We start from the raw sequence: 57,175 nt of genomic DNA on the forward strand, positions 1-57,175 counted from the left end.
GCCGCCGAGCGGCAGACCGCGGCGGCTGCGCGGGCCGCGGAAGCGGAGGAGCAGCGGAGGCTGCTGCAGGAGCTCGCTGAGCAGGAGCGGGACGGAGAGCGGCGTACGCTGGAGTGGGCGGAACGTTTGATGGCTTTACATAACGATGCGGCAGCAGGCGAGCGCCGTATGGCCTTGCTGGAACAAGCCGCCGCACGGGAAGGCGAACGCGTGCGGGCTCGCTTGAAGGCGGCGGAAGCGGAGGCGATGGCAGCGGCGCTTGCGGCGCATCTGCACGACGGCGGTGCTTGTCCGGTGTGCGGTTCGACCGAGCACCCGAACCCGGCCTCCCATCGCCCGGAGGGCGGTGACGGGACGGCTGCTGCGACTGACGGAGGCGAGGTGTCGCCGGAAGCGCTTGAGGCGTGCCGGCAGGAGCTGCGCGAAGGCCGGTTTCATGCGCGACGACTGCTGGATAAGCTGGAATCGCTGGAGAAGCAATGGGCGCAGCAAGCCGTAGCGGACGGCGTCCCGGCAGCCGAAACGCCGGCGTCGATCCTGAAGCTGCGCGAGGCGGGGCAGGCACGGTTGGAAGCCGCCGCCGCGGTAGCGGAGGAGGCGGAAGTCCGGACAACGGCCGCGTTCGAGCAAGCGCTCGCCGCCCATTCGGATGTAACGCAGGGGCTCGAACGGGAAATCGAGGCGCTGGAACGCAGCTGGCAAACGCTGCTTCAAGACCGGCGGCAATCGGCCAAGCGCCGACAAGAGCTTGAAGCGCGGCTGCAAAGCGTCCAGAGCCTCGTAGACGCCGAGTCGCGCAAAGCGCAGGAATGGACGGATACGCGAAGCCGGCTGCGCGATCAATGGCAAGCCTCTTACGCCGAATGGGAGCCGGAGCAGCTGCCTGAGTTAGCCGGGCAGCTCGAACGCTCGGATGCGGCAGCGGAAGAAATCCGGCAGCGGCTGGCGAAAAGCGTTACGTTCCTCGAGGAACAGCAAGTCCGGCTGGAGCAGCTGCACAAGGAGCTGGCCGACGCCGAGAAACTGGCGGTGAGGACGGCGGCCGAGCAGGAAGCGCTGCAGCGCCAAATCGGCCAGCGGCAGGAACGGCTCTTTGCGCTCGTCGGCGACGGCGACGCGAACAAGCTGACCCTTGAAGCGAATGGCGCGCTGTCGAAGCTGCGAGCCGATGCGGCGACGGCGGCGTCGCTGCGCGATCAAGCGCAGGCCGCGCATCAGTCGGCGGCTTCGCAAGCGGCGGCAGCTGTGCAAGCCGAGCAGTCGGCGGCTGCGCTGGAGCGCGAGACCCAGAGCGAGTGGGAGCAGCAGTCGCTCGCCGCCGGTTTCGCCTCTGCGGCCGAAGTGGAGGACGCGCTGATCGCCGAGGCGCAGCGCGGCGAATGGGCGGCCGAGGTGGAGGCGCACGGCAAGCAGGAGCATCAGCTGGCGGTCCGCCGCCAAGAGCTGGAACAAGCGCTCGCCGGCCGTCACGTCTCGGATGAAGCTTGGGACGCGTTGGAGCAGGAACTGGCGCTTTGCAAAGCCGAGGATGAAGCGGCGCTGCAGACGAGCGCCAAAGCGGAACGTGATTGCGAAGACGTACGGGCGAAGCACGGGCGTTGGCTGGAGCTGGAGCAGAAGCGCGCTGCGCTGCAGGCGGAGCTGACGCTGCTTGGCAAGCTGCAAAGCGTGCTGCGCGGCAATGCCTTCGTCGAATTTTTGGCCGAGGAGCAGCTGATGCATGTCAGCCGGGCGGCTTCGGAGCGGTTAGGTCAGTTGACCCGCCGCAAATACGCCATCGAGGTCGATTCGGGCGGCGGCTTCGTCATCCGCGACGACGCGAACGGCGGTACCAGACGCCCGGTCACGACATTGTCGGGGGGCGAAACGTTCCTGACATCGCTGTCGTTGGCGCTCGCCCTCTCCACCCAAATTCAATTGAAGGGCGAATATCCGCTTGAATTCTTTTTCTTGGATGAAGGCTTCGGGACGCTGGACCCGGAACTGCTCGATGCGGTGGTTACCGCATTAGAGAAATTGCATCTGGATAACTTAACGGTCGGCGTCATCAGTCACGTGCCGGAATTAAGAGCCCGGCTGCCGCGCCGGCTGGTCGTCCAGCCTGCAGAACCGGGGGGCCGTGGAAGCCGTGTGACGCTGGAAACGATGTAGGTGTCGGCACGGCGCTTCATCACGCATAAACATACCCGGCCGTGCATAGGTAGAGATATCCATATGGACACGTTATCGGCGTGACATGCTTTCGGCGGCCGGCGGCATGTCACGAGCACAAGGGGGAACGAACGATGGACCGATCAACAGATCAGCCTATGCGAATCAGGAAGCGGGATCAAGCAACATATCGCATGGGGGCAGTCCGGCGAACCGCCGCCAATTTTACGAAATTAGCGCTGTCCGCCTTGCTTGGTATCGGCCTGTTGGTAACCGGATCCGCGCCGGCCTACGCCGATGCGATTTGGGACCGCTGGAAAGCGGCGGATGCCGCCGTTTCGTCCGGTAACCCGGCAGCGGCTGTGCCGCATTGGGAGTTTTTGGCAGACCATTATGTGTCCGCCGGGGACTGGGAAAGCGCAGCGTTGTTCAGCGGCAAGCTGAACCAATATTTTGACGGAATCGGCGATTATGAGAAAGCCATCGCTTACTATGAACGCGAGAACGAGTATTGGCTGAAGGACGGCAAAGACTGGGGCGCGGTCGACCTGCAGCGTGCGGAGCAAATCCGGACGACCGTCGAAGCGTACATATCCACGGCCGACACCGAAGCGCTTCGGCAGCGGGCGCTGCCTGCGAGCGGCAAACTGTCCAAGTTCGAGCCCGAATACGGCATGTATATCGGAATGTACACGGAGCGCGACCCGAAGATGCTGAACTACTACGACCGCTCGGAGTCGTTCTACGGCAAGAAGCATGCGTTATATTTGGCGTATACGCAGGTCGGCAAGCCGTTCCCGAAGCAGTACGCCCATCGTGCGAAGCAGGCCGGTGCCGGACTGCAAATCGCCTGGGAGCCGATGAACGGGCTGGACGCGGTGACCGACGAGGTCGTGCGGGCTTGGGCGCGGGAAGCGAAAGCGGCGGGCATTCCGATTTTTCTCCGTTACGCCAGCGAGATGAACGGCAACTGGGTGCCCTGGCACGGCGATCCGGATACATATATCCGCAATTTCCGGATGGTTCACGACATCATGGAGCAGGAAGCGCCGAACGTGGCGATGGTTTGGAGCCCCGGCGACGTGCCGATGTATTCGATGGATGCGTATTACCCCGGCGACGATTATGTCGATTGGGTAGGGGTCAGCTTGTACAGCGAGCCGTACGAGAACGGCGATCCGAAGCAAGGCAATATGCAGGCGACAAGCCCGGTCGAACGGCTCGATTACTTGTACCGCACATACGCCGAGCGCAAGCCGCTCATGATCAGCGAAACGGCGGTGAGCCATTACGCGAATATTCCGCAAGAGTCTTTCACCGAATATGGCACGCTGAACTTGCAGCGGTTGTACGGGATTATGCCGTATAAGTATCCGAGACTGAAGGCGATCACCTACTTCAACGTCAACCTGGAGATGAAGGAAAGCAAGAACAATTACTTATTGCGCGACAACGACGCCATGTACAGCTTGTACAGGAAGCTGATCGAGCCGCCGTTTTACTTAACGAACATCGAAAACGCGGCAAAACCGCCCGAGCCATCCGGTCAAGTGCCTTTGACCGCTGGCGTCGCGATTTATAAGAGGGCTTTGATTACCCCGTTCGTCAAAATTCCGGATATTTATATCGGTAAAATCGAGTATGCCGTGAACGGCCGGCTCGTACAAACCCAAACCTCCCCGCCTTACGGCATCGAGCTGAAGGCGGGAGATGTGCCGGAAGGCTCTGTGCTGGAGCTCGGGATCTACAATCATGCCGGCAAGAAGGCGGCGACCCGGTCGTTTCCGATCACGTCCGGAATCTCGGTGTCGATCGACGGGAAGGACGTCGACTTCGAGCAGCCCCCCGTCATTCGCGAGGGCAATACGCTTGCGCCGGTTCGCGCCATCTTCGAAGCAATGGGCGCAAAAGTCGACTGGAACGCCGCTGCGAAGACGGCAACGGCGACCAAAGGCGGCACGACCGTCTCGATCGCCATTGGCAGCGGAGAAGCCTACAAGAACGGAAAGCCCGTTAAGCTTGAGATGCCGGCGCAGCTTGTGAACGGAGCCACGTTGGTTCCTGCGCGCTTCGTCGGCGAGGCGTTCGGAGGCGTTGTCGGGTGGGACGGCGAAACAAGGACGGTAACGATCCGGATGGACGGTAAATCGGCAGCCGCCTTCCCCGGCGAAGCGGTGAAAGTAACAGCGGCGTCAGCCGTGTCTACGTTGACGCCGAGTGCTTCGGAACGATCGGCGAACGGCGCGCCGTCCCGAACGGCTGTCTGGTTCGGCTGGTTCAAAGATCAGCTTGGCCGGCTTGCCGACCTGTGGGGCCGTCTGGTTTAAGTACCGGTAAGTCTTTGCCCAAGGCTTCCCCGGCCGGAATCCATCCGGCCAAGGGGAAGCCCGTTTTTCTTTACTCCCACGCTGCTATTCCGAATTGTGCCTCTCTATTGATTTGCGCCGTCCGATACATCGATTAAACGGAAAAAGACTGCTCGCCGGGAGAATCATCTCTCCCGGAAAGCAGTCTTTGTTTCGTTATACCGTCACCGCGGCCAGCTCGTCGATAATGGCTTTGGCCGCTTGTCTCGCGGTGGAGAAGGCGCGCTCGGCCAGCTCCCCTTTTCCTTGACAGCCGTCTCCGCAGAAATGGAACGGAACGCTTTCTAGCCGTGTCGGCAGCAGCCGGTTGCCGGCGATGTTCTTCACGCTGGCAACCATCGCCTTCTTGGAGACGCGCTTGACCTCTGTCGCCTCGCGCCAACCGGGATAATACCGGTCGAACAACGCTTCCATCTGCTGCGTCTTTTTGTCCAAATACGCTTTGCGCTCCGTTTCGTCGGCGAAGGCGTCGTTCAAGTAGGCGATTCCCTGAAGCAGTTGGCCGCCTTCGGGAACGAGCGTATGGTCGGTCGCGGACACGTCGCTGATGAACAGCTTGTTGTCCATGTCGCTGATATAGCTGAACGGACGGGCGACCACTTCCTTCAACCCGACATCGTACACCATTACTTCGGTAGCCGTATTGTTCTCGTACGGCGCCAGGAAGGGCTCCCATGGCGTCCCTTTAAGCAGCTTGCACACCTGCTGGACCGGCATGGCAAATATAATGCGGTCGAACGCCACCTCGCGGTTTTTTGTTTTCAGAATAAACTGCTGGTCGGCATACCGGATGCTCTCGACTCCTTCCTGCAGCGAAATGTCCCAGCGGCGGGACACTTCGATCTTCTGCTTCAGCTGGTTGGTGATGACGGCCCAGCTGCCGAGCACGTAGTTCACCGGCCGGGTGGAGAGGAACAGGTTGTGATAATAGTCGCTAATGACCGGCCCGGGCACCTTGCGGGCCTCTTCCGGCGTAATAAAGAAGTTGGAGCAGACGAGGTGCTCCCACAGCTCCTTGACATCTTCGTCTGCATCCGATTCGGCCAAATAATCGCCCAAGGTCGGGTAGTTCCGCACATTGTGAATATTGGCGATGATCGCCGATATTTCCCCGACGAAACGCACCTTCTGCATCGGGTTCAACAGCTCCGTCCGCAGCAAATTGACGAAGTCGAGCGGAGCGGGGGTCAACTGTCCGTTCTTGGCGTACATGACGTGCCGTTTATCGACCTGCTTGGAGCTGAACGATAAGCCGAGCTCGCGCTCCATCACGCTCAATTTGTGCCGATCGATGCCGTAAATGGCATGTGCGCCGTAGTTCAAAGTAAATCCCGCTTTCTCATAAGTAAAAGCCCGCCCCCCGAGCTGCGGGCTGCGCTCGAACAACACGCCTCGAATTCCGGCTTGCTCCGATAAATAAGCGGCCGCGGTTAATCCCGCCAGTCCGCCTCCGATAATCGCCACTTGCATATGAAATTCTCCTTTCGGTTCCTCTTCCAGCGTCGCGGTTCGTTCTTCCGCCGTATGCCGTATGCCTTCCCAAACCCAGATCAGCTGCGACCGCATGGCGGCTGGCAAATCGCTGCCGTCGTCCCGCGAACACCACAGCAGCAGCGTGCCGAAGAAGGCGGATACGAGAGCGTTCGTTTTGCCGGGCTCCGGAAGCCAGCGCAGCAGGCTCTGGTACAGCGTCTGCTGCAGCTCCTCCATGGCCGATTTTAGACTGTCGTTCTGGAGCGAGAGCGCGATCCAGCTTCGCAGCAAACGCGCAGACGGGGCGACCTGCTCGGCAAGCTCGAGCAGCAGCCGGTTAATATGGTGCTCCAGGGACGGAACTTGAGTCGGTTTCCGTTCCGACCAAGCTTGTATAATCGTGATTAGTTTGCGCGGCAAGTCCAACAATATTTCGTCTTTGCCTTTGAAATAATGGTAGAACGTTCCCTTCGACGTGCGAGTCGCTGCAATAATATCGTCGACGGACACCTGCTCGTATCCGCGTTCGATAAACAGCCGAATGGCGACCTCAAGCAGATGCTCCCGCTTTTTACGTGTGGCCGCGCGCATGAATCGGCTCATGTACAGGCCTCCTTTGTATTGGACTTGGTTTCAGGAGAAAGGTTATACCGTTATTATATGACAACTTCGCCAAAGTTCCTATACATTTTTAGACTCTGAGTCTAATTTTATGTTCGGACACGCCAACAGCTTGAGAAGCGCGATGCAGCCGTATTTCGGGAAGCTGGAGCAACGGCTTGCAGGACCGAGCGGGACCGTGCTGCAGGAAAGTCGTTATTCTTCCATGCATGGATGGGCAAGGGAGTATCGCGGGTCTGCCGGCGTTACGGCGAGCGGTTGGATTTTTCTTCAAAAATTCGATATGATAGAAGCGATATAAAGTGGATAGGACGGGGGTGTAGGTCATTGGATTGTATTTTTTGCAAAATCGTAGAAGGAACGCTGCCTTCGAAGAAAGTTTATGAGGACGAGCGCGTGCTCGCGTTTCATGACATTAAACCGGAAGCGCCGGTGCATCTGTTGATCATTCCCAAGAAGCATATTCCGACGATGAACGACGCGGCGGCGGAGGATTTGCCGCTGATCGCCGATATGCATCGCGCGGCCCAGCAAATCGCCAAGGAGCAAGGCGTAGCCGAGACCGGCTACCGGCTGATTAACAACTGCAACCCGGACAGCGGGCAGCTCGTCTACCACATTCATTATCACTTGCTGGCAGGCGAAAAGCTGGGGCCATTAAACGGAAAATAAAGCGTGTTTTCTTTGCTCGCAAGACTTTCCGTATATAGGTTGACACCTGTATATTTTTTGGCCTATAATGAAATTTGATGAATGTCTTTTTTCGTCTTGGACGGTCTGTTCGGAGGGAGGGAAAACTGGTGTCAGAAACTCGAGTTCGCAAGAACGAAACGATAGATGCTGCACTTCGCCGCTTTAAGCGTTCCATCGCTAAAGATGGCGTGTTGGCGGAGGTCAAGAAACGTAAGCATTATGAGAAGCCTAGCGTTAAGCGCAAGAAGAAGTCTGAGGCTGCTCGCAAGAGAAAGTTCTAGGGGGCTTAATCGATGAGCTTAAGCGACAGATTGAACGAAGACATGAAGCTCGCGATGAAGAGTCAAGACAAGTTTAAACTCTCCGTAATCCGTATGGTTCGTGCCGCTATCAAGAACATTGAGATAGATCAGCGTAAAACCTTAGAGGAACAAGAAGTTCTTGACGTTTTGAATCGCGAAGTCAAACAGCGCAAAGATTCCCTCCAAGAATTTGAGAAGGCCGGTCGTCAAGATTTGGCCGAAAACCTTCGTGCTGAGATTGCCATATTGATGGAATACATGCCGCAACAGCTTTCCGATGAAGAAGTAAAAGCCATTGTACAGCAGACCATCCAAGAAGTGGGGGCTTCTTCAAAAGCGGATATGGGTAAAGTCATGGGCGCGTTGATGCCGAAGGTGAAAGGACGAGCTGACGGTAAAGTCGTCAATCAGTTCGTTCAACAATTATTAAACTAACGACCCGGAGAAACACTCCAGTATTGGAGTGTTTCTTTTTTTTAACCTGAAAGGGTATCTTCGAACGAATAATGCGTATCGGACGAATCAAATGCCGAACATTTGCGTATTACTTTCCGATAGGGCATATTTCATCCTGATCGAAGGAGGCTAGCCTATGTACGCAGCAGCCGATAAAACCCGCGAACCGTGCTTCATCCGCAGGTTGATCCTATGGCTTGCGCTTGTGGCAGGCGTCGCGTTCGTATGCTTGCTGCCGGGTGCGCACGCCGCGTCCGTACCGCAAGCTCCGTCCGCACCGCCGCTTGCCGCCCCGGTTGTCGTCATTCCGGTGGATCGGACGATCGAAAGCGGGCTTGAACGGTTTATGCAAAGAGCGTTTGCCGAGGCGCAAGAGCTTGGCGCCATGCACATCATTCTGGACATCGATACGCTCGGAGGAAGCGTGGAATCGGCCGAGCATATCGGGCAGCTCGTGAAAGAAAGTCCGATACCGACAATCGCTTACGTGCGGGGGAAAGCGATTTCGGCCGGCGCGTATATCGCATTGAATGCGAACCGCATCGCCATGGAGCCCGGCAGTTCCATGGGAGCGGCCGCCGTAGTGGACGGGACCGGCAGCGAGATCGAGAACGTGAAGGTCGTCTCGTATTGGTCGGGGCAGATGAAGGCCGCCGCGGAGCTGCGCGGCCGCAATACGCAAGTCGCCGAGGCGATGGTGGATAAACAGGTCGGGCTTTCGCTGCCGGAGCTTGGACGCGAAGTACCGAAAGGGCAAATTTTGACGCTTACGGCGGGAGAGGCCGTGAAGGTCGGTTATGCCGAGACGATGGCCGCCGACGTGCAGGAAGTGGTGCGCTTTATCGGCGGCGCGGATCATCCGCTCGTCACGATTGAAGCAAGCGCTGCGGAGCAGGTGGCGCGTTTTGTGACGCTCCCCTGGGTGTCCGTGCTGCTGTTGTTGATCGGCATCGCCGGGATCGCCATCGAAATGCTTGTAGCAGGCTTCGGCATCGCAGGCGTGCTGGGTATTTTAGGGTTTGGACTTTACTTTTTCGGGCATTATATCGCTGGATTTGCGGGGGTGGAAGACGTGGCGCTGTTTATTGCCGGCATATTCCTGCTTATACTGGAAATTTTCGTGTCCAGCTTCGGCATTCTCGGCTTCCTTGGAGCGGTTTGTCTATTCAGCGGCGTCGTGCTGTCGGCCTATAACATGAAGCTGGCGGCGCTGAATCTGGGCATCGCGTTCCTCGGGGCCGTCGTCGTTGTAGCGATTGTCGTGAAAATCTTCCAGCACCGCGGCGTTTGGAACCGGTTCATCTTGCGCGATAAGCTGACGACCGAAGAAGGCTACGTTTCCGTCGTTACCCGGCGCGAGCTGGTCGGCAAGACCGGCACGTCGGTTACGCCGCTTCGGCCTGCGGGGACGGCCGTCTTCGATGAAGAGCGGCTCGACGTCGTCGCCGATGGTGAATTTATACCCGCCAACCGGACGGTGACGATTACGTTCGTCGAAGGATCGCGTATCGTTGTGAAGGAAGTAAAACAATAAGGAGGCGTTGTGTTTCATGGATACGAGTTTGATTTCGGTTTTATTTTTAGCGGTTGTGGTCATTATTGCGCTGTCGGTGTTTTTCACGTTTGTGCCGGTCATGTTGTGGATTTCCGCGTTGGCGTCCGGAGTGAGGATCGGCATTATCACGCTGGTCGCGATGCGCCTGCGCCGCGTCTTACCAAGCCGCATCGTCAATCCGATGATCAAAGCGACGAAGGCGGGAATAGAGTTGACGATCAACCAGCTGGAAAGTCACTTTCTGGCGGGCGGTAACGTCGATCGCGTCGTCAATGCGCTGATTGCCGCACACCGCGCGAACATTCATCTTGAGTTCGAACGCGCGGCGGCGATTGATCTGGCCGGACGGGACGTGCTGCAGGCCGTGCAAATGAGCGTCAATCCGCGCGTTATCGAGACGCCTACCGTATCGGCCGTGTCGAAGGACGGGATTGAAGTAAAGGTTATCGCCAGAGTGACGGTACGCGCCAATATCGAGCGGTTAGTCGGGGGCGCCGGGGAAGAGACGATCATCGCCCGTGTCGGCGAAGGCATTGTCACGACGGTCGGCTCCAGCGGCTCGCATAAGGACGTGCTGGAAAATCCCGACTTGATTTCACGCACCGTGCTTGGCAAAGGATTGGACGCCGGTACGGCATTCGAGATTTTATCCATTGATATTGCGGACGTCGACGTGGGCAAAAATATCGGCGCCAACCTTCAAACGGAGCAAGCGGAAGCCGACAAGCGCATCGCCCAAGCGAAGGCGGAGGAGCGGCGCGCGATGGCTGTCGCGCAGGAGCAGGAAATGAAAGCGAAGGTCGTCGAGATGAAGGCCAAGGTGGTCGAAGCCGAATCCGAAGTGCCGCTTGCGATGGCCGAAGCGCTTCGCGAAGGCAAGCTTGGCGTCATGGATTATATGAACTTGAAAAATATCGATGCGGATACGCAAATGCGCTCCAGTCTCGGCAAAATGAACAACAACCCCGGCCAACAGGGCGAGGACGCGTGAAGCGGGAGCGACGTGCGGTAAAGGCGGTGAATAACCCGTGAACATCATCAATTTTTTATTGGAAAATTGGATCGTTGTGGCGATTGTTTTCTTCGTCTTCAGCTCGTTGTTCAAACAGATGAAGCAAGGAAACTCTGCTAAGCCGCAATCGCCCGGCAAGCCGGTTTCAAGCATGCCGCCCTTCGGGGGCGGAGGTTCCGGCTGGCCGAAAGGTTCGGACGCCCGGCCGATGCGCAAGGCGGCTCCTGGGCAGCCGCAGGCGGCTTCTGCGGAGCGTGCAGACACGCGCGGACACGCGAACAAGCCGCCCGTCATTCGCGAGTCTGCGGAGCGCCAGGCCGCAGCTGAAGACCCGTACGCGGCTCAGCGCGAGCGGCGGGAGCGCCCGCTAGCCGTGGGCCGCGGCTTGGGCGAACGCGTCACCGGCGGGGCGGGAGCCGCCGAGCCGGCTTCAGCGCCCGGTCCGCTGCGCCCGGAAGACGCGGCGCTCGGCGTCCTCTGGGCGGAAATTCTTGGCCCGCCGCGCGCTAAGCGTCCTTATCGGCGTTAGCGGAACCGGCTTACATCTAACCGCCGCAAGCGATGAAGGTTGTCCTTCATCGCTTGCGGCGGTTTTTGGCGTTGGCGCAGTTCAAGCCTCCTGCGCGAAACTGCGCATCCCCGGTTCCGCGGGCAGGCTTCCTAGCTATATTTCGGCCTGGATTTCGGCCGGGTCATTTACTCTTTTTCCCAGCCCGACGTCATAATTTCGATTCCCCGGCATATCGTGTAAATAGCCCGTGATCTTCCGCTATTTTGCAAAGCGCCCGCTACCGGAGGAGGTTAAGTATGCGCAGTCTGACTCACAAAATCAATCAATTTACGGCAAAACTGCTCGACCTGCCTCAGGACGTCGCTATGGACCTGCCCCGCATTACGATGATCGGGAATATGCAGCTTTATATCGAAAATCATCGGGGCGTCCTTCACTTCTCCAGCGATTCTTTGAAATTGGCCTTGGCGAAAGGAAAACTTGAAGTGGACGGCTCCGATCTGGTGATTCGCGCGATCCTGCCTGATGAAGTGATGATTGAAGGGAAAATCCGAGATATCAAATATATGTCCTAGAGCCGGAAAGGGGATGAGAGTCTTGAAAGCTTCGTTAATTTACCGTCTGCGCGGCTTTGTTCATCTGGAGGTCACCGGAGGCAAGCTGGAGCATTTGGTTAACCGCTTATCACAGAAAAGGATGTCCGTCTGGGACATCCGTTATTTGGACAAGGAGCGGATTTCGTTATATGTCACCGTGCCCGATTTTTTTCGGCTTCGTCCGCTCTTGAAAGAGACAGGCTCCCTGATTCGCATCAAGGAAAAACGCGGCTTTCCGTTTTGGCTGGACAAGCTCGAGAGGCGCAAATTTTTCGCCATCGGGCTGCTCGGCTTCGTCATCGGCATTTATTTGCTTTCCCAGCTCGTCTTGCAGGTTCGCGTGGAGGGCAACGAGACGATTCAAACCGAACAAATTTTGCAGGCGGCCAAGCAGCAGGGGGTGTACCGGCTGCAGTGGAAGTTTAAGCTGAAGGAGCCTTCCGAGCTGTCCCGGGCGATGCAGAGTCAGCTGCCGGCCGCAGCTTGGATCGGCGTTGAGGTGCGCGGTACGCATGTCGTGATCAAGGTCGTCGAAGCGACGATTCCGGAGAAGCCGCCGCTGATGAATCCGCGGCATCTGGTGGCCTCGAAGCATGCGCTTGTGACGGAGATTTTTGCTGAAAAGGGACGTCCCGCCGTTAAGCCGAATACGTATGTGCGCAAAGGAGACATCCTCATATCCGGCATGATCGGCGACGAGCTCCATCAGCAAACGGTCGTAGCTTCCGGCACCGTCAAAGGTGTGGTCTGGTACAAACCGACGGTCGAAGTGCCGCTCGTGCGTCAATATAAAGTTTACACGGGCGAAAGTAAACAACGCTCTTACTTGGTCCTCGGCAGCCGCGGGGTGCAGGTGTCCGGGTACGGTAAAGTGCCGTTCGGGCAGACGGAAACGATTCAGGAACGCAAAACGCTCAGTTGGCGCTCCTACACACTGCCGATCGGATGGCTCAGCGAGAAGGTGATGGAAGTGGAGCTTCAGGAGCAGCCGATCGATCCGAAGGAGGCGTCGAGCGTCGGATTGACGGAGGCGAAAGCACAAATATTGTCTGCTGCGGGCGGGGGCGCAAGGGTCGTTTCCGAAAAAATTTTGCATGAGAAGGCGGAGAATGGTAAAGTTTATATGGAAGTGCTTTTGGAAGTCGAGGAGTCAATTGCGGTTGAACAACCGATTGTGCCTTAATTTCATATGACGAACGGTTATCGTTGAAGGAGAACTGGATGGAACAAGCGACAACGGTGAAAGTATCTTTGAAAAATCCGTCCGAGGGCCAGGCGCTTTTCGGGCCGCAGGATAAGTTTCTGCACTTGATTGAACGGGAAGTGCAGGCGTCCATTTTTACGCGCGAAGCGGAGATCGTCATTCAAGGCGCGAGCGCCGAAACCGCGCGTCTCGAGCATTTATTTGCGGTACTGCTCGAGTTGATCCGAAACCAGTACGTGCTGACCGAGCGCGACGTGATTTATGCTTTGGATTTGTCCAAAGAGATGAAGGCCGATCAGCTGCTGGATCTGTTCAAGGGCGAAATCGCCGTTACGCACAAAGGCAAGCCGATTCGTGTGAAGACGATCGGGCAAAAGCAGTATGTAAACGAAATCAAGAAGAAGGATATCGTCTTCGGGATCGGACCTGCGGGGACGGGCAAAACCTACATCGCCGTCGTTCTCGCCGTAGCCGCGCTGAAAGAGGGCAAAGTGAAGCGGATCGTGCTGACGCGCCCTGCCGTCGAGGCGGGAGAAAGTCTCGGTTTTCTGCCGGGCGACCTTCAGGAAAAAGTTGACCCTTATTTGCGCCCGTTGTATGATGCTCTTAACGACGTGCTGGGTCCCGAGCAGGTGCTGAAGTCGCTGGAGCGCGGATTGATCGAAATCGCGCCGCTCGCCTACATGCGGGGGAGAACGCTTGACGATTCTTTTATTATATTGGACGAGGCGCAGAATACGACTCCGGAACAGATGAAAATGTTTCTGACGAGGCTCGGCTTCGGGTCGAAGATGGTCATTACCGGCGACGTCACCCAGATCGACCTGCCGCGCGGCAAGTCTTCGGGTCTTGTGGAAGCGAAACGGATCCTGGGCCGGATCGAAGAGCTCGGATTTATTACCTTCGCCGAACAGGATGTCGTTCGTCACTCGCTCGTGCAAAAAATCATCGTAGCCTATAATGAAGACAAAGAAGGCTGAGAAAGGGCTGACCTTTCATCATGAGCAATCGCGTTTCCATTCGGGGCAAATACCAATATCGGCTTGCCGGCTGGAGATATAGCGCCATCGTGCGCTTTCTTCTGTTTTTGGCGCTAGCCGTCTTTTTTTACTTTGCGCTTTTGCACCGTGTTGTCCCGCAAACCTACGATATCACGCTGAACGCCGTCGCCGAGAAAGACATTCTGGCGCCGCGCGCCATATTGAATGAAGTAGCCACGGAGAAGGCCAAGGAAGAGGCGGCTGCGAAAGTGCAGCCTGTTTACAAAATCGTTTCGTTGAAAAACGAGATGGCGCTTGAAGCCGTCTTCGAGAAGCTGCAGCAAATTAATGCCGACGCGGACGTGTCCACAGCCGATAAAGTGAACATTTACAAAACGGTCATTCCGCAGCTTATTCAAGACCACCTGTACCGTCAGCTGAAGCAGTTTCAGGACAGCGGGCAGTACAGTCCCGAATTGCTGGCCGAGATGCGCCAGGATTTCGACGAGCAGCAGTACCGGATTCCAGAGGAAGCGTTTTATAAAATTCCGCGGCTGAGCAAGGATGATTTACTCCAAATGCAGCCGGTCGCCAAAGAAATCGTATCACGGCTGATGACGGATCAGCTGCTGGAGGCGCAGCCGGGCCGGGCGAAAGTGGCGGAGCTGGTTAACGCCTCGACCTTGTCGAAGAACAACGCGAGGGAGATTGTGCAGGAGCTGGTGCGGGCGGCGCTGACGCCGAACAAGTTCTACGATCAGAAAGGTACGGAAGAAGCGAAAGGCCACGCCCGGGACAATGTGAAGCCAATTTTTATCAACAAGAACGAGGTGCTCGTGGCCAAGGGTGATAAAATTACCGAAGACGTCTATCAGCGGCTGGCTGCGCTGGAGCTGTTGAAAGACGATCGCTCGTATTGGCCTCATCTCGGTCTGTTTATTTTCGTTTCCTTATGCGGACTTGCGCTGTATATGTACGTCCGGCAAAGCGCGCTGCCGATCAAGTATAACAACGTGCAGCTGTTAATGCTCGTGCTCATTTTATTTTTGACGGTTACGTTTATGAAAGTGTTCTCGATGATGCAGAACCTCGACTACCCGATGATCGGGTATTTGGCACCGACAGCCATGGGAGCGATGCTGATCACGATTTTGTTAAACCCGCAGCTGGCGTTTATCGCAACCGTGCTGTTCAGCGTGATGGCGAGCATCATTTTCAACTCCGACCACGTGCAAACGTTCGACTTCCGCTACGGCTTGCTGACATTCTCCACGTCGTTCGCCGCGATTTTCTCGATTCAGCGGGCGAGCCAGCGCTCGTCGATTCTCAAGGCGGGCATGATGGTTTCGGTGTTCGCGGTGGCGCTTGTTGCCGCCTTGCTGTTGTTCGAGGAGCAGGAGTCCAAACGCGCCGCCATCTTCGCGGCCTCGTTCGCCCTTGGCAGCGGGCTGCTGACCGCCGTATTCGTCATCGGCTTGCTCCCGTTCTTCGAAGTGGCGTTCGGCATTCTGTCGCCGTTGAAGCTCGTCGAGCTGTCCAATCCGAACCATCCGCTGCTGCGCAAGCTGCTGACGGAGACCCCGGGGACGTATCATCACAGCGTGATGGTCGGCAATTTGTCGGAGGCCGCCGCGGAAGCGATCGGCGCGGACGGCTTGCTGTGCCGGGTCGGATCGTACTATCACGATATCGGCAAGACGAAAAGACCGAGCTATTTTATCGAGAATCAAACGAATATCGAAAATCCGCATGACAAAATCGATCCGGCGCTCAGCAAGTCCATTATCGTGGCTCATGCCCGCGACGGGTCCGAAATGTTGAAGGATGTTAATATTCCCAAGCCGATTCGCGATATCGCCGAGCAGCATCACGGCACGACGCTGCTTCAGTTTTTTTACCACAAAGCGAAGAAACTAGCCGAAGAGCGGGGCGAAGAACCGCCGGAGGAGAAGGACTACCGCTACCCGGGACCGAATGCGCAGACGAAGGAAGCGGCGATTGTCGGCATCGCCGACTGCGTCGAGGCGGCTGTCCGCTCGCTGCGGAATCCGACCGTGGAGCAAATCGATTCGATGGTTCGCAAGATTATCAAGAGCCGATTGGACGACGGTCAATTCAATGAATGCGATTTGACGATTAAAGAGCTCGATCAAATTGCGAGAACGTTGAACGAGACGCTGCTCGGTATTTTTCACTCCAGAATCGAATATCCGGCCGACGTTCAAGTGACGCGGGCAGATCCAAAAGCTCGTAAAGACAAAGACAAGGCTGCGGACGAGAATAAAGCGGACGAGAATAAAAAAGAGGTGGACCCATGAGTTTGAGATTATCGTTTAGCAATGAGCAAGACCATATCGAGATTAGCCCGGAGCTGGTCCGGAAGCTGGAAGAGCTGCTGCGGCTGGCCGGGAAGGCCGAGCAGGTATCGGACGGCGAAGTGACGTTAACGTTCGTCGACGATGCGGCGATTCAAGCGCTGAATAAACAGTACCGCGGACTGGATAAGCCGACGGACGTTCTCTCCTTCTCGATGCTCGAGATGGGCGAGGATGAGATTGAGATCGTGTACGGCGACGAGGAGTACGACGAAGAGGAATTCGAATTCATCGGCAACGGTGCGGATTCGGACGCCGATGAAGACGATGCTTCGGACGAAGGGGACGACGAGGAAGAAGGCTTCGAGGAGCCGATCGGAGACGTCATTATTTCCGTACAAAAGGCTGTGGCGCAAGCCGAAGAGTACGGCCATTCCGTCGATCGGGAGCTAGGGTTCCTGTTCGTGCACGGCTTCCTCCATTTGCTCGGGTACGACCATCAGGACGAAGGGGCAGAGAAGCAAATGTTTGCGAAGCAGGAAGCGATCTTGCAGCAGGCGGGCTTGACCCGGTGAGACAGCCGGTCAAATGGCAGCGCAGCTTCCGGTACGCGTACGAAGGCGTCAAATATGCGCTCTCCACCCAGCGCAACATGAAATTTCATTTCACGCTAGCGTTTCTGGCCTTGGTGCTTGCCTTGCTTTTCGGTCTTTCCAAAACGGACGTCTTGTTCATTCTGCTTGCGGTGACGCTCGTTATCGTGACGGAACTCATCAATACCGCCATTGAGAAGTCGGTCGATCTGGCGATGCCGGACATCCATCCGCTCGCCAAAATCGCCAAAGACGTAGCTGCAGCCGCGGTATTGGTGACTGCGGCTTTTGCCGTTGTTACGGGCATGGTCGTGTTCTACGATCCGATCGACCGGCTGCTGCGGACCGGTCGCGCCATGGAAGGCCATGCGCTGACCGCAGGCGCGGTATGGATTTTGCTATCATTGGTTATTCTGACGGTAATCGTCATTCAGACGCGGTTCACGGAGAAGGGCACCTGGGTGAAGCCGAGCTTGCTCAGCGCGGTAGCCTTCGCCGTTGCGACGCTGATTGCATACCGCATCGAGGATACGCTCGCATCGCTGCTAGGTTTTTTTCTCGCTATCGTGCTCTCGCTCGTGTTATATGATAAACGGCGGAGATCTTTCGCCTCGCAGCTGCTGGGAGCCTTGATAGGCAGCCTCATCACGTTGCTTTGCTTTTATTTATACACGATTTTCTAATCAAAGAAGGATGTGACCGCATGCAACGCTCGGAATTGATCGAATGGGCCAAGCAAGTGCGGGAGCGGGCTTACGTGCCGTACTCCCGCTTTAAAGTAGGCAGCGCATTGCTCGATTCATCAGGCCGCGTTCATCTCGGCTGCAACGTGGAGAATGCGGCGTACGGGCCGACCAACTGCGCCGAACGAACGGCGCTGCATCGCGCGATCGCGGACGGGGAAGCGCCGCGTACGTTTCAGGCCATTGCGGTCGTCGGCGATACGCCGCATCCGGTTTCTCCTTGCGGCGTTTGCCGTCAAGTGCTCGTGGAGCTATGCGCTCCGGATATGCCGGTGTATTTGGCGAATTTGCGCGGAGACGTCACGGAGACGACCGTATCGGCGCTGCTGCCCGGGGCATTCACATCTCAAGATCTGGACGGAGGAACAGACAACTGATGTCAAACTCTTCAAAGAACGACACCAAGAAAGCGCCTTTTAAATCCGGCTTCGTGGCCATTATAGGCCGGCCGAACGTGGGCAAATCAACGTTGATGAATCAAGTGATCGGCCAAAAAATCGCGATCATGTCGGATAAGCCGCAAACGACGCGCAACAAAATTCATGGCGTATATACGACCGATGAAGCGCAAATCGTCTTTCTCGATACGCCGGGTATACATAAACCGACATCGAAACTCGGCGATTATATGATGAAATCCGCTCAAAGCGCACTCAGCGAAGTGGAGGCCGTGCTGTTTCTGATCGACGTTGTCGAAGGGCTCGGCGGCGGCGACCGGTTCATTATCGAGCAGCTACGTAACGTCAAGACGCCGGTCATCCTGGTCATGAACAAAATCGACCAGGTGCATCCCGAGCAGCTGCTGCCGGTAATTACAACGTACAAGGAGCTGTACCCGTTCGCTGAAATCGTGCCGATCTCGGCGAAGAACGGCAACAACGTGAACACGCTTCTCGAGCAGGTGATCAAATATTTGCCGGAAGGACCTCAGTATTATCCGGCGGATCAAGTGACGGATCACCCGGAGCAATTCGTTTGCGCGGAGCTGATCCGGGAGAAATTATTGCATCTGACGCGCGAAGAAATTCCGCATTCCATCGCGGTGTCCATTGAAGATATGCGAGTGCAGGAGAACGGTCTCGTCCGCATTTCGGCCGTCATCTATGTGGAACGGGATTCGCAAAAGGGCATCATCATCGGCAAGAGCGGCGCATTGTTGAAGGAAGTCGGCAAACAGGCGCGCGCCGATATCGAGGCGCTGCTCGGCTCCAAGACGTTCCTCGAGCTGTGGGTGAAGGTGAAGAAAGACTGGAGAAACCACGACCGCGTGCTGAAGGATCTCGGTTTTAGGCACGAATAAGACGGAATTTGTTTCAGTAGTACAAAGGCAGGGTAATGGAGAGCATACATGCCAGTATTTGTTCAGCATACTTCGATGCGATTCGTATCATCCTATTCCTATAAACAGGTATTGTAGTCATGTCACACTGGGGAGGATGTACCATGAGAGATTTTTCGTGGAAGTATTTTTCGATGACTGGAGATGTGGATGCCTACCTGCTTTATAAAGAGATGAATGTCCAAGACGGAGAGGAACCGGAACCGGAGGAAGAAGCGGGGCTGGAAGCCTCCGACTGGCTTCAGTAAGTAATACGCGCGAGGCTTAGGAGCAGGGAGAGACTGCCGATGCAGTATAGGCTGCAGGGAATCGTCATTCGCAGCATGGATTATGGGGAAGGCAATAAAATTATTACGCTGTTTACTCGGGAACAAGGAAAAATGAGTATTGTCGCCCGAGGCGCCAAAAAAGTAAAAAGCCGATTCGGCTCGACCGTCCAGCTTTTTACGCTGGGCGATTTTTCATTTTTCAAATCGGGTCAGCTCGGAACGCTGAATCACGCCGAGATCGTGGAGGCGTTCCACAAGTTGCGCGAAGATTTGCATCTGGCGGCTAACGCGTCGTACCTGGCGGAGCTGACTGACCGGATGCTGGGCGATCAGGAAGGACAACCTTACTTATTCGAGCAATTGAAAGGGAGCTTTCATGCGCTGCTTGAAGGCAAGGATATGCAGATTGTCGTCCACTTATACGAAATGAAAATGATGATGCACGCCGGTTATATGCCTGAGCTGGAACAGTGCGTCATCTGCGGCAGTAAAGGGGAAGCGGTTTCGTTCAGCGTCGGGCTCGGCGGCATCTTATGCGAGACTTGCCGGCTGCGCGATCCGCAGGCGATTGCTTTAACGCCCGGAGCATTGAAGCTGCTGCGGATCTTTGTTCAAACCGACGTCAGGAGGCTCGGGCAGATTGACGTGAAGCCGCAGACGAAAGCGTTGTTGAAACAAATATTGCGCGCTTACTTCGACACGCACGCAGGCTTGCGCTTGAAATCGCGTGATTTTTTAGATCAAATGGATCGCTATGAAATATAGATGAAAAAATTGACATAATTTTCGTGCAATGTTATTATAATATGATGCATCCATGGAATTCTCGTTACAGAGTCTGCTTACTAGGCTTTGGTTAGCGAGATTTTTTGTTTGTCCCATCATGAAACATTACCGTGTATAGGCTCGTAGTAAGAGTAGGTCATGCCAGAACTTTACCAAGGGGGACGAGGCCGAGATGGTAACCATGCTTAAGCCGGTCATATTCGTTGCTTCCGATTCGGCCGGAGATACGGGGGAAGCGGTCGTACGCGCGGCCGCCGTTCAATTCGATCCGTTGCAAGTAGAAATAAGACGGGTGCCTTTCCTGCAGGAAATAACGGATATCGATCGAATGATCCGAACCGTGGTGGAACGCAACGGGGCGATCGTCTTTACGCTCGTTATTCCCGAGCTGCGGGATTACTTGATCGAGGAAGCTGAACGCGCCGGCATCGTATACATCGATGTGCTCGGACCGGTCATTCGCACACTGGAGCATACGCTTAAACAGGAAGCAAGGCATTTGCCGGGAATGATCCACAAGCTGGACGAAGATTACTTCAAGAAGGTGGAAGCGATCGAGTTTGCCGTCAAATACGACGACGGCCGCGATTTCAGCGGCGTGCTGCAGGCCGACATCGTGCTGGTCGGCGTGTCGCGGACTTCCAAGACACCGCTGTCCATGTATTTGGCCCACAAAAAATTCAAGGTCGCGAATGTGCCGCTGGTACCGGAAATTGCACCGCCCGATCAATTGTTCACCGTATCCTCCAAGAAGATTGTAGGCTTGCGGATCGACCCCGAGAAGCTGAACGTGATTCGCACCGAGCGGTTGAAGACGTTAGGGCTGCCCGGCAACGCCACTTACGCGAACACCGCGCGCATTCATAAAGAGCTGGAGTTTGCTGACGCGGTCATGAAACGAATCGGATGCGCGGTCATCGACGTGTCCAACAAAGCCGTCGAAGAGACGGCCAGCATCATCATCGATATATTCCGTTCCAGGTAGTCTGTTTCTTTTGGATATAAGCAGGATTTTTTGTAATTTCATCGTATATAATATTACGGTAGTGCGATTGTAAAAACATTCACATATCTGAATTAATCCCCGTGGTGGTCTCTCATGACGTATAAAATAATAGTGGATGCGGACGCTTGCCCGGTCAAAGCCGAAATCCGCAACGCCGCTTCACGGTTTGACGTTCAAGTGGTCATGGTCGCCTCGTTCGATCACCGGCTGCAGCCGGAAGACGGCGTCGAAATCGTTCAAGTGGATCGTTCCGATCAATCGGTCGATCTTTATATCGTGAATCGAATTCAGGCAGGAGACGTTCTCGTTACCCAGGACTTCGGTCTTGCGGCTCTTGCGCTCGGGAAGAAGGCGTTCGCCCTATCCAACCGGGGGCAGCTGTTCAACGATCGTACGATGGATTTTTTGCTGGAACGCCGTCACGAGCAAGCCAAGCTGCGGCGCGGAGGGAAGCATACGAAAGGGCCCAGAGCGTTTACGAATCAGGATCGTGATGAATTTCTACAATCTTTGACAAAACTTTTATCCCGTTTGCAGGAGAATCGCCTAAAGTAGCGAATAGTATTACGTGTTAATTGGATTGAAGGTGGATAGGATGAGTAACGGACGCATTCCCGATCATGTCATCGACGCCGTCCTGAAGGCTCACGATATTGTCGAAGTCGTCGGCAAGTACGTGCATTTGACGAAACAAGGGCATTATCTGAAAGGCCTGTGTCCTTTTCACTCCGAGAAGACGCCGTCGTTCACCGTTACGCCGGAGAAGCAAATTTACCATTGCTACGGCTGCGGCGCAGGCGGGCAAGTGATTCGTTTCGTCGCCGAAATCGAAGGTTTATCCTTCGGTCAAGCGGTTAGGAAATTAGCGGAGGAAGCGAATCTGCAGGTCGGCCTTGGGGCGTCTCATACCGGGGCGGAAACGAAAGAGAGCAAGGAGCGGGCTAAGCTTCTCGAAGCGTACGAGCTGGCCGACAAGCTGTACCAGTACATTCTCCACAATACGGAGCAGGGAAAAGCGGCTAAACAGTATTTGATGGGACGAGGGATTACAGGTAAGCTGATGGAGACATTCGGCATCGGCTACGCGCCATCCAGATGGGATACGCTCGTTAATCTGCTGGACAAGAAGCAATTTCCGCTGCCGCTCATGGAACAAGGCGGTTTGATTTCGGCGAAACAGGATGGCACCGGTTACGTCGACAAATTTCGAGATCGCGTGATGTTCCCGATCCGCGATTGGAAAGGGCAGACGATCGCATTCGGCGGAAGGTTGATGGGAGACGGACAGCCCAAATATTTAAACAGCCCGGAATCGATGCTGTTCCATAAGAGCCGTACCTTGTACAACTTGCACGCATCGAGACCCCAAATACGCAAAATGCAGGAGATTGTCCTGTTCGAAGGGTACATGGACGTCATTCGTTCCTGGGATGCGGGAGTCACGAACGGAGTCGCCACGATGGGAACGGCTCTGACGCCGGAACACGCCGAAGCGATTCGCAGGCTTGCGGAACGGGTAACGGTTGCATACGACGGCGATAATGCCGGACAATCGGCCGCCTACAAGAGCATTCCGCTCTTAGAGAACGCCGGGTGCCAGGTGAAGATCGCGGTAATCCCGGGGGGCATGGATCCGGACGAATATATTGCCAATCACGGTTCTGAACGATTCGTACGCGAGGTTATCGAGACCGCCGTACCGTCGATCAAATATAAACTTCTTTATTTTCGCAAAAACTATAGGATGCAGGAGGATGGGGAGAGGCTACGATATATACAGCAGGCGCTCCGATTGATTGCGGGGCTCACATCACCGATTGAGAGGGAGCACTACGTGAAGGATTTAACTTCCGAGTTCCGGTATTCCTATGACTCCGCGATGCAGACGCTTAATGAGATCAGGCTGCAGACGGAAAAAAACAGCCGATCCGGGGATAATAAACCCAATCCGTGGAATAATGGTATGAATGACGGAAAGCCTCGTGAACAGACCCCTTCAATGATCCCTGCCTATCAATTTGCAGAGCGACAATTGCTTGCCGTAATGATGCTGGACCGGGACGTTTCCCAGTATGTCGAGCGTCGTTTGGGGGACGAGTTCAATATGGAGGCTCATGCGGCCATCGCCGCCTACTTGTACGCCTACTATGCGCAAGGATACGAACCGAATGCAAGCATGTTCATCGGGATGCTCCAGGATGACAAGCTCGAGAGCTTGGCAAGCTCTTTGACCTTAATAGATAATCGCAACGGTGTGAACGAAGCCGTGATTGACGATTACATTCGCGAAATTAAGAAGTATCCGCTTCTGCAGCAATTGGAGCGTAAGAGAGAAGAAATTAAACAAGCGGAACGAATGGGAGATATTCCAAGAGCTCTGCAGCTGGGCAGTGAAATTATATCCTTGGAAAAGCAATTGAAATCATCCTGATGCTTAAGCGCGCTTTGGGGAGTTCCAAGGAGGAGGGAGTTGGATTATGGCGAACGATCAACGCACGGAAATAGAGACAGAGTTGACGTTGGAGCAAGTGAAAGAACAACTGATCGAACAGGGCAAGAAGCGCTCGGTTATTACGTACAAAGAGATAATGGAAAAGCTGGCGCCTTTCGATCAAGATCCGGAGCAGATCGATGAATTTTTCGAACAGCTCCAAGAAATGGGCATCGACGTCGGCAACGAGTCGGATGAAGACCATGACATGAATCCGCATGATAATGAGCACGACGATTTCCACTTTGACGACGATCTATCTTTGCCTCCGGGCATTAAGATCAACGATCCGGTGCGGATGTACTTGAAGGAAATCGGCCGTGTTCCTCTGCTTTCCGCAGAAGATGAAGTCGATTTGGCGAAACGGATCGAGCTTGGCGACGAAGAAGCGAAGCGCCGTCTGGCCGAAGCCAATTTGCGTCTCGTTGTCAGCATTGCCAAACGATATGTCGGACGCGGCATGCTGTTCCTTGATTTAATCCAGGAAGGCAATATGGGCTTGATTAAAGCCGTTGAGAAGTTCGACCATACGAAGGGATACAAATTCAGTACGTATGCGACATGGTGGATTCGCCAGGCGATTACGCGAGCGATTGCGGACCAAGCGCGGACGATTCGGATACCGGTACATATGGTAGAGACCATCAACAAGCTGATCCGGGTATCCCGACAACTGCTGCAAGAGCTCGGGCGCGAACCCACACCGGAAGAAATCGCCAAAGAGATGGATCTCAGTACCGATAAAGTGCGCGAAATTATGAAAATCGCTCAAGAGCCGGTTTCATTGGAAACGCCGATCGGTGAGGAAGACGATTCACATTTGGGGGATTTCATCGAGGACCAGGAGGCGCTGGCACCTGCGGATGCCGCCGCTTACGAACTGCTGAAGGAACAGCTTGAGGACGTGCTCGACACGTTGACGGAACGGGAAGAAAACGTTCTTCGCTTGCGCTTCGGACTGGATGACGGCCGCACAAGAACGCTGGAGGAAGTCGGTAAAGTATTCGGCGTTACGCGCGAGCGGATTCGCCAAATCGAAGCCAAGGCGCTCCGTAAGCTTCGGCACCCAAGCCGCAGCAAGCGGCTGAAGGATTTCTTGGAATAAATGAAACGGTCATGCGTTCGGATCTATGTTGGACCTTCTGCGAGTGCCTCGCAGCAAGGTCTAATTTTTTATGTCCCCGCCGCCGATAATGAAATAGGAAAGAAGTATGCCGGGCCTTGGGGGAGAAGGACGCTAATGGACGAAAAAAAGAAAATGCTCATTCGCGAAATCGAACACTGGCGGCGCAGCCGACTGTTACCGGAGCAGTATTGCGATTTTTTACTTAACATTTATTTGGATAGCGATGCAGCGAAGCCCGATACCGGGAGCGGATTTTTGGGGCTTTCGTCATCGCAAATAAGAAACAGCAATTGGAAAATATGGATGCTCAATTTAATCATAGCGGCCGCTTTATCCTTTTCTGCTCTTAATTTTAACGCTTTTGAATTACCAATGCAAATGGGGGTCGCATTGGCCGTTTTGACCGCCTGTTATGTGTGGGGAGGGCTCAAGCGGGCCAAGGAACCGATGGCGGCGCAAATACTGCTGGGCATGGCTTCGCTGTTCCTGCTGTTTATCGGGGTTTATATGATGAAGCTTCACGGCATCGAGGAGCCGGTGCTCGTCGTCGGATATGTGTTTATCACCAGTCTAATATGGATGATCACCGGGCTATTGGCACGGCTGGCGCTGTTCCAGTTGTGCGGATGGGTCAGTCTCGTTTTTTGTTACGGTTGGCTGCTTCATCATCAGCTTGATGCGATCAACTGGTTTACGCTGGAAATTAGCTGGGTGCCGCTTGGGATCTTGTTTTGCTGGCTGTCCTGGTTGATCCACGAGAGAAGCCGTCAAATCGGGCTCGTCTTCTTCTTGCTGGGCCTCATCGTTTGGTACATGCCGGAATTGTATGGTATGCTTTATGCCGAGAAGTACGGCGAACAAGCGCTGCAATGGCTGCTGCTAAGCAAAATGTGTATGCAAGCTGCGATCTTGTTCGTTTGGCGAAAAAAATGGACCGTCTGGGTCATGGGGTAATGTGAATGATAAAGTTGTCGAAACGATTGGAATGGATTGCGAGGGAAGTACCGGAGGGCAGCCGGTTAGCGGATATCGGGTCCGATCACGCGCTGCTCCCTTCTTATTTGGCGGCAAACGGGGTCATCGTGAGCGGGGTGGCCGGCGAGGTGAACGAAGGGCCGTATGAGGCGGCATCCAAGCAAGTCCGTTCAGCGGGCTTGAAGCACGTCATCGACGTTCGGCTTGGCGACGGGCTGGCGGTGATCGAACCGGGCGAAGTGGACGTCATTACGATCGCGGGAATGGGCGGAGCCTTGATCGTGTCTATTCTAGAACCGGGGAAGTCGAAGCTCAAGGGGGTGAAACGGCTCGTATTGCAGCCGAATGTCGGCGAACCTGCGGTTCGGGAGTGGCTGCTTGCGAACGGCTGGGTGCTGATCGGAGAACGTATTCTGGAAGAGGACGGCAAAATCTACGAAATCTTAACTGCTGTGTCCGCCGCTGAATCCGGGCTTGAGCCGGAGCAGATGTACGCTCCTCTCGTATGCGCGGACGGAAGGGAAGTTCAGCGTGAGCTTCTCCTTCTCATGGGGCCCTACTTGACGCGGGAAGCGTCCGACGTCTGGAGAACGAAGTGGACTTGGGAACTTGAGAAAATGGATAAGATATGCGCGCAGCTTCGGTTGTCGCAGACCGAGGCCGCCCGCGCGAAAGAAGCCGAATACCGGAAGGAAATGAACCGGATCAGGGAGGTGTTGGCCGCATGTACGCCAAAGGTCAAGCCGTCATTCAACTAATGGAAGAGTTAGCGCCGAAATCGTATGCGGTGGAGAATGACAAAATCGGTCTGCAGCTCGGAACGCTGCAGAAGGAAATCCGCAATGTGCTCATTGCGCTGGACGTCACGGATGAAGTCGTCGAAGAAGCGCTGCGCGTCGACGCCAATTTGATCATTGCGCATCATGCGATTATTTTTCGCCCGCTGCCGCATCTGCAAACCGATACGCCGGCCGGGCGCTTGTACGAGAAGCTGATTAAACACGATATCGCCGTCTACATTTCCCATACCAATTTGGATGTGGCGGACGGCGGCATTAACGATATGATGGCTGAGGCGATCGGGCTGAAGGTTACCGAGCCGCTTGATGAAGTGCACACCGACAAGCTGAAGAAGCTGGTTGTCTTCGTGCCGGTCGACCACGCGGACAAGGTGCGCGCCGCGATGTTCGATGCAGGGGCGGGCGCTATCGGCAAGTACAGCCACTGCAGCTTCAACATCGAAGGCGTCGGAACGTTCAAGCCGGGCGAAGGAACGGATCCTTACATCGGACGGCAGGGGCAGCTGGAGCAAGCGCAAGAAATCCGCATTGAAACGATCGTGCCGCAGAGCGCCGAACGGCGTGTCGTGCAGGCCATGCTGAAGGCGCATCCGTACGAAGAGGTAGCTTACGATTTATATGCGCTTGACTTGAAGACGCGTACGTTCGGGCTGGGCCGGGCCGGGAAGCTGGAGGCTCCGGTCACCTTAGCTGAGCTGTGCGAGCGCGTCAAACAGGCATATGAAGTGCCGATGGTGCGCATGGTTGGCGACCCGCAGCGCGTCATCCGTAAGGCGGCTGTGCTCGGAGGCTCGGGCGGCAGGTATGTGCGCAATGCGATCTTCGCAGGAGCCGATGTGCTGATCACCGGCGATATCGATTATCATACGGCGCACGATGCGCTCGCCGCAGGCATCGCCTTGATCGACCCCGGACATAACGTGGAGAAGATTATGAAGCAAGGCGTCGCCGATTATTTGCAGCGCAAGCTGGACGACCGCAAATGGAAGACGCGCGCCATTGCTTCGCAGACCGACACGGAGCCTTTCCGATTTGTGTAAGCCCGACCTCATTTAGGCGTATTGCCTTTTGCGGCGAATGGGGTTATACTAGCAAATGCATCTGTTGCAAAAGAAAGTTTGACAGACAATCGCTGGCGGCCTTGCGCCGCGAGAGGAAAGTCCGGGCTCCATAGGGCAGGATGCTGGATAACGTCCAGTCAGCGCGAGCTGAAGGCTAGTGCCACAGAAACGGACCGCCGATGGCCGCCGCTCACGGCAGCGGCACAGGCAAGGGTGGAACCGTGGTGTAAGAGACCACGAGGAGCCATGGTGACATGGTTCCTGGTAAACCCCATCTGGAGCAAGACCTAGAGGAACGCTAGTCTCTTTAAGGGACAGCCTTAGCCCGAGGCGCGTTCGGGTTGGTCGCTTGAGCCAGGCAGCAATGTTTGGCCTAGATAGATGATTGTCGCTTCAATGGTGGCAGGGTGGCCCCCGTTACGACCACTGGAAGCACAGAACCCGGCTTACGGCAAACTTTCTTTCAGCCACATACAGCAAACGGATGGTTTTAGATGTGCAAAGAAACCGCCTCATGAGGCGGTTTCTTTGCTTTGCGCACATGCGCTGTGCTGGTGCCGGTTCAACTGCCGAACAGACGCTGCAGCCACCCGGGCCAGTTCGGAAGCGTGGTGTTATTCGGAGCTGTCGGCTCTTCCTGCCGGACGGACTTCGGTTGGGCGGCTTTCAGGGCGGCGGCCACGTCGATTAAGCCGTAGCCGAAATATTTATCTTTGCCGGCCTGGCCCAGATCCGTCGCGGTGTCGCGCATGAGCTGCATCACTTCCGTATTTTTCAGCTTCGGATTGACCGAACGAATCAGCGCGGCGAGCGCTGTTACGTGCGGGCTTGCCATCGACGTCCCCGACAATGCCGCGTACTGGTTGTTCAGGTACGTGCTGGCGATGCTGACGCCCGGCGCCGTAACGTCGATGTAATCGCCGTAGTTGGAGAACGACGCCTTCGACTTCTGGGAGTCGGCCGCCGCGACCGCGAACACTTCCTCATAAGCGGCGGGATAACCCGGCCGATCCGTGTTATCGTTGCCGCTCGCGGCAATCAGCACGACATCGCGGTCGTACGCATATCGAATCGCGTCATGGAGAAATTCGGCATCGGCATAATTGCCGAGACTCATATTGATGACTTTGGCGCCATGGTCGGTGGCCCAAATGATGCCTTGCGCAACGGCATAGGTGCTGCCGGCTCCGCTCGAGTCAAGTACTTTAACCGGCATGATCCGGTTGTACCAGCTCATGCCGGCTACGCCCAGATTGTTGTTGACCAAGGCTCCGATGACCCCGGCGACATGGGTGCCGTGCCCGACATCGTCCTGCGGATCGGCGTCCTTATTTACGACGTTCAAACCGCTAACAAGCTGGTTCTTCAAGTCCGGGTGCTTCAAATCGACTCCGGTGTCGATGACGGCAACGGTGACTTGATCGGAGCCTTTGGAAATGTTCCAGCCGGCCTCGGTTTCGATTTGCGGCAAATTCCATTGATACCGGCGATATAAAGCATCATTCGGCGTGATGCTGTTAGCTGTCGGCGTGGGAACGGCCGACTCGTTGGTTAAATAAAGGAAGTGAGGCTCGCTGTACGAAACATTCCATTTGCGGAAGTAATTCATAAGCGCCTTAGCTTCCATGCGGTCGGACTCGAACACATAGGTGTAACCGAGCTTCTGCACGGTGCTACCGCCGATTTCTTTGCGAATTTGGGAAAGCTCGGCTTCGGTCGGTTCTTTGTTGAACCGGACGACAACTTGATTTTGATGATAATGGCTCGTGCCTTGATTTCCTTCCGGATGATGGACATGAACATCCTGTAAGGTATCAGAATCGACCGATTCGATTTTGTAGCGTCCTTCGCTCGGATAGGTGACAATCCGCAAGTTTTTAAGCTGATGATCGGCCACCTGCTTCAGAATGTGCTGCTCTACGACGCCGATAATACCGCTTGTACCGTCATCCGCCGGCTCGCCTAAGACGAAGTACTGGCTGCCTTCCGCTTCGAAGGCCGGCGATTGATACGAGCGTCCTGCGTCTACTTGGACTTTCGCTTCCGTCATATAGGTATCCGCAGCCCGGCGCACCGGATCTTTCAAAGTACCGGCAGCTTTGCCCTGCGACAAGGACTCGTTGCGCTTGGTTCGAACAAGAAGCTGCATATGAGGATGATCCTTTTGCAAGTCGGACAGTAAAGCCGGAATGCGGTTTTCGTCATTGCGGCTCATCTCGCCGGCCACACGGCGCAGCTCATAGCTGCATTGATTGCGGCACAGCTCTTCGGTCTGCTTAAGGTCTTGATTCAATGTTGTTTGCTTCATCTGAAGCTCGGCTTGGGGCGACAAGGCTTCGGGTCGTGGCGTTTGATCGCCGCGGGGGAACAGGATCAGCGCGCCTGCAACTACGAGCAACACGGGGAACGCGTATTTCCACATCGGTGACAGCCTCCTGTATTCGTCATAGGAGTAGACTTCCCGACGTTCGTAGGAATCATCATAAGCAAAGTTAACCAGCCGGATGAATGAATTTCTCCTATTACTTTTACTCTGGTTTTATGGTACGATTGATTGGAAATCTGCTTGTATGAATAAAATTTATTGTTGCGTCAAAGTTGAGGAGGCTACCGGAATTATGTCAGTAGAACATGTGAAAAACCTTTGTGAAACGACGAGAGCAAAATTGAGCGAAGCCATCGCCAAAATGGAGCAGTTTTTAAACGGGAGCTCGCTCACGAAATTAAACACCGAGAACGACAGCGCGATGGAAGAGTTTTATAAAGGATATCTTTCCGATACCCGGCACTTGCTCGTATTTTCGGAGGTGGCTTACGAGAAGCTGGGGGTTGCGCTGCGCCGACCGAACTTCAACGTGGAATATTCGGAGAAAGTACTTTATGAAGTGTATCATTCATCCGTAAACAGCTTCTTTTATCCTAAAAATGAATGTTATTCCGAAGACGGTCGTTACGCCTACACAGGCCAGGATGCTATTCGTTTCCGCAAAAAGCCGGTGCGTGAAGTCCGCGACTTGACGATTGAGCTCTCCAAAATTTTCGAGACGCTTCGCGAAGATCTGTCGTACTATGAAACCGACTATATTACGCAAAAAAGGATGCAGGGCGAAAAGGTATAACGTATAATCGCTACTGCTTTTCCATATAATGACAAGTAGAGGTGCTTTCCAGCATCTCTTTTTATTTAGCTTGATACAAGCGTAAAGGAAGTGTCGCCCGGATGACCGCTAGGCTGACGGCGGAACAATTGGCGGAAGCCAGCACCCGCTTAATAACATGGAATCAGCACGAACGGGGAGGGTACGTAGCATCCCCTTTATTTTCCCATTACACGTTCAGTTGGCTGCGCGACGGCAGCTTTATCGCTTACGGCATGGATGTTGCGGGGCAGCATGACAGCTCCCGCCTGTTCTATGAGTGGGTAAGCCGAATTATCGAATCGAAAAAGCCGCATATTGACGATTTGCTAGGCAAGAAGGAGCGGGGCGAGTTTATTCCGCAGGAGCAGTTTTTACATACGCGCTACTATGCCGACGGCCGCGACGACGAACAATCGGATTGGGGTCACTTTCAACTGGACGGTTACGGCGCCTGGTTGTGGGGACTGAGCGAACATTTGAAGGCGACGGGGCAGCCGCAAATCCCGGATGCGTATCGCCCGGCTGTCGATGCGACGGTCGCTTATTTGGTCGCGTTCTGGCAGCTGCCGAATTTCGACTGTTGGGAAGAATATGCGGAATTTATCCACCCCTCCACGCTTGCCTGTTTGTACGGCGGGCTGAAAGCGATCGCGCGACTGGACCGGCGGAATGAGCTGGAAACGGTTTGCGCGAGCATTCGTGAGTTCCTGCTGCAGCATGCGGTCCACCCGGACGGACATTTCGTGAAAAATATCGCGCCCGTCAAAGCCGACGACACGGTAACGTATAAAATCAATTACGAAGGCGTCGATGCGAGCTTGCTGTGGCTGTTTGAGCCGTTTCACATGTTCGAAGCGGATCATCCGGCGATGGAGGCGACGCTCAATCGAATCGATGCCGAGCTGCGCACGGCACAAGGCGGGCTTCGCCGTTATGCCAGCGACACGTATTACGGCGGCGGCGAGTGGCTCCTCCTGACCGCCTGGTACGGATGGGCCGCTCTTTCGCGCGGCCGACGCGAGACAGCCGAAGCGGCGCTGCATTGGATCGTGTCCAAGGCCGACGCCAGCGGCCGGCTGCCGGAGCAGGTTCCGGATGCGCTTCCGTCACGCGAAGGGTATGAGCATTGGGTCAGCAAATGGGGCCCTCCGGCGAGGCCATTATTATGGTCGCACGGCATGTATTTGGTGCTGTACCATCGACTCTACCCCGACTCTATCCGGTAAATGAACCCAGTTTGGCAAGAATACCCCCTCTTTGCAGCGGGCAAGCTGTGGGCAGGGGGTGATCATATGCCAGAAGTCAAATGCAGCGTTGCCAACTGCGAATACTGGGCGCAAGGCAACAATTGCAATGCGAAAACGATCATGATTGAAGTCGACAAACATGCGGAAGTCGGGTACGATACTGAATTCGCGACGGATTTCGTTGATCATCAAGACCGTGCCACAAGCGTAAGAAACACCTGTTGTCACACCTTTGAGCCGAAGAAGTCCAAATCATCCTGACCCGGAAAGGACGAACGGATATGAAACGGAAGCTCGGAGGGAAGCCTGCAAAGCCTGACCGTAACGATGCCGCGCTGCAGCGCTACAAGCTGCAGCAGGTTACTCGCGAATCGGGGGGGAGCGTTCACGAGGAATTTGCCGCAGAGGCGGGCATTTATCCTCCTTCCGGTGCGCCTGTTTCCGTAAGGGAACGGACGGAAGACCGGGCGGTACGTACGACAAGTGAGAGTCAGGCGCCGGAGCGATCGGGTACTGCGTACCGCTGGCTCGGTTTGACGGCGATCATGCTCGCCGTCTTGTCGCTGTTCGCGTTCCCGGCGCTGCTCGGCAGTACAGCCGCTGTGCTGGGGCTGTTCGCTTACTCTGTCGGACAGCGTGCACTCGGCGGCTGGGCGCTTGCAATCGGATTGATATCGCTGGCTGGGTATTTCATCCTCGTACCGCTGTACGCATGACTTCGGGAGAAACGAAGCAGGCCGCCTTCGGCCTGCTTTACATTTTTAGGGTAGAACCTGTACTCGAAAGAGTGTACAATAGATCTATGATCTCTTATACGTAAGGAGCATTCACCATCATGTCCATGAACATCGGATCCTTGGATCCGCGCACGATCAAGGAACTGCTGCAGCTGCAAACGATAAATAAAGCCGGCTTGCTTTCCTCGAATCCGGCAGGCTCCGACGGGAGCGACGGCGATTTCGCCGAGTTGCTCGAGGGGCTGATGGCGACTCAGGCTGCCCGGCAAAATGCGGCTAAAGCCTCGGGAGCCGCGCTAACCTCGGCCGCGTCATCGGCTATGTCCAAATCGCCGCTTTTCGCGAATGGGACGTTCGGTTCGTCAGGAGCGTATTGGCAGGAGCAATTGGCCCCAAGCCAACCTACGGATTTCGAGCCTATCATTCAAGAAGCGAGTCAGAAGTTCGGCGTGCGGCCGAGCATGATCAAGGCTGTCATTGAAGCGGAATCTTCATTCAATCCTCGCGCTGTTTCCCAGGCGGGGGCGAAGGGCCTGATGCAGCTGATGGATTCGACGGGCGCGGACCTCGGGGTTACGAACGCTTTCGATCCAGCGCAGAACATTGCCGGCGGTACGCAATATTTGTCCGATCTGCTCATGAAATACAACGGCAATCAAGGTGTGGCGCTAGCCGCTTACAACGCCGGTCCCGGCCGTCTGGACCGGCTCGGCATACGCACCGATCAACAGTTGATGGACAAGCTGCATCTGCTCCCGAAGGAAACGCAAAACTATGTTCGCAAAGTGCGGCAGCTTCAAACTGCCTACGAGCTTTCTTAAAAGGTTGGGAAGGACCAATTTCCGTTTCCGGTGTACGGAGGCGCGAGGATTGGTCTTGTTTTTCGTTAGACGGCTAGTACTTATTGGAAGCGGAGGCTCATAGACTTGTTATATTTGGATTATGCGGCGACTGCGCCGATGCTGCCCGAAGTTATTGACACGATGACGGAAGTCATGAAAACCCATTACGGGAATCCGTCTTCGCTGCACCGCCTCGGTATCGACGCGCAGACGCTCGTCGCCCGCAGCCGGGAAACGATTGCGTCTGCGCTTCACTGTAAGGCTGCGGAAATTCGGTTTACGTCCGGCGGCACGGAAAGCAACAATTGGGCGATAAGAGGGGCCGCCTATCGTTACCGGCACCGCGGCACGCACTTGATCACGTCTCAAATCGAACACGACTCGGTTTACGCCACGTTCCGGCAGCTGGAACAAGAAGGGTTCCGCGTGACCTACGTGCCGGTCGACCGCACCGGCCGGATTGACATGGATGCGCTGCGCGCCGCATTGACCGACGATACGATTCTTGTAAGCGTCATGTATGTGAATAACGAAATGGGCCGCGTGCAGCCGATCCGGGAAATCGGAGAGCTGCTGCGTCCCCGCGTGAAGACGCTGTTCCACGTCGATGCGGTACAAGCTCTGGGCAAGCTGCAGGTGGTCCCGCAGGAATTGGGGGCCGACCTGCTTACCTGCGCGGCTCATAAGCTCGGCGGGCCGAAAGGAACGGGATTTCTGTACATCCGTTCCGGGGTGGAGCTGCAGCCCCTGCTGTATGGGGGAGGCCAGGAGCAAGGGCTGCGATCCGGCACCGAGAACGTGCCGGCGATCGTCGGCATGGCTAAGGCAGTCCGGATCGCCGTTCAGCAGCAGCCGCAGTTTGCGGCTCATACCGCGGAGCTGCGAACGAAGCTGGAGGCCGTAATCGGCTCCCATCCGGAGCTGACGCTTAGCGGAACGGACGAGCCTGGAGGCATGGCACCGCATCTGATTCACTTCACTTATCCGGGCATGAAATCGGAGGTGCTCGTTCACGCGCTTGAGCAGCGAGGCATCTTCGTCTCGGCGCGGTCGGCATGTTCGTCCTCCGTGGAGAAGCCCAGTCGCATATTGACAGCTATGGGGTATACGGACGCCGCTGCCCGCAGCGGTATCCGTCTAAGTTATTCATTGCAGCAAACGCTTGGGGATGTGGAGCGGTTCGACCGCATGCTTACCGAGGTGTTGAAAGCCGTTAAACCGCAGGTTACCGCACGTAGCCGGAAAGGACGAAACTAGATGAATCAAGCGCAACTGGCTGTGCTTCGCTACGGGGAATTGGTTTTGAAAGGAAAAAATAGGCACCGTTTTGAGAAAACGGTGTTCGAACAGGTGAAACGAGGGCTCAGGCCCTTTCCGGCGATCCGGTTCGAACGGGAATTCGGCCGGATCATGCTTCACTTGAACGGCGTGCCGTACGAAGATGTTTTGCCGCCGCTGAAGCGCGTGTTCGGGCTCGCTTCGATAAGTCCGGTGGTCAGCACCGAACTGGAGCTGGAGCGCATTCAAGAGGCGGCCGCCTCCATGATGGAGGCGCTGACGCCGCAGCCGGACACCTTCAAGGTGACCGTCCGCCGTGTTAACAAAAGCTTTCCGCACGATTCGCAGGCGATGAACCGTCTGGTCGGCGGGGCGGTGCTTCGCGCGCTGCCGGAGCTGAAGGTCGATGTGCATCGGCCCGACACGGAGCTGAAGGTGGAGCTTCGCGAAGAGGCGGCATGGCTGTACTGCCGCGTGGATCAGGGCGCGGGCGGCTTTCCGCTCGGCTCGAACGGACGGGCTGCGCTCATGTTGTCCGGCGGCATCGACAGTCCGGTAGCCGGGTATTTGGCTATGCGCCAAGGGCTGAAGGTGGAGGCCGTTCATTTTCACAGCTATCCGTACACCAGCGAGCAATCCCAGCAGAAGGTAAGAGACCTGGTGCGGCGGCTCGCTCCTTACGGCGGCTCGGTCAAGCTGCACATGGTGCCGTTCACCGAAGTGCAAACGCGTATTCATCAAGCGTACTCGCAAAACTTGCTGATTACATTGCTGCGGCGCGCCATGTTCCGGATTACCGAGAAGCTGGCCGAGGCCGGGGGCGCCGGAGCGATCATCACCGGTGAAAGCTTGGGGCAGGTCGCAAGCCAAACGCTGGCCAGCATGGACGCGATCGGCCGCGCCGTTCAGATGCCGGTGCTAAGGCCGCTCATTTGTATGGAAAAAAAGGAAATTATTAAAATCGCGGAAATGATCGATACTTTTCATATCTCGATATTGCCGCACGAAGATTGCTGCACGCTGTTTCTGCCGCCCAGTCCAAGCACCAATCCGAATTTGAACGTCATCCACAGCATCGAGCGCAACATGCCTTGGCTGGAGGAAGCGATCGAAGACGCGGTTCTCCGGACGGAAACAACCTGGATAGAAGCCGGCGATGAGCGGTTCGACCGCTTCGACGCCTTTTTCTAGCCGTAAGCTCACCTGTATATAGGGAAAGGGGGGGTATTCATGCTCTGGGACAATATCGTCTTGTTTCTGGAAATTATGCTGATCAATATCGTGCTGAGCGGAGACAACGCGGTAGTTATCGCGCTTGCCAGTAAAAATTTGCCTGTGGCCCAGCGCAAGCAAGCGATATGGTGGGGGGCATTCGGCGCCATCGCGCTGCGGGTTTTATTGACGCTAGCCGCCGTTTATGTGCTGGACATCCCTTACATTCAAGGAATCGGATCGCTGCTGCTGCTCTGGATCGCCATTAAGCTGCTGGTTGACGAAGATGGGCATTCGGACGTGAAGGAAGCATCCACGCTCGGCAAGGCGATCTCGACTATTATTTTGGCCGACTTCGTCATGAGCCTGGACAACGTACTGGCGATCGCGGCCAAGGCAAAGGGCGAAGTCGGCGTCATCATTTTAGGAATCGGGCTCAGCATTCCGATCATTATCTGGGGCAGCAACCTCGTGGTGACTTTGTTGAAAAAGTTTCCGGTGCTCGTATTTTTGGGAGCGGGCATTTTAGGATATACAGCGGGTGAAATGTTCATGGCGGACGAGCAAATTTCGCATCTCGTGCTCGGAGATATCCCGCATTACGTGCTGCCGACCGTCACAACGGTCATCGTAATCGTCAGCGGCGTGTTGAAGAAGCTGATCGTCAGGCCGAAGCATTCCTAGCTTCGTGTCGAAATGGCGAATGTTTACGGTGCGTAAATATCGGCGATTTCCTTGCCTTTTGCCGTAATCGCACGTATAATGGAAGATGGAATGATGCGTCGGCGCTTCTTGAGTCGACGCTTCTTTGTTGAACGGGCTTCGCAGGCCAAATTAGAAGAGAGGAATTAAAACCACCTATGCATGCCAGAGATAAAATTCGCAATATTGCTATTATTGCCCACGTCGATCACGGGAAAACGACGCTTGTCGACAAGCTTCTCCAGCAATCCGGTACGTTCCGGGACAATGAAGCGGTGCAGGAGAGAGCCATGGACTCCAATGACTTGGAGCGTGAGCGGGGCATTACCATTTTGGCTAAAAACACCGCCATCAGTTACAAAGACTACTTGATTAATATCGTGGATACGCCGGGCCACGCCGACTTCGGCGGCGAAGTGGAACGGATTATGAAGATGGTTGACGGCGTTCTGCTCGTTGTTGATGCGTTCGAAGGCACGATGCCGCAAACGAAGTTCGTGCTGCGCAAAGCGTTGGAGCAGCACTTGACGCCGATCGTCGTCGTGAACAAAATCGACCGTCCGAACGCCCGTCCGGCCGAAGTGGTAGACGAGGTGCTCGATTTGTTCATCGAGCTTGGCGCCGACGACGCGCAATTGGATTTCCCCGTCGCCTATGCGTCCGCTCTGATGGGAACGTCCAGCCTTGATCCGGATCCTGCTAAACAGGAAAACAACATGCAGGCCTTGTACGAAACGATCGTGAATCATATTCCGGCTCCGACGGAAAGCGTAGAAGAGCCGCTGCAATTTTTGGTCACGTTGATGGATTATAACGAGTACCTGGGCCGTATCGCCATCGGCCGGGTGAACCGCGGCGTCGTCCGCCAAGGTCAGCAGATCGCCGTCATCAACCGCGAAGGTCAAATTAAACAGGCGCGCGTGGAAAAGCTGTTCGGCTTCCAGGGGCTGAAACGTTTGGAGATCGAAGAAGCGGGTGCCGGTGATATCGTTGCGATTTCCGGTATTAAAGACATCAATATCGGCGAAACGCTGGCCGATCCGGCTAACCCTGAGGCGCTCCCGGTGCTGAAGATCGACGAGCCGACGCTGCAAATGACGTTCCTCGTCAACAACAGTCCGTTCGCCGGCCGTGAAGGGAAGCACGTCACGTCGAGGAAGCTGCGCGAACGGCTGATGAAAGAGTTGGAGACCGACGTCTCGCTGCGCGTTGAAGAAACCGACAGCCCGGATGCGTTCATCGTTTCCGGCCGCGGCGAGCTGCATCTCGGGATTCTGATTGAGAATATGCGTCGCGAAGGCTTCGAGCTTCAAGTATCGAAACCGGAAGTTATCATTAAAGAGATCGACGGCCAGAAGATGGAGCCGATCGAGCGCCTGATCATCGACGTGCCGGAAGACAGCATGGGTTCCGTTATGGAAAGTCTCGGTACGCGCAAAGCCGAGATGGTCAACATGATTAACAACGGCAACGGTAATGTGCGTCTGGAATTCCTGATTCCGGCCCGCGGATTGATCGGTTACCGCACCTATTTCCTGACGCTGACGCGCGGTTACGGCGTGATGAACCATGCGTTCGACAGCTACGGTCCTTACGCCGGCAGCGGCGTAGGCGGACGTCACGAAGGGGTACTCGTCTCCAGCGAGACGGGAACGTCGACCTTCTACGGCATGCTTTCCGTGGAAGACCGCGGCATCCTGTTTCTGGAGCCGGGCACGGAAGTCTATGAGGGCATGATCGTCGGCGAGCATAACCGCGATACCGACATCATCGTGAACATCTGTAAAGAGAAGCAGCTGACCAACGTTCGTTCCGCAACGAAAGAGGAGACCGTACGTCTGAAGACGCCGCGCATCCACTCGATGGAACAAGCACTGGAATATTTGAACGACGACGAGTATTGCGAGATTACGCCGAAATCGATTCGCTTGCGCAAGAAGATTTTGAACAAGAGCGAGCGCGAGCGCTTCGAGAAGCACCGCAAGATGGCGGAAAGCAGCGTCTAACTAACTATAGCTTCGTAACATTAAGCGGGGAAAGCTCTGAGCGATCAGAGCTTTCTTCATAACTATTCTATCCCTTTGGAACCGGAGGTGTCGGTACGTATGCTCGAATGGTTTAGGGCGCATCCTTGGATCGCTTACGTGCTTATATTCGTTCTTCTTACATACGTGTACAACAAAGTGTTTCGGGCGCGCAAGCTGCCTTTGCTGAAAGAAGCGGTCATTTATTTGCTGCTTGCGCTCGGCTCCTTGATGCTGTTGTTCTTTCAATTGGCGGGCTTGCCGATCATCTTGAGCTTATCGGTGGCCGTGGGCTTGATGCTGACGCTTCGCCTGCGTTATTTCGTACAGGAACGCATCAATAAGGGTAAACCCACTGATCCTGGCAAGGAGTGAAGTTCGCATGGCGACGTACTGGCTTGTGCCGCTGGAATGGAACGGCGAAACCGCGGTGTTCGGTGAGGAGAGATTCGAGCTGGCCCCGGCTGATAAACGCGACCGCTTTGTGCGTGCGCTGCAAGCGGTTCATCCGCGGCTGCTGCTGGCGTTCAAAGCCCATCTGCTTGTAGCTGACGAGGCGCTGGATGCTTGCGGCACGGATGATCTGCCGTTTGGCCTCGGATCTGCCGGGCCGTTTGTGCTGCGCAGCCTGGAGGCTTCGACGGCGACTGACGAGGAGCCTTCCGCGGGGTGGCCGCTTTCGCATTGCGCGGAAGCTTATTTATCGGGCCTGCCTTCGCCCGGAGAAGCAGCCCGTTTGTTAAGTCTAGCCGATCTCGAGCCGGGGACGGAAGAGTGGGCGGCCGCGATGCGAGCCTGGTTATTGCGGGGCGACCGGATCATTATGCTGAGAGAGGACGGAGTCGATCGATGAATTTGCAGGATACATTGTTTAACTGGCTGCAAATCAGCATCGTGGCCGAAGCACGTCCGGAGGACGGAGCGGCGCGCGAAACGAAAGATTTTTTCGAGCTCATCTTACGGGAGGACCATGCCTTGAGCCGGTTCTCTTATGAGGAGAACGACGATTTGTACCGCGTGGAGTACGAGCAGGACGGACAAACCCGCATGCAGCGGTACGACCGGGAATTGGCCGAGCAGCTGCTGACCGATATTAATTCGAATCCCAAATATAACGAATGACATAATTTCCGGACATTTAGATAAAATAAAGTATTCAAAAGTGAAGGGAGTGTCTGTTGCAACTATCGGTAGCTGTACCAATTTGCGTATGATATAATGGATGTAGCAATAGGAACTATTAACACAGGAGGGGACTCTATGGCGGAAACGATCACAGCACTATCCGAGCAACTGATCGAACATTTGCAGAAAGAAGCGCTCACCCTTTTGAGCACGATCGATCACGAAAGCGGTTCGCCGACCATGAATGCCATTTCATGGCTGTTCGCCAAGGATGCTTCCACGATTCGTTTCGCCGTGGATCAACGTTCTCGGCTCATAACGAATATGAAGGCCAATCCGCTGGTCACATTAACTTATATTGGTGCCGGTTCCGTCCATGCCATTTACGGCAAAGCGCGTCTGGTTACCGATGCTCTCGACGAGGTGCCATTCAAACTGGCCTGCTTCGATATTGAAGTAACGGAAGTTCGCGATGGGATGTTTTACGGAGCGCGCATTTCGGTTCAACCTGAATATGAGAAGACGTATGACAAGCGTGCCGCTGAGAAACTGGATACGCAAGTGTTCAGCGCCATGAAAAAAGCCTAGATCCGTTTTCGTTTCTAGGCTTTTTTGCACACGATTTTTTATTAAAGCGATGGGTTGGGGACTTGCGGATTGCCGCTGTTCTGCGGTTCGTTCGGTCGAATGGGGTCGACGTCGCGCGGTATCTGCGGAATGATTCGCCCGATGATCGCAGCCATTTCTTCTGCAAGCCCGTTAATGCCCCGGCCGTTTTGAAGTTGATTCCGGATTTTCTGTAAACGTTCGCCTAAATCCATATCTGCGGTTACGAAGGCATCGACGCCGTACGGATCTTTCTTTAATGCTTCCGCTACGGAAAGTTTGATGGTACCGACCCTTGACCGATCCATCCCCGGCGGCACATTGATGCCGACGATCGCCGTATTTCCGAACACGACGCAATTGGCGCTTTCTACATTCGGAACGCTGAGGGCGATTTGTTCCAGCCGCTTCGCTACCGTCTGCGGGTCAGTAATTTCTTTCTTCTGCGGTGCCGTTTGCTGGGCCTTGACCTGTTGGTTCGGATCAGCAGCTTGAGAGGTGGAAGCTCCATTCTTTGGTGATTGGTTACATCCTGCCAAAGTAGCGGACAACAACAAGATTGCCGCGACAAACATTTTCATTCGTCATCGATCCTTTCTCTGCAGCATCAGCTTTGGTTAGTTTGTCCTCACGGCCAAATTCCTATGTATCGCATAGAGCCAAACACCAGACCCGGGAGGGACTCACATGAAAAAAATTTATGTGTTGGATACGAATGTCCTGTTGCAGGATCCCAATGCGATTTACGCCTTTGAGGATAATGAAGTCATCATCCCTGCCATTGTATTGGAAGAAATTGACTCGAAGAAGCGAAACGCCGACGAGCTCGGGCGCAATTCCCGGCAAATTTCCAGGATGCTGGACGCGCTAAGGGCAAACGGCCATTTGTACGAAGGCATCGCCCTGCCGAGCGGCGGCAGCTTGAAGGTGGAGCTTAATCACAGAAGCTTTGCCAAGCTTCAGGAAGTGTTTGCGGATGCAAACAACGACAACCGCATTTTGGCGGTGGCGTTGAACTATCATCTGGAAGAGCAGGAGCGGTCTGAGCCGCGTCCGGTCATACTGGTTAGCAAGGACATGCTTGTGCGCATTAAAGCCGACGTTCTCGGCATCACGGCCCAGGACTACTTGACGGATCGGGTCGTGAATGTCGCTGACGATATTTACAGCGGTCACTTGACGCTTCATGTGCACCCGGCCATCATCGATGAGTTTTACACTTACCGTTCGCTGAGCGTTAATTCGTTGAACTTGACGTACCCGCTGCATCCGCACGAGTTCGTCATTCTGAAGGATGAGATGGGCACGAGCAAGTCGGCGCTGCTGAAGGTGAATGCCGACGGCCGTAAGCTCGAGCCGCTTTACATGAGCAATGATCCGATCTGGGGGATAGCGGCCCGCAACGCCCAACAACGGATGGCGCTCGAGCTGCTGCTCAACGACGATGTGCCGCTTGTGACGTTGACGGGTAAGGCCGGTACAGGGAAGACGCTGCTGACGCTTGCTGCGGGGCTTATGAAGGTGGAGGACGAGCGAAAGTACAAGAAGCTGCTGATCGCCCGCCCGGTTGTGCCGATGGGCAAGGACATCGGGTATTTGCCGGGGGAAAAGGATGAGAAGCTGCGGCCTTGGATGCAGCCGGTGTACGACAACCTCGAGTTTTTGTTTGATACGAAAAAGCCGGGCGACATCGATAAAATTCTCGCCGGCCTCGGCAGTATTCAGGTCGAAGCGCTGACCTATATCCGCGGCCGTTCGATCCCGGGGCAGTTTATTATTATCGACGAGGCGCAAAACTTGTCCAAACACGAGGTCAAAACGATCGTATCCCGTGTCGGCGAAGGCAGTAAAATCGTATTGCTCGGCGATCCGGAGCAGATCGACCATCCTTACCTGGACGCCTCGAGCAACGGCTTGACCTATGTTGTCGAGCGCTTCAAGGAGCAAAGCATCAGCGGTCACATCATGCTGGAGCGGGGCGAACGTTCGAACCTCGCACAGCTGGCGGCGGATTTGCTGTAAACTGAAGAGAGCCCTGGCCGAATCGGCCAGGGCTTTATTTGGCGTGGGGGGCAGGCTGTGGCCGATATCGCCACTGCACCGCGCAGCCGTAGGCTTCGGCGATGGCTTCAACCAGCCGGTCATGCTGCGCCTCGATGGCGAAGATCGTCCGGCCGTAATCGTCACCGGCGCCGTCTTTACCATCCGGGTCGAATGCTGCAGGCCAATCGGCGAGCACATGCTCGTCCAGCTGAGCGGCCGCCGAGGCGGGCTCGTAAGAACGCGACGCGGCTGGAGCGTGGGTGAGTTGAAACAGCGCCGCCATATCGGCGTAAAGATAAGGCTGCTGCTCCAAGCGGCTGACGAAGCCGAAGTCGGTGAAGGTGGGGCGAGCCTGCAGGCTCGCAGGCAGCAGGAGCAAATCGATCGGTTCGGCAGGAACGGCGTACTGCGTCATGACCGGTTCTGCCGCCGAGCGCTCTTCGGGGGAAGAGAAGATCAGCAGTTCCTTGTCCCGATCGAACAGCGACGTGCGTTCCGCCAACGCCTTGACGATTTGTGCGTAATAGCCGGCTCTTTTGCCTTCGGGCATATGCATGGCTAACGCATATTTCAACATGAAATCCATAGGAATCGGTCACCTCTCGGACAGATTAAAACAACAGTTTAAAAATAATCTTCAACTTGCCTTCCTCCAGCTTCACTTCGGTTACCTGCAAGTACGGCGCCAGTTTCTCCGGATAAATGCTCAGACCGATTTCCTTCTCCAGCGATTCCACCGTGGTGTCCGGCAGCAGAAAGCCGTTAAACTGCAGCTCATCGATACGGAAGCGAATATAAGGCTTTTTTGAACCCCCGGTTTCTTTCGTCGCCAGCATGTAGGTGCCCTTCACCGAAAGCTCGATGCCTTCGTGTGAGCCGGAAGCGATCACTTGATCCTGTAAAAAATGAAACGTTAAATTTTGAAACATCGTGTTCTTCGAACGCAAATAATCGTTGAGCTCGGCGTCCGTCAGCTGAAACGTGGAATGAAGGCCGTTATCGAACAGGCTGATTTTGTTGCTTTGTATGGCACCGTTTTTGCCCGACATGATTTCGGGCAAATCCTGCATCGCTCGGGCCAGCTCCCTAAAGTACGTCTTGAATTGGGGGAGGCCTTGCTCATACCACAACCGGTTGAGATCGAGCATCTGCTGCTGCAGGCTAACGGCCTGCACTTCTTGCGAAGCAAGCTGCCGGTCCACTTCATCCTGCAGCGCCACGAGCTTCGCGCGTTGTTCGATATAACGCTGCTTCGCCTGCTGCAGCGATGCGCTTGCCGCGTCCAGCGACTGCTTGATCTGCGACTGCTGCTTCCAGGCTTCCTGATGCCGGCCTAAGGCCAGTTTATCGTTGCGGATTATCATTTGCAAATATTCAAGCGTCGCCAAGCCGTCGGAGAACGAACGTGCGGCGAACAGCAGCGTCCACAGCGAATCCCGGTCTCCCATATAATAAGCGCGGATCACTTTGGCCGCATGCACGCGGGCCTCACGGGAAGCCGCTTCCGCGGACGCCAGATTGTTCTCCGCGGACGCGATTTGACTCTGCAGTTCCGTTTCCTGCGCTTCGATTCGTTGGAGCTCTTGGTCGATTTCGAAGATCGTCAATCCTTTTTGCAGCAGTTCCTTATTCGACGGTTGTCCGGTTTCCGCACTGTAAGCAGGATATAGAACCGGTATGTATACAACGGCCAAGAGCAGCCCCAGGAACGCCCATTTTCGCATCTTCACCCGCATGTCCCTCCAGTCCCTCTTAACTACAGATTATCATAGGAAGGGGAAAAAGATGACAACAAAATTTTGGAGCAGCCGGTTCGGCGGCCGATAGCTGCGCTAATAAAAATACCTTCCATGTAGACTTTTCGGCATTTATTTGCCGTGTCTGCATAGAAGGTACCCGTTCATAAGCCGGCGGTGCGGCACGTTCTTTTAGTTCGGAGAGGCTTTGGGCAGCAGGCGCAAAATCTCATCCGTATTCTTCAATAGCTTCGGCGTTTCTTTCTCGAACGTCTGCGGTTGATTGACGGCATCTATTCGATGCGTCCACTGGATGGCGTGGACTGCGCCGCCCTCTTTCAAGGTGAAACGAAGCTGTGCTTTCTGCTGGCGAATAAACCCTTGGCTATCGATCCAGGTCTCCAGCGAAGAAGGGGCTGTCACTTGCAGCGAACGGCTCGCTTCCTTCCATGCTTTCGCTTGCGCTTCGCCGATCAAGCCGCTGCTCAGCCATTCGTCGGCTATAGCGGGCAGAACGGCGGCCAAATAAGAAGCGGCTTGCTGCTTATTTTTATCCGTCACCAGCATGGAGATGTGTTTGGCCGTTTCTCCGCCCGCGAGCGGCTCATCGTTTCCGCTGGATTCAAGCCAGTCTGGGTTCGCGGCTTGCAGCAGCTTGCCGCTGACAGAGGCCGACATTCGGCCGGTGTTCTTCAGTCGATCGGCATTGGATCCAAGGGGCAGCATGAAAAATTCGTCCGTTTTGTTGACGGCTGGCATATGCAAGTACAATTTGTTATCTTTAAGTAAGATTGGAAGCTCCAGCCCGCTGTCTGCGCCCTTGGGCGTCAACTTGACGTCGGCTTCGAGTTGAACGGGTTCGTTAAGCGAAGCTATGCCGCTATAGGCGATCCGGCTTTCTTTAAAGACGGACAACAGGCCTGCGGTTAACGGTGGAGCGCCCTCGAACAGGGAGGCGTCGAGCTGCAGGTCAAGCTCGCCGGAGAATTGATAGCTTAACGCTTGCTCTTGCTTGGCGGCGGCTTGCTGCCACTCTTCTTTCAACTGCTGGCGGTCGGTACAGCCCGATACAAGCAGAACGGTAAGGCCAAACAACGCGGCGTATCGCGTGAAGCGAGAGATGGACATCTCATTCTGCCCCCTAGAATTGGATAGGATCATGTAGTAATCTCGATGAATATGGAAATGAGGTACCCGTATAATTATAACGATTCGGGTGCGCTTTGTCTGTAGTAAAATGGTTTGAGGCGGTGGGATCATGCATCAGGTTGAGACCGGACTTGCGGGGATCATTCGCAATAAGATTGCGGACAGCGAAGGCGGCTGGATCCCGTTCAGGGATTTTATGGAGATGGCCTTATACGATCCGAAGTATGGATATTATATGAAGGAACAAGAAAAAATCGGTCGATCCGGCGATTTTTACACAGCCTCCTCGGTCGGCGCTTTGCTAGGGGAATGCGTCGCGCACTATACGATAGGCGCGGCGAAGTCAATGGATCGAGGAGCGGCGCTGCAATTTGTTGAGTGGGGCGGGGGGGACGGCCGGTTTGCGCGGCAGTTTCTCGACGCATTGAAGGAAGCGGATGCCTCGGTGTACAGACAGGTGATGTATACAAGCGTCGAGGCGAGTCCGTACCACCGGCGGCTTCAAACGGAGGCGCTGGCCTCTCATGCCGGTCGCGTGCAATTCATAACGCCGGAAAGCTGGATGGCTGGAGGGACTTGGACGCAGGCGATCCTGTTCTCGAACGAGCTGCCGGACGCTTTTCCGGTTCATCGGCTTGTCCGGCGGGCGAAGGGCTGGATGGAGCTTGGCGTCCGTTACGACGGTGATACGTGCTCGTTCAAGGAAACGGAGCAGCCGGTAAGGAACGAAGAACTGTTGCGTTATATCGAGGCGGAAAATCTGCCGGAGCGGGAAGGTCAGCGGTTCGAAGCGAGTTTGGACTCGCTTCGCTGGTATGGACAGGCGGCCCGGCGGCTTGCCCCGGGATGCCGCGTGTTGACGATCGACTACGGTCATACGCGGGAAGAGCTGCATGCGGCGCATCGGATGAACGGGACGCTGCTTTGTTACCGCGGACATCAGGCGAGCGATACCCCGCTTGAGCATGTCGGCGAGCAGGATATTACGGCACATGTCAATTTCAGCGCTTTGATGGAGGCGGGCGAGGAAGCAGGGCTGGAAACGGTCGCGTACTTCACACAAAAGCAATTTTTGGTCGAGCACGGTATCCTTAACGGGCTGCAGGATCATGACGCCCGTGATCCGTTCTCCCCGGCGGCGCGGCGCAATCGGGCGATCCGTCAACTGCTGCTGTCGGACCGGATGAGCGAGCTGTTTAAAGTATTGATTCAACAAAAAAGGTGAGCCGCAGCTTAGATGCGGTTCACCTTTTTCAAATTCATTGCCGAGTCTGGGAGAGATTAAATGGACATTTTGAAGAATGACCAATACGTAACCCCTGAGAACGAGAGAATCATGTAGCCCCAGAAAAGCAATATGTAGGTGCGTTCGGACAGCTTCAAGTAACCGAGCAGTACGAAAATGGCCGTTTGGGCGAAAAAGAGAAGCGCCATCGGAATAAAGTCGCCGGCTAGAGCCATAAGCCCGATCGCCAGTGTCCAGAAACCGAGTACGCGAAACATGCGATCCATTGTGCATCCCCCTCTCTAAGCTCACAATTCAAAAACTAACATTACTATCCAACATTATAGCGAAAGCTGTCTAACGTGTAAACGCCCAATCGGTGACGAATTTAAGTCAATTTTACGATCGGTATATATATGTTAACCCTTTTGCAAGGAAACATGTATGACTGCTTGTAAAAATGGCAATACAAAATACTAGAAAAGTATTCTATGAACTCTACCATGGGCATAGAGATTAGGTAATGCAACATGTTCAGCACGACCATCATAGATGGATGAAACCCCAGGGGTTAGGAGGACTGCTTCAATGACCGCAATTCGACAAGATGCATGGAGCGATGAAGACGACTTAATTTTAGCGGAGGTGACATTGCGTCATATTCGTGAAGGAAGTACGCAGCTTTCCGCGTTTGAAGAAGTAGGGGAAAAAATAGGTAGAACCGCAGCGGCTTGCGGCTTTCGCTGGAATAGTTTCGTTCGTAAAAAGTATGAAGCGGCGATACAAATAGCGAAAGCGCAGCGTCAGAAGCGCAACCAGCAGCGCAAGCACGCGAATGCGTTCGCAACCGTATCCGGCGGCGTTGGGGTCATAACCGATTCGTCAAGCGTACGGACGGACGGAATCGTCGAAGAGCTTTCGATCGACGCAGTGATCCGCTTTTTACGGCAGTGGAAGGGCAGCTATCAAGAGATGGTGCGCCATTTGCGTCAGCTGGAGAAGGAATTGAACGACAAGCAGGATGAATTGGAGCGTTTGCGGAGCGAGAATGAGGAACTGAACAAGCAAGTTAGCGATGTTTCTACCGATTACCGGGTCGTGAACGACGATTATAAAGCGCTTATACAAATCATGGATCGGGCGCGGAAGCTGGCCTTTCTCGTGGAAGAAGACGAGGAGACGAAGGCGCGCTTTAAGATGGATGAGAATGGAAACCTGGAACGTATTGAATGATAATGTCTGACTGCGAGAAAACGAAGCCTCCTCTTGGTATGCCGGATCATGGTGCCGGAACCGAACGGAGGTTTTTGTGCTTTCGGCAGAGCGGACCTGATGCGGGGCGAGAACCTTCGACCGGACCTGGCTTTTATGGTAGAGTTGGGAGAAGAAGTTCGAGAAACCCGATAAGGAAGTGACGTTCGTTTGGGTCGATACACCATTGTTGGCGCAGGAGCGCTCGGGATATTGTTTGCCGCTAAATTGACGGCCGGGGGTTACAGGACCGAGCTGGTCGTGCGGCGGGAGGAACAACGACAGCGGCTGGCGCAAGAGGGGATCACGCTGGGCCGCGAAGGTGAAGCGCCGCTTCGCGTCTTCCTGGACGTGACCCGGATCGATGAGCCGGATGCAGGCAGCCGCGGCGTCGCAGAAGCGCCTGAGCTGCATTATATCGTCCTGACCGTTAAACAGACGGACATCACCGTTCAGCTGGCCGAGAACCTGAGAAGCCGTATGGGGCCGATGTCGTGGGTCGTTTGCTTGCAGAACGGAATCGGCCACGCCGAGACGCTGGCGACGCATATCCCGGCCGGCCGGCTGCTTCTAGCCGTTACGACCGAAGCCGCGCTGAAGCGGTCGGATACCGCGGCAGACCATACCGGTCAAGGCGAAACCTGGGCAGGGCCTTGGACGCCGGATTCATCCCGATTTCAGGATGTGTCGGGGACGGAGCGTTCATTAATGGAAATAACACAAAAAAATCTGGCAAAAGAGCTCGAATCGGCAGGATTTCGTACCTTTCTGTCGAATGACATCACTAGCCGCATTTGGCAAAAACTGCTGATCAATGCCGTCGTTAATCCGTTGACTGCTATTCTGCACGTGCGCAACGGCGAACTTTTGCAAACTTCCGGGCTGCAGGATTACATGCGCGATTTGCTGGCGGAAGGCGAGAAGGTTGCCGCCGCGCTGGGAATTCAGTTGGAATCAGGACTCTGGGAGCGTCTGCTTCAAGTTTGCAGGCTAACGGCGACTAACCGTTCATCTATGCTGCAGGACATACTGGCCGGAAGGCGGACGGAGATCGAAGCCATTAACGGAAGCCTGATCCGGAAGGGTGAGGACCTCGGGCTTGACATGACGGTTCACAAGAGCGTCTATCGACTTGTGAAGGCGTTGGAGGAGCGGAATTCGGCAAACGGCTGAACCATTTCGTTCGAATCGGGTGATGTCATGAATGTACTGATCGGTTGGCTTCATCAGCTCTATATGCTGCTTGCTCTTGTTCCTTTCGTAGCTTTTTTCATCGTCTGGACGATTGCCTATTGGGTCAGCCGGGATAAGCGGAAGGCCACGCACCTTAGTATGGACATCACAACGCTGTTTCTTATCGGATCCGTCGCCTTCATGAGCCGCAATTTGTTCGGTTCCGGGATGCTGTCGTGGACGATCGTGCTTCTGTTTCTGGTTGCCGCGGGTTTGCTCGGAAATTTACAAAACCGCCTCAAGGGCCGGATCGATATGATGAAGATCGCCCGTACGCTGGGAAGATTCGGGTTCCTTGTGCTAACGGCTTGTTACGTATTGCTGCTTGTAGTGGGAATAGGAAAGTATATGTTTGAGCCTTAGGAGGAGAAGACGTTTGAACGTACATAATTTGATGGAGGATGTTGTGAAAGCGTGTCTAAAAGATTTAATGCTGCACCAAGAGCAATTGTCCGCTTTGGACGAGAAGTCCCAGAGCGACATTATGGCAATCGCGCTGAATCGGCTGCCCGCGAAGTACGTCTCAACCGCTAGGGGCGAAGTGATTGCCAAGGCCCAGATGGGGATGCAGGCCGAAACCGACGTTTACCGCGAATTGTCCTATGCGATCGATAAGGTGTTGAACTCGGTGCGCAAGTTGGATTTATCTTAAATGTTGCGAATAAAATAGTACCTGATTTGAGAGCCTATGACATAGGCTCTTTTTTTTCAGGAAACAGGGAAGCTGCCGCGTTTTTTTGTGCGGCTACATCATCTAATAATTGACCAATGTTAAATAATAGTACTAGAATTTATTGACCAATGGATGTATAATTTCTATCTGGCAACGGTTACAGCTATTTACAATTGGAAAGATAATAAATTCAATGAATAAATACAGGATAATATTACTTTGGTGGGAATTCTGTACTAGTTCAGAATTAACATATAATTACATATTTGAGGAGGAGGATGTCTATGAAGTTGAATAAACTTCTAGTCTTGGCGACTGTAACGGCCGTGCTTGGCGCTACGGTTGCGGGTTGTTCAGGCAATGCCAACAATGACCAAGCGGGGGGTGCTGCAACAGAACCCGGAAAAGCGTCGGTGCAAGAAATTCGAATCAATTTATCGGCCGAACCGCCAGCTTTAGATAGCTCGATTGCTACGACAAACCCGACCTTCACGATCATCAATGCGATCAATGAAGGTTTGTATCGTCTTAACGGGGAAGGCAAGCCGGAGCCGGCGCTAGCTAAAGAGCTGCCGAGCATTTCTCCGGACGGTCTGGTGTACACGATCACGCTGCGTGACGGTTTGAAATGGGCAGACGGCTCGCCGCTGACCGCAAATGACTTCGTGTGGGCCTACCAACGCACCCTGGATCCGGCCACGAAAGCGAAATACGCATCGATGCTTGCCTGGATTAAAGGCGGAACAGCTTTGAATACAGCGAATCCGGAAGAAGTCGAAGCCAGGAAAGCGGAGCTCGGCGTGAAGGCGAAGGACGATAGAACGCTTGAAATCACCTTGGAGCGTCCGGTCGCGTTCTTCACCGATCAATTGTCCATGCCGATCTTCTTCCCGCAGAAAGCGGACTTCGTGAAAACGCAAGGCGACAAATACGGCGCGGATGCGGACAAGGTGATCGGCGCAGGTCCGTTCAAGCTGGAAAAGTGGGATCATGAGCAGCAGCTCGTCATGGTCAAAAACGAAAATTATTGGGACGCCGCTAACGTGAGGTTGACCAAAGTTACCGTTAACGTCGTCAAAGACCCGAATACGGCTCTGAATATGTTTGAGACGGATCAAGTTGACCTGACGGAACTTAAAGGCGATCAATTCCAAATGTATCAGGGCAAGCCGGAATTGACGCTGAAAAAGGAATTTGTTACCAGCTATATCATGTTCCATAACAACAAAGTGCCGGCGTTTGCTAACGCAAAAATACGTAAAGCGCTCGGCATGGCCGTAGACCGCAAAGCGTTGAATGAAGTTGTGCTTGGCGGCGCCTCGATCCCTTCCACCGGTTTGGTGCCGGGAACAGTGATGGACGGCAACAAGCAGGAGTTCCGTAAAGTAGCGGGCGATACGCAGTTTGCGTACGACGTGGCAGCTGCGAAGGCGCTGCTTGCCGAAGGTTTGCAGGAACTGAACATGACGTCATTGCCGAAGTTCAAGCTGACTTCCGACGATACGGAAACGGCTAAGAAAACGATCGAGTTTGTTCAAGCGCAATGGAAACAAAATCTGGGAGTCGAAGTGGACGGCGAACCGCTGCCATTCGCACTTCGCGTGAAAAATATGCAGGAGAACAACTTTGACGCGTTGATCGCTTTGTGGGGCGCGGACTATAACGACCCGATGACGTTCCTTAACATGTGGATGTCCGATAACAAGTCTTTTAACTACGTGCAGTACAACAGCAAAGCTTACGATGATCTGGTCAAAGCGGCCGACAAAGAGGTTGACTTGGCGAAACGTTCCCAAATGCTCGTTGACGCCGAGAAAATGTTGATGAACGACGCACCGGTCGCCCCGCTCTACTTCCGTACGCGTCCGTACGCGAAGAAAGTGAATGTCGACGGTTTGATTCTGCCGGCGATGTCCAAAGAGTGGGAATTAAAATGGGTTTCTATCAAGTAATTTTATATTAATCGAGGCTGATTCGATGCAAGAGGGGGCCGTTCTGCTTATGAAGAACGGCCTCGATTTTTCTTTTGGACCGCTGGCGACAGGTAAGGACGGCGGTTGCGCGGAACTGCTTCGCAAACATAGTCCCTGGTGTTGTCTACTATGCTTGCGAAGCAGTTCGGCTGATTCGGCCGCGCTGTGCGCAATTGTTTTTTTACTAGTTTAGGAGGTGTGCCATGCTTCGTTACTTGCTACGACGTCTGGTGTATATGGTGGTAACCTTATGGCTCATTGTGACATTCACATTCGTGTTGATGAAAAATTTGCCGGGGGACCCGTTTGGCGAAGACTCGCAGAAAATGACCGTTGAGCAGCGTCAGATCCTGTATGCCCAATACGGTCTCGACCAGCCGATCTGGAATCAGTACCTCAAATATATGAACAACGTCATTCACGGCGATCTAGGTGTTTCGTTCCAGTTTCCTACGCGTAAAGTGACGGATATTATTCAACAAGCATTCCCGGCCTCGCTCGAGCTTGGATTGTGGGCGCTGCTGATCGCTATTGTCGTCGGTCTTATTCTCGGTATTGTTGCATCGTTAAATCATAACAAGGGGCTGGACGTGGCGGCGATGTTTACGGCTATCGTCGGGATTTCGATTCCTTCCTTCGTGCTCGGACCTCTGCTCTCCTATTTCGTTGGCGTGAAGCTCGGCTGGCTGCCGCCGGGCATGTGGACAGGGCCTTCGTCCAGGGTACTGCCCGCCATCGCGTTATCGTTCGGTACCATTGCCATCCTGGCGCGGCTTATGCGAACGTCGATGCTCGACGTGCTGAATCAAGACTACATTAAGACGGCGCGGGCCAAAGGATTATCCTCGCCTTCGATTGTGGTGAAGCATACGGTCCGGAATGCGATTTTGCCGGTCATTACGGTGCTCGGTCCCGTATTCGTTAACCTGATTACAGGTACGCTGGTCGTGGAGCAAATTTTTGTAGTGCCGGGTCTCGGCAAGCATTTCGTCCAGTCGATTTATTCCAATGACTACACGATGATTACGGGTTTGACGATTTTCTATGCGTTTATTCTCGTCGTGGTGCTGTTTATTACCGATGTGCTCTATGGGCTTGTCGATCCGCGGATACGCTTGGCGAAGGGAGGAAGCAAATGATGGAAATATCCAAAGATCTGTTCCAGCCGGTCGGCAAGGAAGAAGTGAACCGGGAAACGATCGTTCGTCCGTCGATGACGAATTGGCAGGACGCTTGGCGGCGGTTGAAAAAAAACAAGCTCGCCATGTTCGGCTTGATCACGCTCATCCTTCTGACGCTTCTGTCGATCTTCGGTCCGATTTTGTCCAAATTCGACTATGCGACGCAAAACTATGATATTAAAAACATGGGGCCTTCGGCCGTCCACTGGTTCGGCACGGACGACTTCGGACGGGATTTGTGGGTTCGGGTATGGTGGGGTACGAGGATCTCGCTTGCGATCGGAATTACGGCCGCGCTGCTCGACCTCGTGTTCGGGGTCATTTACGGCGGAATCTCCGCTTACTACGGGGGCCGCGTCGATGATATTATGCAGCGGTTCATCGAAATTATTTATTCGATCCCATTTCTGTTGATTTCCATTTTGTTGATTATCGTGATCGGACCGGGCTTCAAGACGATTATCATTGCCTATGCCATCACCGGCTGGGTGCCTATGGCGAGGCTTGTGCGCGGTCAAGTTTTACAATTGAAGGAACAGGAATACGTGCTTGCGGCTCGTACCCTCGGCGCCGGGGGCGCGCGCATTATTATGAAGCATTTGGTGCCGAACGCGCTCGGTTTGATTATTGTACAAATTACGTTCATCGTCCCTTCGGCGATTTTCGTTGAAGCGTTCCTCAGTTTTATCGGACTTGGCATCCGGGTTCCGTTGGCATCGTTAGGTTCGCTGTTGTCCGACGGCGCGAATTCGATTCGCTTGTATCCGCATCGGGTTATTTTCCCGACGCTGCTGTTCAGTTTGATCCTGATGAGCTTCAACCTGCTCGGCGATGGCCTGCGGGATGCCCTTGATCCGAAGATGCGCAAATAAGCAGTCAGTTATTCGGAGGTGACAATTCATGAGTAAACCGATATTGGAAGTTAAGGATTTGCGGGTTTCGTTCCGCACCTACGCCGGCGAAGTACAAGCTGTGCGGGGCGTATCCTTTCATTTAGATAAAGGCGAAGTATTGGCGATCGTAGGCGAATCCGGGTGCGGGAAATCCGTGACGGCACAAACGATCATGCGGCTGATTCCTTCGCCGCCGAGCTGGATTAAAGGCGGTTCGATCTTGTTTGACGGCAAGACGGAAATTACCAGCTGTTCAAATTCGCAGATGGAGAGCATCCGCGGTTCGGAGATGGGGATGATTTTCCAGGATCCGATGACGTCGCTGAATCCGACGATGACAATCGGCAAGCAAATAACAGAAGGCCTGATCAAGCATCAAGGCTTGAGCCGTGACGCCGCTAACGCGCGAGCGGTTGAAATCCTGAAGCTGGTCGGCATTTCCAATCCGGAAGGCCGGATTCACCAATATCCGCACGAACTCTCCGGCGGCATGCGGCAGCGCGTGATGATTGCGATCGCGCTGGCGTGCAATCCGAAGCTGCTGATCGCGGATGAACCGACGACGGCGCTTGACGTGACGATTCAGGCGCAGATCATCGACTTGATGAAGAAGCTGTCGGAGCAAACGGAAGCGTCCATCATCGTCATTACGCACGACCTTGGCGTCGTCGCGGAGATGGCGCAGCGCGTCGTCGTCATGTATGCGGGCAAAGTGGTGGAGCAAGGTACCGTCGATGAAATTTTCTATCAATCGAGACATCCATACACATGGGGGCTGCTCCGTTCGGTACCGCGCCTGGATCAGGACAAGGATAGCGATCTGATTCCGATTCCGGGCACGCCGCCGGATCTGTTCGCACCGCCCAAGGGCTGTGCTTTCGCAGCGCGCTGCCCTTATGCGATGAAAGTATGTCTGGAGAACGATCCGGAGCAGACCCCGCTCTCCGAAACGCATGCGGCCGCCTGTTGGCTGCTGCATCCGGACGCGCCGAAGGTCGAACGTCCGCTAGAAACGGGAGGTGTCTCGCGATGAGTAAGCCGCAGCCTTTATTGGAAGTTCGCGATTTGAAGAAGCATTTTCACCTGGGCAGCGGCAAAACGTTGAAAGCCGTCGACGGCTTGAATTTCGCCATCGAGCGCGGCGAGACGTTCGGACTCGTCGGCGAATCCGGTTGCGGCAAGTCGACGGCCGGCCGCACGATCATCCGGCTCTATGAAGCGACCGGCGGCGAGGTGCTCTTTAACGGAGAGAACGTTCACGGCCTTCGCGGCCGCAAGCAGCAGGAGTTTCGCCGTCACATGCAGATGGTGTTCCAAGATCCGTACGCTTCGTTGAATCCGCGGATGACCGTCGGCAACATTATCGCTGAGGGAATCGACATTCACGGGCTGTACACGGGCAAGCAGCGCAAGGCTCGCGTATCCGAGCTGCTGCAAGCCGTCGGCTTGAACGAAGAACACGCAAACCGGTTCCCGCACGAGTTTTCGGGCGGTCAGCGCCAGCGGATCGGCATTGCCCGGGCGCTCGCGATCGAGCCGCAGTTCATCATTGCGGACGAGCCGATATCGGCGCTGGACGTGTCTGTACAAGCGCAAGTCGTCAACCTGTTTAAGAAGCTGCAGAAGGAACGCGGTCTGACCTACTTGTTCATTGCGCACGACTTGGCGATGGTCAAGCACATCTCCGATCGCATCGGCGTGATGTACTTGGGCAAACTGGTCGAGGTGACGACGGCGGAGGAGCTGTACGCGAACCCGCTGCACCCGTACACGCAATCGCTGCTGTCGGCGATCCCGATTCCGGATCCCGAAGTTGAGCGTACGCGCGAGCGCATCATTCTGCAGGGTGAGATTCCGAGCCCGCTCAACCCGCCCAGCGGCTGTCCGTTCCGGACCCGCTGTCCGATGGCGATGCCGGAATGCGCAGCGGTGATGCCGGAATTCAAAGAAGTGAAGCCGGGACACTTTACCGCTTGCCATCTTTATTAACAGCTTACGAGAAGCCCCTTGCTCTTTGGGGGCTTTTTTTGTTAACATCAGTAGGAATGAGTTGTCAATACGAGTTCGACTCCATACAGAGGAAAGGGCGGCGGGAGCTTTGCGTTTGGAAACAGTGGAATGGCGAACCGGCCAGCCTTTGACCGACGATTACATAAATCGCTCCGAGAAGGCAAGCGGACTTTACGATTACGACCCTTGGTCGAAGGGGGCGTGGAGCGCGCGCGCGGACTGGTTAGACCGTGAACGGCCGTTCGGTGCAGATCGCGAAGGGCTTGCCGAAGCTTTGCGGGCTTTCAATCGCAAGGCCGGCAACGCTCCCGAGGCGTTGCAAGGGATCGAATCGCTGCGCGATGCACGCACGTTGTGCGTGGTAGGAGGGCAGCAGGCGAGTTTGTTTACGGGGCCGCTGATGGTCGTTTATAAGGCGATCACCATTATACAGGCGGCGAGGCAATCGGCTGAAGCGTTGAACCGGCCGGTTGTGCCGGTATTTTGGATTGCCGGGGAAGATCACGATTTCGACGAAGTGAATCACACCTATTTCTTGTCGGCCGATTTGCGGGTTGAGAAAATGAAGGTGGAGCGTCCGGACGATCGGCGTACGTCGGTCAGCCAAACCTTACTTAGCCGCGAACAATGGGAATCGGCTCTGGCGCAGCTCGATGCATCGTTGATGCCTACCGAGTTTAAGGAAGGCGTGCTGGCGGAATTCCGTTCGGCGGCGGAGTCTTCGGACACATTGGTGGATGGGTTCGCGAAGCTGCTGGCAGGCTTGTTCGGCAAGTACGGGCTTGTGCTGCTGGATTCGGACGATCCTGCGCTGCGCCGGCTGGAGGGACCGATGTTCCATACGTTGATCGAACGTTCGTCTGCGATCGGCGAGGCGCTGCTGCGCAATCGGGCACGCTTGCAGGAGCTTGGATACGAGCCTCAGGCGGACGGGAGCGAGAATAGTCTGAACTTGTTCGTGTTCGACGAGCGGGGCGAGCGGACGCTGCTGTTTGCAGATGCGTCAGGTCAGTGCTATACGGATCGTAAAGGCGAGCGCCGGTTTTCGAAGGAGCAGCTGCTCGACTGGGCGCAGACTGCGCCGGAACGGCTCAGCAACAACGTGATGACGAGGCCGCTCATGCAGGATTACTTGCTGCCGGTGCTCGGCACGGTGCTCGGCCCCGCGGAGATCGCCTACTGGGGGTTGACGCAGCAAGCGTTCCATACGCTTGGCATGCGTATGCCGATTTTGTGGCCGCGTCTTGGCTTCACGATTGTGGAAGGGACCGCTCAGAAGAATATGCAGAAGCTCGGGCTGACCTTGGACGACGTCAGGTTCCGTCTGGAGGAACGGCGTCAGGCTTGGCTGGAAGCGCAAGACCGCTGGCAGCTGAAGGATCGTTTTGCCGACGTCAAGAACAAGTTCCGGGAGCTGTACGAGCCGATCGTGTCGTCGGTCGCCGAGATCAATCCGGGCCTGCAAAAGCTG

General features: G+C 55.0%; 58 protein-coding genes and 1 other RNA gene (1 of these 59 cut by a window edge). 52 read left to right on the forward strand and 7 right to left on the reverse strand.

From position 1 onward, the window contains the following. Nucleotides 1-246 precede the first annotated feature (246 nt). Entirely contained in the window at nt 247-2,151 is a 1,905-nt protein-coding gene (locus tag JMF85_RS13480) for an SbcC/MukB-like Walker B domain-containing protein (RefSeq protein ID WP_201318393.1), read from the forward strand. A 134-nt stretch (nt 2,152-2,285) separates the two neighbouring features. Next, nucleotides 2,286-4,478: a stalk domain-containing protein gene (locus tag JMF85_RS13485; protein WP_236595854.1), complete on the forward strand. Its 2,193-nt coding sequence runs from the start codon at nt 2,286-2,288 to the stop codon at nt 4,476-4,478. Between the two features lie 195 nt (nt 4,479-4,673). On the opposite strand, the gene JMF85_RS13490 is transcribed toward JMF85_RS13485, so the two are convergent. After that, nucleotides 4,674-6,593, reverse strand: coding sequence for an FAD-dependent oxidoreductase (locus tag JMF85_RS13490; protein ID WP_201318379.1), 1,920 nt, complete (start codon nt 6,591-6,593; stop codon nt 4,674-4,676). Between the two features lie 109 nt (nt 6,594-6,702). On the opposite strand from JMF85_RS13490, the gene JMF85_RS13495 reads away from it, so the two are divergent. The 25 genes from JMF85_RS13495 to rnpB all read left to right on the forward strand — a co-directional run bounded on the left by JMF85_RS13495 (nt 6,703) and on the right by rnpB (nt 27,888). Next, a complete protein-coding gene (locus JMF85_RS13495; RefSeq protein WP_127610688.1) occupies nt 6,703-6,912 on the forward strand; it encodes a hypothetical protein in 210 nt (69 codons plus the stop codon). 26 nt (nt 6,913-6,938) lie between these two features. Further along, the gene (locus tag JMF85_RS13500) at nt 6,939-7,283 is read left to right on the forward strand and encodes a histidine triad nucleotide-binding protein (RefSeq protein ID WP_054798584.1); all 345 of its coding nucleotides are present in this window, start codon (nt 6,939-6,941) and stop codon (nt 7,281-7,283) included. 128 nt (nt 7,284-7,411) lie between these two features. Continuing rightward, complete coding sequence (gene rpsU, locus JMF85_RS13505; RefSeq protein ID WP_010491812.1) at nt 7,412-7,585, forward strand: 30S ribosomal protein S21; 174 nt, start codon at nt 7,412-7,414, stop codon at nt 7,583-7,585. A gap of 12 nt (nt 7,586-7,597) precedes the next feature. Continuing rightward, nucleotides 7,598-8,041 (forward strand): GatB/YqeY domain-containing protein, encoded by a 444-nt coding sequence (locus JMF85_RS13510; RefSeq protein ID WP_201318380.1) that lies wholly within the window; start codon nt 7,598-7,600, stop codon nt 8,039-8,041. A 157-nt stretch (nt 8,042-8,198) separates the two neighbouring features. After that, nucleotides 8,199-9,596, forward strand: a complete 1,398-nt coding sequence (locus JMF85_RS13515) for an NfeD family protein (RefSeq protein ID WP_201318381.1) — start codon at nt 8,199-8,201, stop codon at nt 9,594-9,596. A gap of 16 nt (nt 9,597-9,612) precedes the next feature. After that, on the forward strand, nt 9,613-10,608 hold the full coding sequence (gene floA, locus JMF85_RS13520) for a flotillin-like protein FloA (RefSeq protein ID WP_127610808.1): 996 nt from the start codon (nt 9,613-9,615) through the stop codon (nt 10,606-10,608). A gap of 37 nt (nt 10,609-10,645) precedes the next feature. Continuing rightward, the gene (locus JMF85_RS13525; protein ID WP_201318382.1) at nt 10,646-11,158 is read left to right on the forward strand and encodes a hypothetical protein; all 513 of its coding nucleotides are present in this window, start codon (nt 10,646-10,648) and stop codon (nt 11,156-11,158) included. A gap of 278 nt (nt 11,159-11,436) precedes the next feature. Next, a complete protein-coding gene (yqfC, locus tag JMF85_RS13530) occupies nt 11,437-11,715 on the forward strand; it encodes a sporulation protein YqfC (protein ID WP_054797344.1) in 279 nt (92 codons plus the stop codon). Between the two features lie 13 nt (nt 11,716-11,728). Beyond that, the gene (gene yqfD, locus JMF85_RS13535) at nt 11,729-12,919 is read left to right on the forward strand and encodes a sporulation protein YqfD (RefSeq protein ID WP_306439325.1); all 1,191 of its coding nucleotides are present in this window, start codon (nt 11,729-11,731) and stop codon (nt 12,917-12,919) included. 38 nt (nt 12,920-12,957) lie between these two features. Next, nucleotides 12,958-13,920: a PhoH family protein gene (locus tag JMF85_RS13540; RefSeq protein ID WP_127608493.1), complete on the forward strand. Its 963-nt coding sequence runs from the start codon at nt 12,958-12,960 to the stop codon at nt 13,918-13,920. Nucleotides 13,921-13,940: 20 nt separating this feature from the next. Continuing rightward, on the forward strand, nt 13,941-16,238 hold the full coding sequence (locus JMF85_RS13545) for an HD family phosphohydrolase (protein WP_127608494.1): 2,298 nt from the start codon (nt 13,941-13,943) through the stop codon (nt 16,236-16,238). Next, entirely contained in the window at nt 16,235-16,810 is a 576-nt protein-coding gene (ybeY, locus tag JMF85_RS13550; protein ID WP_054797345.1) for an rRNA maturation RNase YbeY, read from the forward strand. The genes JMF85_RS13545 and ybeY overlap by 4 nt, the downstream gene beginning before the upstream one ends. After that, nucleotides 16,807-17,511 carry a diacylglycerol kinase gene (locus JMF85_RS13555; protein ID WP_127608495.1) on the forward strand — a complete coding sequence of 235 codons (705 nt, stop codon included), beginning with the start codon at nt 16,807-16,809 and terminating at the stop codon, nt 17,509-17,511. The genes ybeY and JMF85_RS13555 overlap by 4 nt, the downstream gene beginning before the upstream one ends. A 20-nt stretch (nt 17,512-17,531) precedes the next feature. After that, complete coding sequence (locus tag JMF85_RS13560; RefSeq protein ID WP_054797346.1) at nt 17,532-17,948, forward strand: cytidine deaminase; 417 nt, start codon at nt 17,532-17,534, stop codon at nt 17,946-17,948. Further along, nucleotides 17,948-18,871 carry a GTPase Era gene (gene era / locus JMF85_RS13565; protein ID WP_127608496.1) on the forward strand — a complete coding sequence of 308 codons (924 nt, stop codon included), beginning with the start codon at nt 17,948-17,950 and terminating at the stop codon, nt 18,869-18,871. Before JMF85_RS13560 ends, era begins: the two co-directional genes overlap by 1 nt. A 143-nt stretch (nt 18,872-19,014) precedes the next feature. Then, entirely contained in the window at nt 19,015-19,158 is a 144-nt protein-coding gene (locus JMF85_RS13570; RefSeq protein WP_127608497.1) for a YqzL family protein, read from the forward strand. Nucleotides 19,159-19,197: 39 nt separating this feature from the next. Continuing rightward, a complete protein-coding gene (gene recO / locus JMF85_RS13575; RefSeq protein WP_127608498.1) occupies nt 19,198-19,944 on the forward strand; it encodes a DNA repair protein RecO in 747 nt (248 codons plus the stop codon). A gap of 193 nt (nt 19,945-20,137) precedes the next feature. Beyond that, a complete protein-coding gene (locus JMF85_RS13580; protein WP_127608499.1) occupies nt 20,138-20,950 on the forward strand; it encodes a pyruvate, water dikinase regulatory protein in 813 nt (270 codons plus the stop codon). A gap of 114 nt (nt 20,951-21,064) precedes the next feature. Then, a complete protein-coding gene (locus JMF85_RS13585) occupies nt 21,065-21,526 on the forward strand; it encodes a YaiI/YqxD family protein (protein WP_127608500.1) in 462 nt (153 codons plus the stop codon). Between the two features lie 40 nt (nt 21,527-21,566). After that, on the forward strand, nt 21,567-23,402 hold the full coding sequence (gene dnaG, locus JMF85_RS13590) for a DNA primase (protein WP_127608501.1): 1,836 nt from the start codon (nt 21,567-21,569) through the stop codon (nt 23,400-23,402). Nucleotides 23,403-23,448: 46 nt separating this feature from the next. Beyond that, nucleotides 23,449-24,567: an RNA polymerase sigma factor RpoD gene (gene rpoD / locus JMF85_RS13595; protein ID WP_054797348.1), complete on the forward strand. Its 1,119-nt coding sequence runs from the start codon at nt 23,449-23,451 to the stop codon at nt 24,565-24,567. Between the two features lie 135 nt (nt 24,568-24,702). Beyond that, nucleotides 24,703-25,542 (forward strand): hypothetical protein, encoded by an 840-nt coding sequence (locus tag JMF85_RS13600; protein WP_201318383.1) that lies wholly within the window; start codon nt 24,703-24,705, stop codon nt 25,540-25,542. 5 nt (nt 25,543-25,547) lie between these two features. Beyond that, nucleotides 25,548-26,321 (forward strand): tRNA (adenine(22)-N(1))-methyltransferase, encoded by a 774-nt coding sequence (locus JMF85_RS13605; protein ID WP_201318384.1) that lies wholly within the window; start codon nt 25,548-25,550, stop codon nt 26,319-26,321. Next, the gene (locus JMF85_RS13610; protein WP_141333778.1) at nt 26,288-27,403 is read left to right on the forward strand and encodes a Nif3-like dinuclear metal center hexameric protein; all 1,116 of its coding nucleotides are present in this window, start codon (nt 26,288-26,290) and stop codon (nt 27,401-27,403) included. Before JMF85_RS13605 ends, JMF85_RS13610 begins: the two co-directional genes overlap by 34 nt. A gap of 73 nt (nt 27,404-27,476) precedes the next feature. Then, nucleotides 27,477-27,888: RNase P RNA component class A (gene rnpB / locus JMF85_RS13615), an RNA gene on the forward strand. Nucleotides 27,889-27,986: 98 nt separating this feature from the next. Here the strand turns inward: rnpB and JMF85_RS13620 are convergent. After that, nucleotides 27,987-29,846: a S8 family peptidase gene (locus JMF85_RS13620; protein WP_127608505.1), complete on the reverse strand. Its 1,860-nt coding sequence runs from the start codon at nt 29,844-29,846 to the stop codon at nt 27,987-27,989. Nucleotides 29,847-30,042: 196 nt separating this feature from the next. Between JMF85_RS13620 and JMF85_RS13625 the strand changes: the two genes are divergently transcribed. The 13 genes from JMF85_RS13625 (at nt 30,043) to JMF85_RS13685 (ending at nt 40,319) form a co-directional block, all read left to right on the forward strand. Beyond that, nucleotides 30,043-30,543, forward strand: a complete 501-nt coding sequence (locus JMF85_RS13625) for a YpuI family protein (protein WP_127608506.1) — start codon at nt 30,043-30,045, stop codon at nt 30,541-30,543. 101 nt (nt 30,544-30,644) lie between these two features. Further along, entirely contained in the window at nt 30,645-31,790 is a 1,146-nt protein-coding gene (locus JMF85_RS13630) for a glycoside hydrolase family 15 protein (RefSeq protein ID WP_201318385.1), read from the forward strand. A gap of 66 nt (nt 31,791-31,856) precedes the next feature. Beyond that, the gene (locus tag JMF85_RS13635; RefSeq protein WP_054797353.1) at nt 31,857-32,072 is read left to right on the forward strand and encodes a DUF1540 domain-containing protein; all 216 of its coding nucleotides are present in this window, start codon (nt 31,857-31,859) and stop codon (nt 32,070-32,072) included. A 20-nt stretch (nt 32,073-32,092) separates the two neighbouring features. Continuing rightward, entirely contained in the window at nt 32,093-32,527 is a 435-nt protein-coding gene (locus JMF85_RS13640) for a hypothetical protein (RefSeq protein WP_201318386.1), read from the forward strand. Between the two features lie 119 nt (nt 32,528-32,646). Beyond that, nucleotides 32,647-33,369 (forward strand): lytic transglycosylase domain-containing protein, encoded by a 723-nt coding sequence (locus JMF85_RS13645; RefSeq protein ID WP_054800014.1) that lies wholly within the window; start codon nt 32,647-32,649, stop codon nt 33,367-33,369. 105 nt (nt 33,370-33,474) lie between these two features. After that, nucleotides 33,475-34,647: a cysteine desulfurase family protein gene (locus tag JMF85_RS13650; protein WP_236595855.1), complete on the forward strand. Its 1,173-nt coding sequence runs from the start codon at nt 33,475-33,477 to the stop codon at nt 34,645-34,647. Then, nucleotides 34,648-35,859 (forward strand): tRNA uracil 4-sulfurtransferase ThiI, encoded by a 1,212-nt coding sequence (gene thiI, locus JMF85_RS13655; RefSeq protein ID WP_141333774.1) that lies wholly within the window; start codon nt 34,648-34,650, stop codon nt 35,857-35,859. 39 nt (nt 35,860-35,898) lie between these two features. Next, nucleotides 35,899-36,564 carry a TerC family protein gene (locus tag JMF85_RS13660; RefSeq protein ID WP_127608512.1) on the forward strand — a complete coding sequence of 222 codons (666 nt, stop codon included), beginning with the start codon at nt 35,899-35,901 and terminating at the stop codon, nt 36,562-36,564. Between the two features lie 176 nt (nt 36,565-36,740). Then, nucleotides 36,741-38,588, forward strand: a complete 1,848-nt coding sequence (gene typA / locus JMF85_RS13665) for a translational GTPase TypA (RefSeq protein ID WP_127608513.1) — start codon at nt 36,741-36,743, stop codon at nt 38,586-38,588. Between the two features lie 99 nt (nt 38,589-38,687). Beyond that, entirely contained in the window at nt 38,688-38,981 is a 294-nt protein-coding gene (locus JMF85_RS13670) for a YlaH-like family protein (protein WP_054797357.1), read from the forward strand. 7 nt (nt 38,982-38,988) lie between these two features. Further along, nucleotides 38,989-39,459, forward strand: coding sequence for a hypothetical protein (locus JMF85_RS13675; protein WP_201318387.1), 471 nt, complete (start codon nt 38,989-38,991; stop codon nt 39,457-39,459). After that, nucleotides 39,456-39,728, forward strand: a complete 273-nt coding sequence (locus JMF85_RS13680; protein ID WP_127608514.1) for a hypothetical protein — start codon at nt 39,456-39,458, stop codon at nt 39,726-39,728. The genes JMF85_RS13675 and JMF85_RS13680 overlap by 4 nt, the downstream gene beginning before the upstream one ends. Before the next feature lie 138 nt (nt 39,729-39,866). Next, nucleotides 39,867-40,319, forward strand: a complete 453-nt coding sequence (locus JMF85_RS13685) for a pyridoxamine 5'-phosphate oxidase family protein (protein ID WP_054797359.1) — start codon at nt 39,867-39,869, stop codon at nt 40,317-40,319. Between the two features lie 41 nt (nt 40,320-40,360). On the opposite strand, the gene JMF85_RS13690 is transcribed toward JMF85_RS13685, so the two are convergent. Then, nucleotides 40,361-40,918, reverse strand: a complete 558-nt coding sequence (locus JMF85_RS13690; protein ID WP_141333771.1) for a YhcN/YlaJ family sporulation lipoprotein — start codon at nt 40,916-40,918, stop codon at nt 40,361-40,363. Between the two features lie 106 nt (nt 40,919-41,024). Between JMF85_RS13690 and JMF85_RS13695 the strand changes: the two genes are divergently transcribed. Further along, nucleotides 41,025-42,359, forward strand: coding sequence for a PhoH family protein (locus JMF85_RS13695; protein ID WP_127608515.1), 1,335 nt, complete (start codon nt 41,025-41,027; stop codon nt 42,357-42,359). A 34-nt stretch (nt 42,360-42,393) separates the two neighbouring features. On the opposite strand, the gene JMF85_RS13700 is transcribed toward JMF85_RS13695, so the two are convergent. From JMF85_RS13700 to JMF85_RS13710, 3 genes are all read right to left on the reverse strand, one after another. Continuing rightward, on the reverse strand, nt 42,394-42,966 hold the full coding sequence (locus JMF85_RS13700; RefSeq protein WP_054797361.1) for a hypothetical protein: 573 nt from the start codon (nt 42,964-42,966) through the stop codon (nt 42,394-42,396). Nucleotides 42,967-42,991: 25 nt separating this feature from the next. Continuing rightward, entirely contained in the window at nt 42,992-44,116 is a 1,125-nt protein-coding gene (locus tag JMF85_RS13705) for a hypothetical protein (protein WP_127608516.1), read from the reverse strand. Nucleotides 44,117-44,308: 192 nt separating this feature from the next. Then, complete coding sequence (locus JMF85_RS13710) at nt 44,309-45,244, reverse strand: hypothetical protein (RefSeq protein ID WP_127608517.1); 936 nt, start codon at nt 45,242-45,244, stop codon at nt 44,309-44,311. 130 nt (nt 45,245-45,374) lie between these two features. On the opposite strand from JMF85_RS13710, the gene JMF85_RS13715 reads away from it, so the two are divergent. Next, complete coding sequence (locus JMF85_RS13715) at nt 45,375-46,490, forward strand: class I SAM-dependent methyltransferase (RefSeq protein WP_201318388.1); 1,116 nt, start codon at nt 45,375-45,377, stop codon at nt 46,488-46,490. A 56-nt stretch (nt 46,491-46,546) separates the two neighbouring features. On the opposite strand, the gene JMF85_RS13720 is transcribed toward JMF85_RS13715, so the two are convergent. After that, on the reverse strand, nt 46,547-46,777 hold the full coding sequence (locus tag JMF85_RS13720) for a DUF2626 domain-containing protein (RefSeq protein ID WP_054800017.1): 231 nt from the start codon (nt 46,775-46,777) through the stop codon (nt 46,547-46,549). A 301-nt stretch (nt 46,778-47,078) separates the two neighbouring features. On the opposite strand from JMF85_RS13720, the gene JMF85_RS13725 reads away from it, so the two are divergent. The 10 genes from JMF85_RS13725 to bshC form a co-directional block, all read left to right on the forward strand. Then, nucleotides 47,079-47,723 (forward strand): RsfA family transcriptional regulator, encoded by a 645-nt coding sequence (locus JMF85_RS13725; RefSeq protein WP_141333767.1) that lies wholly within the window; start codon nt 47,079-47,081, stop codon nt 47,721-47,723. Nucleotides 47,724-47,912: 189 nt separating this feature from the next. Then, nucleotides 47,913-48,914 (forward strand): ketopantoate reductase family protein, encoded by a 1,002-nt coding sequence (locus JMF85_RS13730; protein ID WP_201318389.1) that lies wholly within the window; start codon nt 47,913-47,915, stop codon nt 48,912-48,914. A 27-nt stretch (nt 48,915-48,941) separates the two neighbouring features. Further along, the gene (locus tag JMF85_RS13735; RefSeq protein WP_127608521.1) at nt 48,942-49,337 is read left to right on the forward strand and encodes a DUF3397 domain-containing protein; all 396 of its coding nucleotides are present in this window, start codon (nt 48,942-48,944) and stop codon (nt 49,335-49,337) included. A gap of 13 nt (nt 49,338-49,350) precedes the next feature. Continuing rightward, entirely contained in the window at nt 49,351-49,626 is a 276-nt protein-coding gene (locus JMF85_RS13740) for a late competence development ComFB family protein (RefSeq protein ID WP_054797364.1), read from the forward strand. 305 nt (nt 49,627-49,931) lie between these two features. After that, nucleotides 49,932-51,599 (forward strand): peptide ABC transporter substrate-binding protein, encoded by a 1,668-nt coding sequence (locus tag JMF85_RS13745; protein ID WP_201318390.1) that lies wholly within the window; start codon nt 49,932-49,934, stop codon nt 51,597-51,599. 224 nt (nt 51,600-51,823) lie between these two features. Beyond that, a complete protein-coding gene (locus JMF85_RS13750; protein WP_141333764.1) occupies nt 51,824-52,759 on the forward strand; it encodes an ABC transporter permease in 936 nt (311 codons plus the stop codon). Then, the gene (locus tag JMF85_RS13755) at nt 52,759-53,673 is read left to right on the forward strand and encodes an ABC transporter permease (RefSeq protein WP_127608524.1); all 915 of its coding nucleotides are present in this window, start codon (nt 52,759-52,761) and stop codon (nt 53,671-53,673) included. Before JMF85_RS13750 ends, JMF85_RS13755 begins: the two co-directional genes overlap by 1 nt. Nucleotides 53,674-53,701: 28 nt before the next feature. Then, the gene (locus JMF85_RS13760; RefSeq protein WP_054797365.1) at nt 53,702-54,727 is read left to right on the forward strand and encodes an ABC transporter ATP-binding protein; all 1,026 of its coding nucleotides are present in this window, start codon (nt 53,702-53,704) and stop codon (nt 54,725-54,727) included. Continuing rightward, complete coding sequence (locus JMF85_RS13765; RefSeq protein ID WP_127608525.1) at nt 54,724-55,683, forward strand: ABC transporter ATP-binding protein; 960 nt, start codon at nt 54,724-54,726, stop codon at nt 55,681-55,683. The genes JMF85_RS13760 and JMF85_RS13765 overlap by 4 nt, the downstream gene beginning before the upstream one ends. A gap of 124 nt (nt 55,684-55,807) precedes the next feature. Then, on the forward strand, nt 55,808-57,175 hold the 5' portion of the coding sequence (gene bshC, locus JMF85_RS13770; protein ID WP_236595857.1) for a bacillithiol biosynthesis cysteine-adding enzyme BshC. The gene runs 258 nt beyond the window's last position; only the first 1,368 of its 1,626 coding nucleotides appear in the window; it begins with the start codon at nt 55,808-55,810; its stop codon lies off the right edge, out of view.

Origin of the sequence: Paenibacillus sp. EPM92 (assembly GCF_016586185.1) — a bacterium.
Taxonomy (GTDB): domain Bacteria; phylum Bacillota; class Bacilli; order Paenibacillales; family NBRC-103111; genus Paenibacillus_G; species Paenibacillus_G validus.

Bases quoted from the DNA above. Each gene is read 5' to 3' on its own strand.
- JMF85_RS13600 (WP_201318383.1), top strand. From the start codon at position 24,703: ATGGACGAAAAAAAGAAAATGCTCATTCGCGAAATCGAACACTGGCGG.
- JMF85_RS13680 (WP_127608514.1), top strand. From the start codon at position 39,456: ATGAATTTGCAGGATACATTGTTTAACTGGCTGCAAATCAGCATCGTG.
- JMF85_RS13585 (WP_127608500.1), top strand. From the start codon at position 21,065: ATGACGTATAAAATAATAGTGGATGCGGACGCTTGCCCGGTCAAAGCC.
- JMF85_RS13560 (WP_054797346.1), top strand. From the start codon at position 17,532: ATGCAACGCTCGGAATTGATCGAATGGGCCAAGCAAGTGCGGGAGCGG.
- JMF85_RS13640 (WP_201318386.1), top strand. From the start codon at position 32,093: ATGAAACGGAAGCTCGGAGGGAAGCCTGCAAAGCCTGACCGTAACGAT.
- JMF85_RS13625 (WP_127608506.1), top strand. From the start codon at position 30,043: ATGTCAGTAGAACATGTGAAAAACCTTTGTGAAACGACGAGAGCAAAA.
- JMF85_RS13630 (WP_201318385.1), top strand. From the start codon at position 30,645: ATGACCGCTAGGCTGACGGCGGAACAATTGGCGGAAGCCAGCACCCGC.
- JMF85_RS13480 (WP_201318393.1), top strand. From the start codon at position 247: ATGGCAGCGGCGCTTGCGGCGCATCTGCACGACGGCGGTGCTTGTCCG.
- JMF85_RS13700 (WP_054797361.1), bottom strand. From the start codon at position 42,966: ATGGATTTCATGTTGAAATATGCGTTAGCCATGCATATGCCCGAAGGC.
- recO (WP_127608498.1), top strand. From the start codon at position 19,198: ATGCAGTATAGGCTGCAGGGAATCGTCATTCGCAGCATGGATTATGGG.
- JMF85_RS13605 (WP_201318384.1), top strand. From the start codon at position 25,548: ATGATAAAGTTGTCGAAACGATTGGAATGGATTGCGAGGGAAGTACCG.
- JMF85_RS13610 (WP_141333778.1), top strand. From the start codon at position 26,288: ATGTACGCCAAAGGTCAAGCCGTCATTCAACTAATGGAAGAGTTAGCG.
- JMF85_RS13715 (WP_201318388.1), top strand. From the start codon at position 45,375: ATGCATCAGGTTGAGACCGGACTTGCGGGGATCATTCGCAATAAGATT.
- JMF85_RS13745 (WP_201318390.1), top strand. From the start codon at position 49,932: ATGAAGTTGAATAAACTTCTAGTCTTGGCGACTGTAACGGCCGTGCTT.
- typA (WP_127608513.1), top strand. From the start codon at position 36,741: ATGCATGCCAGAGATAAAATTCGCAATATTGCTATTATTGCCCACGTC.
- JMF85_RS13540 (WP_127608493.1), top strand. From the start codon at position 12,958: ATGGAACAAGCGACAACGGTGAAAGTATCTTTGAAAAATCCGTCCGAG.
- yqfD (WP_306439325.1), top strand. From the start codon at position 11,729: ATGAGAGTCTTGAAAGCTTCGTTAATTTACCGTCTGCGCGGCTTTGTT.
- yqfC (WP_054797344.1), top strand. From the start codon at position 11,437: ATGCGCAGTCTGACTCACAAAATCAATCAATTTACGGCAAAACTGCTC.
- JMF85_RS13705 (WP_127608516.1), bottom strand. From the start codon at position 44,116: ATGCGGGTGAAGATGCGAAAATGGGCGTTCCTGGGGCTGCTCTTGGCC.
- ybeY (WP_054797345.1), top strand. From the start codon at position 16,235: ATGAGTTTGAGATTATCGTTTAGCAATGAGCAAGACCATATCGAGATT.
- JMF85_RS13765 (WP_127608525.1), top strand. From the start codon at position 54,724: ATGAGTAAGCCGCAGCCTTTATTGGAAGTTCGCGATTTGAAGAAGCAT.
- JMF85_RS13580 (WP_127608499.1), top strand. From the start codon at position 20,138: ATGGTAACCATGCTTAAGCCGGTCATATTCGTTGCTTCCGATTCGGCC.
- dnaG (WP_127608501.1), top strand. From the start codon at position 21,567: ATGAGTAACGGACGCATTCCCGATCATGTCATCGACGCCGTCCTGAAG.
- JMF85_RS13720 (WP_054800017.1), bottom strand. From the start codon at position 46,777: ATGGATCGCATGTTTCGCGTACTCGGTTTCTGGACACTGGCGATCGGG.
- JMF85_RS13710 (WP_127608517.1), bottom strand. From the start codon at position 45,244: ATGTCCATCTCTCGCTTCACGCGATACGCCGCGTTGTTTGGCCTTACC.
- JMF85_RS13485 (WP_236595854.1), top strand. From the start codon at position 2,286: ATGGACCGATCAACAGATCAGCCTATGCGAATCAGGAAGCGGGATCAA.
- era (WP_127608496.1), top strand. From the start codon at position 17,948: ATGTCAAACTCTTCAAAGAACGACACCAAGAAAGCGCCTTTTAAATCC.
- JMF85_RS13635 (WP_054797353.1), top strand. From the start codon at position 31,857: ATGCCAGAAGTCAAATGCAGCGTTGCCAACTGCGAATACTGGGCGCAA.
- JMF85_RS13675 (WP_201318387.1), top strand. From the start codon at position 38,989: ATGGCGACGTACTGGCTTGTGCCGCTGGAATGGAACGGCGAAACCGCG.
- JMF85_RS13495 (WP_127610688.1), top strand. From the start codon at position 6,703: ATGTTCGGACACGCCAACAGCTTGAGAAGCGCGATGCAGCCGTATTTC.
- JMF85_RS13755 (WP_127608524.1), top strand. From the start codon at position 52,759: ATGGAAATATCCAAAGATCTGTTCCAGCCGGTCGGCAAGGAAGAAGTG.
- JMF85_RS13645 (WP_054800014.1), top strand. From the start codon at position 32,647: ATGTCCATGAACATCGGATCCTTGGATCCGCGCACGATCAAGGAACTG.
- JMF85_RS13760 (WP_054797365.1), top strand. From the start codon at position 53,702: ATGAGTAAACCGATATTGGAAGTTAAGGATTTGCGGGTTTCGTTCCGC.
- thiI (WP_141333774.1), top strand. From the start codon at position 34,648: ATGAATCAAGCGCAACTGGCTGTGCTTCGCTACGGGGAATTGGTTTTG.
- JMF85_RS13690 (WP_141333771.1), bottom strand. From the start codon at position 40,918: ATGAAAATGTTTGTCGCGGCAATCTTGTTGTTGTCCGCTACTTTGGCA.
- JMF85_RS13510 (WP_201318380.1), top strand. From the start codon at position 7,598: ATGAGCTTAAGCGACAGATTGAACGAAGACATGAAGCTCGCGATGAAG.
- JMF85_RS13695 (WP_127608515.1), top strand. From the start codon at position 41,025: ATGAAAAAAATTTATGTGTTGGATACGAATGTCCTGTTGCAGGATCCC.
- JMF85_RS13685 (WP_054797359.1), top strand. From the start codon at position 39,867: ATGGCGGAAACGATCACAGCACTATCCGAGCAACTGATCGAACATTTG.
- JMF85_RS13735 (WP_127608521.1), top strand. From the start codon at position 48,942: ATGAATGTACTGATCGGTTGGCTTCATCAGCTCTATATGCTGCTTGCT.
- JMF85_RS13515 (WP_201318381.1), top strand. From the start codon at position 8,199: ATGTACGCAGCAGCCGATAAAACCCGCGAACCGTGCTTCATCCGCAGG.
- JMF85_RS13725 (WP_141333767.1), top strand. From the start codon at position 47,079: ATGACCGCAATTCGACAAGATGCATGGAGCGATGAAGACGACTTAATT.
- JMF85_RS13570 (WP_127608497.1), top strand. From the start codon at position 19,015: ATGAGAGATTTTTCGTGGAAGTATTTTTCGATGACTGGAGATGTGGAT.
- JMF85_RS13545 (WP_127608494.1), top strand. From the start codon at position 13,941: ATGAGCAATCGCGTTTCCATTCGGGGCAAATACCAATATCGGCTTGCC.
- rpoD (WP_054797348.1), top strand. From the start codon at position 23,449: ATGGCGAACGATCAACGCACGGAAATAGAGACAGAGTTGACGTTGGAG.
- JMF85_RS13660 (WP_127608512.1), top strand. From the start codon at position 35,899: ATGCTCTGGGACAATATCGTCTTGTTTCTGGAAATTATGCTGATCAAT.
- JMF85_RS13750 (WP_141333764.1), top strand. From the start codon at position 51,824: ATGCTTCGTTACTTGCTACGACGTCTGGTGTATATGGTGGTAACCTTA.
- JMF85_RS13670 (WP_054797357.1), top strand. From the start codon at position 38,688: ATGCTCGAATGGTTTAGGGCGCATCCTTGGATCGCTTACGTGCTTATA.
- floA (WP_127610808.1), top strand. From the start codon at position 9,613: ATGGATACGAGTTTGATTTCGGTTTTATTTTTAGCGGTTGTGGTCATT.
- JMF85_RS13490 (WP_201318379.1), bottom strand. From the start codon at position 6,593: ATGAGCCGATTCATGCGCGCGGCCACACGTAAAAAGCGGGAGCATCTG.
- JMF85_RS13620 (WP_127608505.1), bottom strand. From the start codon at position 29,846: ATGTGGAAATACGCGTTCCCCGTGTTGCTCGTAGTTGCAGGCGCGCTG.